This is a genomic window from Lysinibacillus sp. Ag94, assembly GCF_023242215.1.
Lineage (GTDB): Bacteria > Bacillota > Bacilli > Bacillales_A > Planococcaceae > Lysinibacillus.
Genome location: NZ_CP096780.1, coordinates 2,238,776 through 2,296,446, shown reverse-complemented (window position 1 = coordinate 2,296,446; position 57,671 = coordinate 2,238,776). Strand labels below are relative to the sequence as shown.

Sequence of the window (57,671 nt, the reverse complement as noted above, 5' to 3'; positions counted from 1 at the left end):
TGTTGTCATTAAAAAAATGCCAGCTGCTTTCAATATTGATTCACAAAGCTGTTTTGTTGCTGTTAAATAAAGATGGTAACGTTCTTCATCATCATTAAGAATTAATTCTCTTAAATACACTTTTGGTAGTCTATCATTCTTCTAAACGGAAAATTCTAATAACCTAAGTTTACCATAGTTTCCATCATCGGGAACAAGCGACTTTCAACAATTCGAAAATCTAGTTGAATTAGAGTATGGGATTAATCCTAAGGATCCGCAACAGAGGCCGTAAAGAAATAATAGAATGGGGGTTTTCTTTTAAGAATGTTAATAGAGTAATTGCTGAATGCTCGGCTGATAATTGCTTATCAACTAGCATTTTAGAAAAGCTAAAGATGAATATAATGGGAATGGTAGATGATATGTTAAAAATAGCAAATTAGAAAAGAATATTTTCGTATAAATAACTAAAGACGCACTAATTATAGTACGTCTTCCAATTAATACGTTTTAATACGTTTATTTTGAGAAATGAACTTTTAGAAAACAGTTTAAATTTTTGTAGCATAAGCGTGTCAAACTTGTTGGTTTCATCTTTTCAACCATCTACACTTTTGTTCAATTACTTTTTTTCTCCGTCGCATAATAAATCATCGCAATGGTCGGTAAAGCTATTCCAATCAATAATGCTGCTTTCCAGCCAACCATAGCGTATGCCCATGCTCCTGTCGCAGAACCTATAGCGCCGCCACCAAAAAATATGGCCATATATAAACCATTTAGTCGGCTTCGAAACTCGGCTCCCAATGAGAAAATAGCGCGTTGACCAAGAACCAGATTAGCAGAAACCCCCATATCTAAAAGAATGGCCGAAACTACCAAAAGTACTAAAGCAAATATCGAGCCGCTTTGGATCATAAGGGGTAGCATAACGGAAATGATAACTAAAGCTAAAGCTATTCCAGTAGCTGGTCTAACCCAACCTTTATCAGCAAGACGGCCTGCCACAGGTGCAGCGACGGCCCCAGACACCCCAACCAATGCGAACAGCGCAACTTCTTTTTGGGAAAAATGAAAAATTGGACTTGTTAATAACATAGGAACAGTTGTCCAGAATAAACTAAAAGTTCCGAACACACAAAAGTGATAGAAAGCTCTACGTTGCAGAACTGGTGTCGTTTTGAGTAAATGCAACATCGATTTCAGCAGTGTTGGATATTGTGTTGTTGTTATCGGCTGCCTTGTAGGAAGTAACTTTACTAATAGAAGTGCCAGAACAAAAATTATCGCTGCGGAAAAGACGAATATGGCCCGCCAGCCCATAAACTCCGTCATAACACTTGAAATTGGACGAGCTAGCATGATTCCAAGTAACAAGCCACTCATAACATTACCCACATTACGGCCGCGTGTGGCTTCGGGCGAAAGATGAGCAGCATACGGTACTAGTACTTGAGCAGCGACTGAGCCTAATCCGATAAACAGTGAAGTTACAAGAAATAACGTAGCGCTTTTAACTACCGCAGCAATCGCCAACACGACTGCAGTGAAAAGCAATAACGTAACAACAAGTTTTCGGTTTTCAAGGATATCTCCCAGAGGAACGATAAATAACAATCCGATTCCGTAACCAATTTGAGTCAGCGTGACGATAAGGCCCGCTGCCCCGGAAGATAATCCGAGTGTAGAACTGATGGGTCCTACTAAAGGCTGCGCATAATAAAGATTAGCTACAATCACGCCACAAGCTATGGCAAGAATGAGTATAATCCACGATGAATCAGGTCTCTCTATTTTTGGTTTTGTGATTGAACTCATAAAAAACTCTCCCTCAGATTTTTTGATCGTATTTCCGGAACGATCATTCCGGAAATCGCAAAAAAAATTATTTATAGCATCGCAATTACAGTATTCATCATGTCATAAATAATTTTTTTGTTGTTTTTCACCTTGGATACTACTTTGATACTATGATTTAGATTAAGCAATAAATGTGATAAAGCCTTAATATCTTTCTCTGCGTCGATTTCTCCCGTCTGCTGTCCTTTACTTAATAGTTCATAGAAAGCCTGTTCTAATTCCTCAAAGCTGTCTCGTATCAATTGGCTTAGTTGTTCATCCGGTGAATCCAAGCCAATGCTTGCTTTTGTAAGCAAGCATCCTTTCGGCAAATCATCATCAAATGCAGAAGAAATATGCCAATCAAAATACTGCTGTATTCCGACTTTCGCAGACGGTGCATTTACCAAGAGGTTGCGTTTATTTTGATTGAATTTTTTGTATTGGTGTATTGCCTCAATATAAAGTGTCTGTTTGTCCGTAAAAGTTTCGTACAAACTTGATCTGCTTAATTCCATAGCTTTTAACAAATCCGGTATACTTGTTGCATCGTACCCTTTTTCCCAAAATACTAACATTGCCTTATAGAGTACACGCTCCTTGTCAAACTCTTTTGAACGTCCGATGGTAAATTCCTCCTTTCAATAAGAATACTATAATATTTCCGGAACGATTAGTCCAGTATTATTTTTTCGACTCAAATCAAAATTTTCTCCGCTTGCCTTACCGACATATATGCGGTGAGCTTTACCCTTCAGAATTATAAAAACATTTATGAACGGCAGGGGCTGCATCCTACCCTACCGTTTGTATATGCCACTTATGATTATATTGGTAAAATTACATTGATGTAATTGCTAAAGCTAATCACAATAGAACCAACTTTTAATATAACCATATAAAAAAATAGCTACTGCTTGCTCGCAGTAGCTGTCCTTTTTTACACATCATATTTTTGATGTATTTCATCCTCGTATCGATTGTATCGATGTTTAAATAGCTTGAATAAGTGTGTCACAAGCACTTTAATAATAGCATAGCCTGGAATACCTAAAATAACACCCGGTACACCAAACAAAGAACCAGCCGTTAATAACACGAAAATAATTGTTATTGGATGGATACTAAGTGATTTACCCATAATTTGCGGAGAAATGAATTTCCCTTCTATCAACTGTACGACCGTCCACACTATGGCTAGCTTAATAAGCATGAATGGTGATGTTACAAGAGCAATAATGACCGCTGGAGTAATGGCGATAACTGGACCTAAGTATGGAACAACGCTCGTAATCATAGCAAGGAACCCTAGCAATAAAGCATATTTCATACCGATAATTAAAAAGCCAATTGTCACCATGGCACCTATGCACATTGACACTAAAATTTGCCCTTGAATATAGGAACTTATTTGCTTGTCCATGTCATGGAAAATGTCGTGTACTTCTTTACGCATACGTGGCGGGCATATTTTTAAAATAAAGTTTGGTAGTTTTTCGCCATCTTTAAGTAAGTAAAATAAAATAAATGGCACCGTTACTAATGACAGAACAATTCCTGTTAAGGCTGAAACAAAGCCAGTAATACCCGAAGCCACGCCTTGCGCTAAATTCGCAGCCGTATCTTTTACTGTCTCCACCATATCCGTAGTAAAATTTTTCACCATTGCATCATAGTTTAAATTAATTTTATCTAGGTACTCGTTAATACGTGCATTGTTCAGGAAATCAGCAATATTTTGTGTAAAAGCCATAAAATACCCTGGGAATTCCTGCGCTAAATTAGTAAACTGATCTCGTAAAAACGGATAGACAAGTACTACTAATAACGTAATAATACCAATCAAAATGATGTATAGAAGAAAGATACCCCAAACTCTTGGGATGCGCCATCTTTCGAATAGCCCTACGATTGGGCGTAATAAATAATACCCAATAATGGCAAGTACCCCCGGTAGAATAACTACCTCAAATAAAACTTTAAGCGGGGTAAATATAAAGGAAACTTTTTGGAACATAAAAATAACGCATGCTAACAATAATAAAATTATCAGTGTAAAAAATAAGTTTTTACCACCTAAAAAGCGAATGAACTTCGTTGAAAAGAAATTCGAACGCTCTTTTGGTCTTTCTTTCTCCATCTACTCACCCCAATACAAATCCTATATCCATATAGTACAGGATAATGTTGGATTTTGCGAAAAATCACTCTAGGGAAATGCCTAAAAAATTACGTAAAAATTCTTTATTTTTCTCTACATTAATAACAATTGAATCACCGACACCACTAAAGCTTTTGAAACTATAACTACCTTCAATTGGAATAGTCGCTTTTTCAATTTTGACTTTACCTTTCGACACCATTTTCAGCACTTGTTGAATCTCTCCTGAAGATGAATAATCGGTTGTGACATAACCTTGGGCTGCACCAACGAATTTTGGTAAGTTCAAAATATTTTGAGGTGATAAAACTTCATTCTTTAACGCTTCGATAACCTTTTGCTGACGTTCTACCCGACCAAAATCTCCTTTTTCATCGTGTCGGAATCGGGCAAAACCAAGTAATTCTTTACCGTTTAAGTTATGCACACCTTGTTTTAATGAAACCCCAATTTTTTCAGACATATCCTTGTCTACATTCATTTCAACTCCATTTGGCGCTAAAATATCTACAAGAGATTCAAAATTTTTAAAATCGATAATTGCATAATGATTAATCGGCAGGCCAAACATATTACCGATCGTATCCTTTAATAATTGGACACCGCCTAAATAGTAAGCCGTATTAAGCTTATAGGATTTATAACCTGGAATATCTGCATAAATATCTCGCATTAATGACACGAGCTTCACATCATTTGTTTTCTTATTCCAAGATAATACCATCATTGTATCTGTACGTGATTTTTCTTCACCACGGGTATCGATTCCTAATAATAAATAATTTTCAACATCGCCTTTTACTGCATCACCTTTAAAATCCTCTTGGGCTACCTTTGTATCACTTGCCATTTCTAGTCCACTACGGTATTGCATAACGGAATAACCTACAATAACAATGACACAAAGTAATAGCAATGTGAACAATGCTCTCCCTTTACGCAAGCGACGTTTTTTTGGACGTTGTGAGCGTCTTGTATAATCTTGCTCTTCCATAACTGTTAACTCCTCTATTTTTTATAGTTAATGTAACGATTCCATATAAAGAAAGGTTCATTTTATATTATATTATGAATCCTAACAACAACTATTTATAGGTTATTTTACACTCTATTTGCCAGTTATGAACAAAATAATGCTATAATATTTTCACGAAAGAAAGGATGATGTACATGATCGAGAAAGCTACGTTTGCTGGCGGTTGTTTTTGGTGTATGGTAAAGCCATTTGTTGAGTGGGATGGTATACATAAGGTCACTTCGGGCTACATGGGTGGCCATTTAGACAACCCTACTTATGAGGATGTCAAAAAAGGTACTTCTGGCCATTTAGAAGTCGTCGAAATTGAATTCGACCCTAACATTTTTAGTTATGAGCAGCTCCTTGATATTTACTGGATGCAAATCGACCCAACGGATGCTTATGGTCAATTCCATGACCGTGGTGAATCATACACAACGGCAATCTTTACATATTCAGAAGAGCAAAAGCACATTGCAGAAGCTTCCAAGAAAAAACTAGCAGCAAGTGGTCGCTTTGATAAACCTATTGTAACCACAATTCGCGATGCCAAGCCCTTCTACCCTGCAGAAGATTATCATCAGGACTATTATAAAAAAGAGTCGGAGCATTATCAGACTGATCGAGCACTTTCTGGTCGAGATCAGTTCATCGATAAGCATTGGGAGAAATAGCCCACTTTAATCATTTAGTTCGATAGACGATTCACTACCTCGACTCAATATAACCGCTTTTATTTATTTCTAATTAGATGAAGATCTCAAGCTAAAAAAGTCGAATTCTCGTACGCGAAAAATTCGACTTTTTTTACATTAATGCCCGTAAAACATATGATTAAAAGCGTTTTCTGATCTTTCTATAACGTGTATAAAAAATAATAAATAGCCAATACTATTTAAGATTTCACTTCAAATCCAATGACAAGGAGGGTTAACCCGATGAGTGGGGCTGACCGATAACTCAGAAGGACCATCAAAGCTGAATGAAGCTAAAGCACAGTTGTCTTAAAAAAATTTAAGATGAATGCGGAAGCGAGGCAGTGTGTCATGGAGCACTATAAGTAAGTGAGAATCAGCCCGGAATAATAATTATTCCGGGTTATTTTTTTATTTAATCACCTCTTTATACTTTATATTGTGTCGGCCCTCATTTTGCTTGGTTGCTGCCGCTGCGCTTTTCAAAAATCTGCTGGCCTATACACAAAGCCGACCCTAGACCCGTTGTAGCGAAAAAGCGACAACTACAATTATGCCCAGTCAAAATACTCTCGATATATAGCCGTTTTCAATGGATTTTTTCATTTTTTAAATAACGTGTATAGAAAATAATAAACAGTTTATACTATTAAAGATTTCACTTCAAATCCAATGACAAGGAGGGTTAACCCGATGAGTGGGGCTGACCGGTAACTCAGAAGGACCATCAAAGCTGGATAAAGCTAAAGCACAGTTGTCTTAAAGAATTTTAAGATGAATGCGGAAGCGAGGCAGTGTGTCATGGAGCACTATAAGTAAGTGAGAATCAAGCCCGGAATAATTATTATTATTCCGGGTTATTTTTTTGTTTAATCACCTCATTAGCAATAAAAAATTAACATTTAAAGAAAGACAAGTGTTTGAGCCTAAGGATGAATATAAAGAACAATAAGTGATGTTGATTTTCCAAGTACATAATTTAACCGAGACTATTAACCATCTTGATCAAATTGGTGTACCTCTTGAAAAGGAAAAGGGAATCAGTAAATTCTGAAAGTTTATTTGGATTAAGGATCCTGATGGTCGACTGATCGAGCTTTCGGAAAAATAGCGGTTGTCATACTTTGTGAAATAAAAAGAAGTGCAAAATTCTTTTGAATTAAGCACTTCCCTTTCTTCCTATATCATGTTGTTTTCAAAAAAGAGTGAAGAGCATCGAAGAAACGCTTCCCGTATTTTTCGAATTTTACTTCACCAATCCCGCTAACATGTCGTAAATCTTCTAGTTCCGTCGGTTTTTTGTCGCATAAATCACGCAATGTTTTATCAGAGAACACAACAAATGGTGGGACTTGTTCTTCATCCGCAATCTCTTTACGTAATAATCGTAAATGTTCAAATAACGGATCATTGTCAACAAGCTTACGAACAGTAACAGCTTCTTTTCGCATAACCTGTCGATTCCCGAGTAGAACTTCTTTGCCTTCCTCTGATACATAAATAGTTGGAAAAGTGCCATGTTTAACGGCAAGTACACCCTCAGCAATTAAAAACTCAATAAAGGTTGAGACATCCTTTGAGGAATATTGTCCTTTTAAAATGCCATAGGTAGACAACCTTGCAAAGCCAAATTCCGAGACCTTTTGATTTTTGGAGCCAATTAACACTTGGGCTACCATCGTCTTACCAAATTTTTGCCCCATCCTTACAACACATGCTAATACCTTTTGTGCATCTACCGTCACATCTTTGACTTCTCGCCCATCATTACAATTACTACAACGACTACAAGGTGCCCCTGCTTTCTCGGCAAAATACGTTAAGATGGCATTTTGTAAGCAGCCTTCCGTATGACAATAATCAACCATCGTTTGTAGCTTCGCTAATTCCTGTGCAATGCGTGTTTCATCCTGCGTCTGTTCAATTAAAAAGCGCTGTGTTTGAACATCACCTGATGCATAAAGCAAAATACAAGCACTTGGCAAGCCATCACGTCCTGCACGTCCCGCTTCCTGATAATAGCTCTCCATATTGCGTGGCATTTGATAATGAATAACAAAGCGTACATTACTCTTATCAATACCCATTCCAAATGCATTGGTCGCTACCATAATGCGTGCCTCGTCTTTTAAAAAGCGCTCCTGCTCAGACATACGCTTGTCCTCTGGTAGGCCCGCATGGTATTTTGCCACAGCTTCGCCCGAGCGACTTAAAAGCTCATAGATTGCGTCTACAGCCTTTCGTGTAGCTGCATAAATAATGCCTGCTTCATTTTTATTTTTCACTAAATAGTTTTTAATATAACGTTCTTTGTTTTCACCAATTAACACCGAGAAAGATAAATTGTCGCGTGAAAAGCCGGTAATCACCGTCGATTGCTCATCAATCCCTAATAATTGTCTAATATCGTCACATACAGCCGGTGTAGCTGTTGCTGTAAGTGCTAAGACAGTTGGCTTTTGCGGCCATAATGTAAATAATTTTTGGATTGCTCGGTAACTTGGTCTAAAATCATGCCCCCACTGAGAAATACAATGTGCTTCATCCACTGCAAGTAAAGGTACTGATAAATTCGATAATACCTGTAAAAATGTTGCACTCTCTAATCGCTCAGGTGCTATATAAAGAAGCTTTAAATAACCTGCACTCGCTAGCTGCATTGTTTCGTTCACTTCTTGCACGGTTAAAGTACTATTTATATACGCGGCCGGAATATTTGCAGCACGTAATGCTTCTACCTGATCTTGCATAAGAGAAATTAACGGAGATATGACGACTGTAAGGCCATCTAGCATAAGTGCCGGAATTTGATAGCAAATTGATTTACCTCCGCCAGTTGGCATCACACAAAGACTTGATTGACCTCGTAATGTTTGTTCAATAATTGGTTCTTGTCCATTGCGAAATGAATCATAGCCAAAATGATGTTGTAGCATTTGTCTTGCTTGCTCCATCCAACTTTTCACTCCTCTGTTGTAAGGCGAATTAGCTTATACTCGCCCTGTTCATTTTTATTTATTTCATATACCATCATAGAGTTCGCAAATGCCTCTTGACCAGCAGAATTTGTTAGTACATATTCTATATTGGCACGAATAACAATAGTTTGGCCCTTCATGCTGATGTTTTTAATCGATGTATTGTAAAAACGAATTTTCGCTTGTTTAGTTGCGTAATGCGCTACCATATTATCCAGCGTGCTTTGTAAATCGTCTGAACCTACAAAAGGCTTCATGACACTAGCATCATGATTTTCAACAGCCGCTTTTAAATGCTTATAAAATGTATCTAAAAAAAGTTTTACCTCATCGGCATTATAAGCAAAAATATTTTTCCCATATTGATCAATAGCTTGCTGGACTGCTTCTTTATCGCCTTGGTCAATATATGGATTTAAGTTTTTGGATTGGGTTAGTCGATCACTTGTCTTCATAGTACCTGAGATCCATTCATCCAATAACTGTACAATATCTTTATAGGGTAATATAAACGGCTGTGATCCACCGTTTTGCTGGCGTTTAAAATAGATGCCCACAAGTTCACCATTCTCTGCTTCTAGAACCGGGCTCCCAATAAGTGTATTTTGTTTTGCATCTATGTAATAAGCTGCTACGCTGTCACTATATTTTTTAATGGTGTATGGTAAGCTATCAACATAAACAGCTAACTGATTTAATTCACCTTTATAGACGTTCGGCACCTTTACCGATGCGTTATATGGTACTTCTAAAATGGCTATATTATAAGCGGTAGATATATAGTGCACCTCGGCTTCCATCAGTTTATCATTATTAAATTGCACGAGCGCAACTGGCTTTGAAGCGACGAGCGCACCATTTGTCAAAATATAGAGCTTCGTGTCTTTTTTAATAATGACTCCTGCACCGATTCCGTTCTCCCCAACTACTTTTACTTCTGGTACAATTTTTTCTTGCTGCTTCGTCACAGCTTTTTCCGATTTTACATCGGTCTTTTCAGTATGAAACACCTCTGCCAATGTTTCATTTTCACAGCCCGTTAATAATAAAGCTGTTGCTCCAAGAATGAGCATCTTTTTCCGCATACGTTCACCAAAACTTTCTATCAAATCTGCCTCTGCAAAGGCACGATGTTGGTCACTTTAGCATTCAAGTTCAAAGCCTAAGTTCCGCTATCTTAGCGGTTATTTGTAAACCCGCAACAATAACCTCACCCTGCACCCACTTATCACCAATAGTGGTGATGACTTTCAGAGCTATATGCAAGTTAAACATCTTTCTTTACTATCATAAACAAGGATACAAAACGTTTCAAGTTTACATAATAATATTATTTAAGGATATGTATTATAAAAATATTGCTCTTACCTTTTAGTCAATCCGTTATACCTATAAAAAACATCTCTTTTTTACATTTGCTATGAAAAATGGCTTATAATTTGCGCTTAAAATGTTATTAATAAAAGAAGAAGTCTTCTTACTAATATGACCGTTCATAAATTTTATAGACAATACATTGTCCATTTTTCATTCAGGTACTAATTATGATAACCCAGTATTGCTTTATTTACATGGTGGTCCTGGTAGTGTTGAATCTCTTTTTGCCCATGCTTTTCAATATAAAATAGAAGAAACGTTTACGATTGTACATTGGGATCAGCGTGGTGCTGGAAAAACGCTTACTAAAAACCCCGATAAGTACCCTACAATTGATGTCATGCTAGAAGATTTATATGGAATTATTCAATATTTAAAGCAGAAATATAATAAAGAAAAGATTGTTTTACTCGGAAGGTCTTGGGGCACTATTTTAGGAAGTATATTTATCAAGCTATATCCTGAAGATATTGCTTATTATATTGGCGTGGCACAAGTTGTCTCTCTTCTTGAAAATGAGCGTGGTGCTTATGCAAAAATGTAGGAACAAATAGTAAAGGCAAATGATAAAAAAGCTTGAAGCTATAGGAACTTATCCCGGAGAAAAAATAATATTTGATCGTGAGTTTTTAAAGAAATGTAGGAAAATCCGAAAACTTCAAGGGCTATATGGTTTAGCTGTGAAGAGTGATCTTCCTGTTTTTATATCAGCGTTTAAAAGTCCTATTTTTAAGTTATCGGATCTTTTCGCATTTCCGAAAGGACTAAAAGCAAATAGCAAAGTCCATGAATTTTTAGGAGACTTTGACCTTGCGGCAGACTCCTCAGATTATAAAGTTCCCATTTATTTTATTTTAGGTGAAGATGACTGGCAGGCTCCCTCCATTATTGCCGAAGAATACTTTACTAAAATTAATGCTCCCTATAAAAAATTATTTATCATTTCAAATGCCGGTCATAGAATTATGATGGACCAAACCAACTTGTTCTCAGATACATTACTTCAGATATATAACAATGAACATTGTACGGAGGCGTCTAGATCTTATAAAAGTTCATCATAAAAATGTGAACTAAAAGCCGATTATGGAGCTTTTAAAAAAAGACATGCTCGTACATTTAAGCATGTCTTCCCATTATTTTTTCTTAAGCATACATGTAGTAGCAATTATGCCAATCATTAATAGTATAAAAATCAAATAGGTAAATGTATGGTTTCCAGTCACATCATAACAATAGCCGATTAGTATTGGGATAATGGAGCTTATCATAAAGCCTCCTGAAAGCACCATAGATGACCAGCTATTTGCCTCCTCGTCATTTCTTGCCTCATCCAGTGGTAGCAATAAACCAATTGGAAATAAGCCGCTTAATACGATACCTATTATGAAAACAGCAATCCATAAAAAAGTCCCTGAGCCTAACCATAGCAACACAAAGCCAATTACGCCTAAGCTCCCTAAAGAAAAGAGCCAACCGATTCGACTGAACCATTTTTCCATTAGTATAGGAACCAAAATATTTCCAACCATTTGTACAATAGACATAAAAGTTAGCATAGAGCTTGCAGCGACAAGAGAAAAGCCCTTATCCTGTAATATCGGTGCTAGCCAAGACATTATTGAGAAGAACAAAGATGTTTGTATCCCAAAGTAAATTAAAATGGTCCAAGCACGTACATTTTTCCAAGGATTTCGTGCTGCATTTTCTGTCCATACACCTGTCTCTACCCGCTCCTGATTTTGTATTGCTAGTAACCATATACAAAGAGCAATAATTGCAAGTATTGCCCAACTGCCAAGCGCCATTGTCCAGCTCTCATGAAAATGATTAAAAAATGTTATGGTTAGTGCCGCACTCAATGTTGCCCCTGTTCCTATTCCAAATGAATAAACACCTACCACGGTTGTAAAACGATTCGGGAATTTTTTCTTTATATAGGCATTTAACATGGGTCCAATAAGTGCAATGGCAAATCCTGCAGCAAAACTTGTGACTACAAGTAGTTCATAACTTTCTTTTAAAAAGCGTAGCCCATTTGCAAATGCCAGGATCATTATTAAAAGCGTAATAGCTGTTTTTGTTCCGAGTTTCCTTTGAATAGGTACCGCAAATGGTGCAAAGAGACCCATACAAAACACCGGAATAGATGTTAAAAAGCTCATTTTTGTATTTGATATATGGAGTGATTCCAAAAGTACATTAAATAGTGGTCCTATCCCTGTGACTGCTGGGCGCATATTGAGCGCAACGAAGAAAATACTAACAACCACAAGTACCATAGAAACACGCCATTGCTTGTTCTCCATACTTTCTAAATACCTTCTCTCTATTGATACGGTCAAAAATTCAACAAAATTTGTTAGACCTTTGAATTCTCACTATTTCCTTTTACCATTTTTTCTAGTGTCGGTCAATTTAATGGTAATTATTAAAAAAAAGACATAACGCCAGCTTACGATACTTACATTTTTTTTGGCGCTGCAATGCCCAATAATGCTAACGATTCTTTTAAAACAATGGCTACACAATGACAAAATGCTAATCGTGCTGTTCTCTGGCTGTCATCGACCAATATTTTATTTTGAGCATAATATTTATTAAATACACGCGCTAATTGTAAGGCATATTTAGCAATTTGTGATGGATCTGCTTGCTCAAAAGCATTGACAATTACATTCGGAAACTGTTCCAGTAATAACACAACTGGCCACGCTTGCTCCCCTAATGCTTCAAACGATACTTCGTAACTATGTTCCTTTGCTTTTTCCAAAAGAGATGAGATACGGGCATACGTATATTGAATATAAGGCCCTGTTTCACCTTCAAAATGCATCATTTGCTCAATCGAAAAGTCAATATCATGAAGACGATCATTCTTTAAATCATTAAAAATAACCGCTCCTACACCAACCTGACGTGCAATGTTCTCTTTTTCCACTAGATTTGGATTTTTTTCCTCGATATTTCGCTTCGCCGTAGCTATCGCTTCTGTTAGTACTTCTGCTAATAGAACAATCTTTCCTTTACGCGTCGACATTTTTTTACCGTCTTTTAGAATCATCCCAAAAGGTACATGCTGTAAGTCTTTTGCCCAATCGTATCCCATCTTCTCAATTACGTTAAATAGTTGTTTAAAATGAAGAGATTGTTCGTTCCCTACAACATAAAATATTTTTTTAGGATCATATTGTTGTTTGCGGTAAAATGCAGCTGCTAAATCACGTGTAGCATAGAGCGTAGCACCGTCTGTTTTAGTGATTAAGCATGGAGGCATATTGTCTATTTCAACGACATACGCACCATCTGATTGCACAAGTAGATCTTTTTCTTTCAATTCTTTAACAACAGCAGTCATTTTGTCATTGTAGAACGCTTCCCCAGCGAAAGAATCAAAGTTTATCCCAAGCAATTGATAAATGGTTTTGAATTCTTCGAGTGATGCATCTCTAAACCATTGCCAAAGAGCTAAAGCCTCTCCATCTCCATCTTCTAATGCTTTAAATGCGGCACGCCCCTGTTCATTGAGAGTATCATCTTGCTCCGCTTCTTCATGGAACTTTACATATATTTTTAACAGTTCCTCTATTGGAGCAGCTTCAATTACTTTTTGATCTCCCCATTTTCGATAGGCAATGATTAACTTACCAAACTGTGTGCCCCAGTCACCTATATGATTTATACGAATTGCTTGATAGCCATTTTTCTCAGCAATATTCGCCAAAGCATTCCCGATCACTGTTGAGCGTAAATGGCCCATGGAAAAAGGCTTCGCTATATTTGGGGAAGAAAAGTCTAAAACTACATTCCCCTTTGACTCCTGATGAGTCCCGTATAAATTTTCTTCTTTTACTATTTGGCAAAGTACTTGATGTGTAATCGTTGGCTGATGGTAAAATATATTGACGTAGCCACCTACTACTTGAACTTCTTGTATTAAATTACAGCTTAAATTGTGTTTTATGTCGGATGCGATACTGTTTGGAGATTTTCTTAATGTTTTTGCCAGTGTAAAGCAAGGGAATGCTACATCTCCTAAGCCCAAATTTTTCGGTCTTTCTAGTAGATTTTGAATGTCATTAACAGATAACTCATTATTTAATGCCGCAGCAATTCTTTTCGCAATTTGTGTATGCATATTCATTCTCCTCTCAATAAAAAAAGCCCCCATCTCTAAATATAGAGACGAGAGCATAGTTATCCCGTGGTACCACTCTAGTTGCCATATAAATATGACCACTTTCCATTGTTAACGAGGTGACTCCCCGATATTCTCTACTATTCATTCGAGAACCTTCTCCAAAGTGCGTTTCATTTATGGCTGCTGCATTAGGCTCACACCATCCCTAATTCGCTTTCCAGTAGCTCCATAAACTACTCTCTTTTTCATCGAATTTGACTGTAATTTCAAAATATTCTACACGAGCTACTAATTATTGTCAACAGTCTTTTCGGAAATATCAAGAAGTAAATGTTTACTTTAAAAATGTTCTGCTGAATAATCAATAATAACACTTTTTTAGCTCGCCATACATTTCGCACCTTATTTTTCTTGATGTCATAGTACGAGAGTACGCTCTCCTTAGGTATTTCCAAAATACTATAACCTTTTTTTCATCAATAAAACTAGATAAGAAATAAAACCCTTCTTTTTTTCTTGTATTTAACAGAGCGAATGTTTCAATATATACACCACCACTATCTAGTAAAGACTTTACCTTGTTTGAATGGATATCTATTTCAACCCAATGCTACTAGAAAGCGTTGTTATCGGCTTGACACTTATTATTTATCGAAGAAAATCATATATTTAATGTTTTTTTGCAATTTAAAGTAACCTTTTACCAATCTATCTATAAAAGGTTACTTTATTTATAGAAAGTAATTTATCAAAAAAGTTACCTAATTACAGGTTGTTAAATTTTATTAAGTATCGATATTAAAAAAGTCTATTTAGGTAAATAAACAGGTTCTGTGTACATGAAAACTAATATAAATATGCCCACAGTCACTACAAATAAGGCAATTTTCTGTAATAATGAAAAGTCTCGGAATTTTTTATTTTGAAAAGCAAGATCAGCAATTATCGTAAATAGAAAAGCTACTAACAAAACCTCCAAAGCTCTATTAAGAAATGAAATATTGTATATTGCAATTGCTATAATTGCTATAAATGAAAAGAGAAACTGCCTAAAATATTTGTTTTTTAATAGCATTTCATCCCTCCCCATCCCCTTGTATTACCAAAAATATATTTACATTTGATATATATGCGAATAAAACTTTGAATATTTACCTTAGGAGGGAATCATATGAAGTTTACTTTTATTGCTGGTATGAAGTCAAATTTATCCAGAAGCAAGGACGATGTTTGGGATCAGTTTGATATTTCATACTCTCCTCTAAATGACGCTCTAATAACAACTCTTGAAGCAGATATGAACACTGGTTGTTACAGCTTCAAGCGATGGCGATTATTATGTAGTACTTACAAATTACATTTTCCCCTTTTTAGTTTTTTATATATAATTTTGTCATAGGGTTTGAAGTGTTTAATAAGCTAAAAAGAAATAGATTGAGAGGTATATTTATGAAAAAATTCTTAAAAATTTTCTCTATTACTATTCTTGTTATTATAATCATGTCTTTTGTATCTTTGCTATTATTTGGACGTAACAATCATAGTAATTTATCTGGAAGCGTTTCTGAAAAGATCGATCAATATTTGACAAATGAAAATTTTCAGGGAACCGTCCTAATTGCAAAGAAAGGTGAAGTTTTATTTACAAAAGGTTACGGATTGGCAGCCGATGATTTACAGAATAGCCCAAGTACACTCTATCAGATTGCTTCATTAACTAAAACATTCACTGCAGTAGCAGTCATGCAATTAGTAGAGAAGGGACTTCTAAACTTAGATAATCCAATTTCGCAATACTTACCAGACTTTCCGAATGGAGAAACTATTAAAATAAGTCATCTATTAAGTCATTGTTCGGGAATTCCGGATTATCTGAAGAAGGATTTCAATTTTGACTACAGTAAAGAATGGAATCCAATAGATATTGTAAATACCGTTAAAGATTCTGAATTAGAGTTTACCCCAGGTAAAAGCTTTAGTTATAGTAATACTGGTTATGTAATGTTAGGGCTAATTATTGAAAAAGTCAGCGGACAGTCATATGCAAATTATATAGAAGAAAATATTTTTGAGCCGAGCAACATGTCTAATTCTATGTTTACGGTTCCCGCTGGCATACCGAAAGCGGAAGGACATGTAGAAGGAAAAATCGGACCCTTAATACATAAATCTGCAGCGTACGCAGCTGGGGATATCATTTCTACTGCTGAAGATTTAGAACTGTTTAACAGAGCCTTGCTTAACAATGTGTTAATAAGCAAAGAAACATCAGAATTGATGAGTACGACCCATGCTAAAAAGTTTCCGAATCAATATGGCTATGGTTGGTATACTCAAGATGTCATGGGGAAAAAAGCAGTTGGACATCCAGGAGGATATCCAAGTGGTTTCCGTCATTATGTTACACTGCTAAATAACGAGGAATTAATAGTGATCGTTCTTAGCAACGAGATGACAGTGAATTCAAAAAGAATCAACCGTAATCTTACATCCATCGTTCTTCAGCAACCAATTTGGATATGGGAAGAGAAACTTTAATTCTTTTTCTCAAATTTGATAAAAAATACTTTAGTAAACTCATGCCCTTCTCACTAGAGAGGGCTTTCATTACTATTGCCCATTCTTTACCTTAGTGCCGATAAAATACATATAAAAAGTATCTGGCTTTACTATTTATTAACATTATCCCCCTCTCCTATTCCACTCAAACACCCGAGAACCAATAACGCAAACGTTGATTTAATAATGTTTATAGACTATGGTACATATTTCATGATATACTAGTGCCATTGTGAAAAAAGGAGGAACTTGCATGATTCAAGTAAGTAATGTAGGTCTTCGCTATGGCGATCGTAAACTATTTGAAGACGTAAATATAAAATTCACACCGGGGAATTGCTACGGTTTAATCGGAGCAAATGGTGCTGGTAAATCAACATTTTTAAAAATTCTTTCTGGTGAAATTGAAGCACAAGAAGGTCACGTATCGATGGGTAAGGACGAACGTTTATCAGTCCTTAAACAAAACCACTTTGAATACGATGAATTTAATGTATTAGATACAGTTGTTATGGGGAACAAACGTCTTTGGGAAGTAAAATCTGAAAAAGACGCTATCTACGCAAAAGAAGACTTTTCTGATGAGGATGGCATGCGTGCTGCTGAATTAGAGGGTGAATTCGCTGACCTAAATGGTTGGGAAGCTGACTCAGAAGCAGCAACATTATTAAACGGATTAGGGATTGGCGACGAGCTTCACTATATGCTAATGGCTGACCTTGAAGGTTCTGACAAAGTCAAAGTATTGTTAGCACAAGCTCTATTTGGTAAGCCAGACGTTCTATTACTAGATGAGCCTACCAACCACCTTGACTTAAAAGCAATCCAATGGTTAGAAGAATTCTTAATTAACTTTGAAAATACGGTTATTGTCGTTTCCCATGACCGTCACTTCTTAAACAAAGTATGTACACATATTGCTGACCTTGATTTCTCTAAAATCCAATTATATGTTGGTAACTATGACTTCTGGTACGAGTCTAGCCAACTAGCACAAAAAATGATGGCAGACCAAAACAAGAAGAAAGAAGAAAAGATTAAAGAGCTACAAGCATTCGTTGCTCGTTTCTCTGCGAACGCTTCAAAATCAAGCCAAGCCACTTCTCGAAAAAAAATGTTGGATAAAATCGAGCTAGACGACATTAAACCTTCTAGCCGAAAATATCCGTTCATCAACTTCCAAACGGGACGTGAAATCGGTAATGATGTGTTAACGGTGGAAGGCCTTACAGTAAGCAATGAAGGCGAAACACTATTTAAAGATATTCGCTTTTCAATGAACAAAGAGGATAAAATCATTTTACTTGGTAATCCAATGGCAAAAACGGCTCTTCTTGATATTCTAATGGACGAAAGAAAAGCAGATGCTGGTACATTCAAATGGGGCGTAACAACATCTCAAAGCTACTTTGAAAATGATCACGATAAATACTTCGAAGGTTCAGAGAAATCATTAGTGGAATGGTTACGCCAATATTCTCCGGATGATGAAACAGAAAGCTTCTTACGCGGCTTCTTAGGTCGTATGCTATTCTCTGGTGAAGAAGTGAAAAAATCTCCTTCCGTTTTATCAGGGGGCGAAAAAGTTCGTTGTATGCTATCAAAAATGATGCTTGCAACAGCAAACGTTATTTTACTGGATGAGCCAACGAACCACCTTGACCTTGAGTCAATCCAAGCATTAAATGAAGGACTTATGCGCTTCAAAGGTGCAATGCTCTTCACATCTCATGACCATCAGTTCATCCAAACAATTGCAAACCGTGTCATCGAAATCCGTGAAGACGGTACAATTTTAGATAAACTATTAACTTATGATGAATTCCTAGAGTGGAAAGATAGCCAAGGCTTAAACTAATGAACAAAACAGGGGTCTCCTATTCAAAAAGGAGAACCCTGTTTTTTTAAATTCGCTTTTCTTGTCAAAGTCTATTACTTTGACGTGGTTGTCATTGCTACTTCTACTTGGGCATCTGACATGCGTTTATTTTCTTGTACTTTCTCGTCAGTTTCTTCATATTGAGTAATCATCCGTGTATCTGGTGAAAATACTGCAAGTAGCAGTGATAACAATAGCCCCGCCATCATTAATCCACCAAATAAATATGGTGATGCCCCATATTCTGTTGCTAAAGATGTCCATAGCATTGGTCCAAAACCGACGATTGCCGCAGCGATTTGATAGCCAAAGGATAGCCCCGTGTATCGAACATTCGCAGGGAATAATTCAGAGAAAAACGTACCTTGAGTCGCAAAAATGGCTGCCCAGACGACACCGAGTAAAATGATTTGCAATATAAAGAAATTAGTTGAATTAATTGGAATCATTACGAAATATGGAATTGCTAGTAGTAGCATTGTGATAAGGCCGCCAATATAAATTTTCTTTCGACCTATAAAATCTGAAAAATACCCAACAAGTGGAATTGTGACAATCATTGTTGCACAGCTTAACGTTAGAGCAAATAACGCGACATCCCTTGTATAGCCTATATACGTAGTTGCATACACCAATATAAACGACATTAAAAACACATTAAAGAATCCATCCCCTATTTTTAATCCAATAATGCGGAGAATATCTTTTTTGTTATATTTAAAAACTTGGACAATTGGTAATTTAGCTAATTCGCCATTGTCTTTTTTACGTTTAAATTCTGGTGTTTCTTCAATCCCACTTCGAATCCAGATCGCCAGTACTATTAAAACCGCGCTAAATAGAAATGGTAAACGCCAACCCCAGGCCATAAATTGCGCTTCTGTCGTTAATGAAGAAATAAGTGTAAAACTAAATGTCCCTAACACTAAACCGATTGGAACACCTAGCTGTGGAATAGAACCAAAAAAGCCACGTACACCCTTTGTAGCCGATTCAGTAGCTAGTAACACGGCACCTCCCCATTCACCACCAAGTGCAATCCCTTGAATAAGTCGCAAAATTACTAAAAGCATTGGGGCAAGTAACCCCACTTGTGCATACGTAGGTAATAAACCTATCAAAAAAGAACTACCGCCCATTCCTATTAACGTAAGCATAAGCAATGCTTTCCTTCCGACACGATCACCCATATGTCCAAAAATTAAACTGCCAATTGGACGAGCTGCATATCCTGCTCCAAACGTAGCAAATGCAATTAATATCGAGATTGCTGGATTAGTCGAAGGGAAAAAAAGTGTTGTAAAAACTAATCCCGTTGCAGTACCATACAAATAAAAATCGTACCATTCGATGACTGATCCTGCTAAACTTGCTAATAATATCTTCACATTTTTCATAAAATCCCTTCTCTCTACAGTCAATTTTTTATGTCATTCGCTATAACTAAAACTAACGTTATGTAAAACGTGTTTTTGAATTTTTCCGACAGATGTACGTGCCTTAAATTTTGCGAGGCGTTCTCGACATACGCTATCAAATCCTCTTCATAATGACGGTTGCTTCATATACTAATCGATGCTCTGTTAGTACACTCTTCACTTCTCGCTGCCACATTTTCACCTGAACGTTTAATCATATCCTTTATACGATCTACGAAATAAAAATAACTCTCTTCATCCATACGGGCATTGTCCCTAGTATATAGGTTGTTGCTCTATTCTCTCCCTTCGTTCTATTCCAAATTAAATCTATGATATCCCCCTTCTTTAACTAGTTTCATAGACTATAGTCTGTATATTAATTGGCAAAACAATTCCTAGTGAGCTATGTCCTTACTTCACTTTGCTCTAGCTTATCATCAGTTTTAGATGGTAATACTTGCAGCGTACTTTGTGCTGGCCACTCATGTATAAAATCATCCACTTGTCGATATATTTAAACTCCACCCATTTTTTCTAAATTCCGGACTCTCAAGTTTACATAATATTATTATTTTTACTCTGTTATAACCCTAACTTTTTATATCTTTTTTGTCAAAACAAGTATACGACTCTTTAAAAAATCATGTATAATAGCTTTTATCTTAAATTGAAAGAGGGTTTTTATGTTTTCCCCATTAAAAAAAGGCGATACCATTGGCATTTACTCGCCCTCCAAACCAGCTACAACTATTGCAAAAGCTCGCTATGAACGAGGTAAGAAACGTCTGCAAGCACTTGGCTTTACGATTAAGGAAGGTTCATTAACTGGGAAAGAAGATTTTTATCGCTCTGGTACACCGAAAGAACGAGCAGAAGAACTGAATGCACTACTTCGTGATCCACATATCAACATGATCTTACCTACTATGGGTGGTACTAACGCTAATAGTATGCTGCCATACCTAGATTATGAAGCATTTAAGCAGAATCCAAAAATACTTATAGGTTTGTCTGATGTTACCGCTATACTTCTCGCAATGTATGCAAAGACTAGTATTCCTGTCTTTTATGGACCTTCTGTTGCTTCTACTTTTGGTGAATTTCCACCTTTTGTCCATTATACAGAGCAATATTTTAAAGATTTATTTTTACATTCATTATCAACTCCCTATACTATGCCAATCCCACCTATTTGGACAGATGACCGACTAAATTGGTTAGAAAAAACGACTGAAAAAACTCAACATCATAATTCATGGATTACAGTGCAACATGGCACTGCTGAGGGACGTTTAATAGGTGGAAATATAAATACGATGTACGGCTTCATTGGAACGCCTTACTTCCCTCACATAAATAAAGGAGATATTTTACTTCTCGAAGATACTTCTAAAACAATTGCGGTTGTTGAGAAAAACTTTGCTATGCTAAAACTACACGGAATTTTCGACAAAGCTTCTGCAATTATTTTAGGTAAACATGAACAATATGATGATTTAGGAACCGGAAGAAAGCCTTATGATGTGTTGCTAGAGCAACTAGATGGACGTACTATGCCTATAATGGCTGATGTTGATTGCTGCCACACTCATCCCTTGCATGCTATGCCCATAGGCTTACGTATACGTGTCAATGCAACTAGCAAAGAGATTACCTTTCTAGAAACCTGGTTTTCATAACATTCGTATAACCTACATACTTTACGTATAATGAAGACAAATAGCTAAAGCAGTCTAATTTGCAACTGTCTTTTATGATGGTATTCAGCTATCACACTCAGGGGATAATGGCAACAACGCTATTTTGTAAAAATATCGACCTTATCGTATAGATCATACAATGCTAACTACTGCGGCCAAAATAAAATTGATAAAAATTACTTGGGCCTTTTCATTTTGGGTAAGGAGGGTTTTTATGAATGATATACATAGATCAACAACAGATGAAGAATTGACAGAAGAAGAATTGATAGAACTTGTCCTCGCTGAACAGCAAAAGGCGCTGGCACAAGAACAAGAAGAACCACTGCAAGGTAAAAAGCCTAAAAAACGAAAGCCAATTGTCAAATGGATTGTCTGGAGTATGGCATTTGTATTAATTTTGAATACCTTTGCTCTTATCTTTCAAATTTACACCCCTCCAGCCCTTGAATTTTTGAAGGTGTCTGCTCGGCTATCAGCGCAAGAAGATATAAAAACCTATAAAAAAGCTGTAGTAGAGATCTCTACAGGTTCTAGCAAGGGCACTGGTTTTTCGATTTCTTCAGATGGACTTATTGTCACCAATGCACACGTTGTAGAAGATGCTCAATCATTATTCGTCATTTTTCCTGAAGAAGGTTTAATGGCTGCCAAGGTACTACAAAGTTTCCCTGACGTAGATTTAGCATTATTGCAGGTAGCTGGTGATGACTTACCTTCCCTCTCGCTTGCAGAAAATCCTAACTATAGCAAAAATGAGCATGTCTATTTCATTGGTAATCCATTAGCCTTTACGGGCATTGCAAATGAAGGAACTTTACTGGAGTCAACTTTCGTTGATGATTGGCAGGAGCCTATTATGATGATGAATGCCCCTGTTTATCGAGGAAATAGTGGCAGTCCTGTTATAAATGCTGCTGGTGAGGTGATTGGAATCGTCTTTGCAACTGCTAAAAAATCTCCATATGGTCGTGTCGGTTTATTTATTCCTGTAGAAGTGCTACAACGCATACTAAGTAAATAATGCAAAAACTTGCTTGTTCTCATACTAAAGAGACAGGCAATTTAGTTTGTTTACATAATAAAATTATAAGAAAATGAAAAACTTAATTTTTGATCTGTATGAATGGTAGTATCTAAACTCTTTCATATAACAAGTCACTAGTAATCATATCTTGTAACTCTCTAATGTTCGAAGCATACAAAAAAAAGGCATCCTATATCAATAGGATGCCTTAATTTAACGAAAGTAATTTTAATTACTGAGAATTAAAGTTTAGTTACGTTAGCAGCTTGTGGTCCGCGGTTGCCATCTACAACTTCGAATTCCACTTTTTGACCTTCGTCAAGAGTTTTGAAACCTTCGCCTTGGATAGCTGAGAAGTGTACGAATACGTCGTTTTCACCTTCAACTTCGATGAATCCAAAACCTTTTTCTGAGTTAAACCATTTTACTGTACCTTGTTTCATTTAAGAAAACCTCCAAAAAATAAAAGTGAACAATATGTAATTTCTTCAACGAATTGAAAAAATTCACATATTACAAAGAGTACCGAACTAACGCGATCACTTTTTGTAATATGTGAATTCATGTTTCCGGTGAAGCAATTAAATTGTTAACTTAAGTATAACCGCCATTCATAATTTTGTCAAATAAAGAAAAATGTTTTTTTATTAATTTCTAAATTTTATTTCTATTTTCCAGATTTTAAAGCGATAATCCCGTGATATATTTGTACATCATCATCACAGGCTTCACAAAAAACACTTTCATCTTCTGACCAGAATGCCCAATATCCCTCTTCTTTCGTAGCCTCATTGTCGTATGTTAAACGGAAGTGCTGCAGTTTCGTTTGCAATGCTGACTCAAATTGCTCCTCCGATTCAAATGTTTCATTTGTTTGAATAAAAGCCTCCCAGCCTTCAAACTTCCACCAAGGCTCATAATCAGCTTTCATGTAAATGATTGTATACATATTTGCCACATTCCCTGCTGTAATAAGATATTTTCATTTTAGCAAACACATTTGAAATGTCTATTAAAACACTCTGTCATATGCTATTATTACCTTATTATTCATAAATTTTGGAGGTATTTTTTTTATGTTTTCAAGTATTCGACCTAAGGCCGAACTCGATGAATTATTAAAGCGTGGTACAAATTTAAATGCTACTGGTCGTTTTAATAAAACACTAGCATTTAACCATTTCAATGCTCAAGATGAAGAGAATTTAAAAACGCTCTTCAATAAATTAAAAGATATCACGCCTTCAATGAATGCTATTTTTAATAACTATTTAAAAGAAATCTCTCTTTCCTCTCAGCTAACGATTAGTGAAGAAAATATTAATCGATACTTAAATCAATTTTTCTTAGCTACTCGTGATGATGACTATGTAGATGAAACTGTTAAATTTTTTAATTTATTTAGAAAGAATCAATATGAGCCAGGAAAGTTAATCGTCGTCTTCAATCAATTTGCATTTTATATTACTACATACATTTTACATAATTTCGGTTTAAAACCTAATAAAGCATTTGAATATATGAAATCTTTCCAATCAGCTGTTAATGTTGACCAAGAATTACTCATCGAAGTATTAACAGAACGTACTATTGAAAATGTAGTTGCTGAAATTTCTTCTTTAATGGATGTCAACGCAAAAATCATGTACATGAAAGATTTAGTATTTAGCCTAGATAAACAAAACGAAGAAATCCAGTCCTCTACCGCAGCAACAGAAGAAATTGCCGCTTCTATTAACGAGGTTGCTCGCATGTCTTCTCGTATTTCTGAAAAAACAACTGAATCTGTTGATCATGCTGTACAAGGAAAAAATGCAATTGAGCATGCCCTTTCCGAAATCTTTAAAACAGAAGAGACATTTACAACAATTGTTGAATCCTTTTCAGAGTTACAAAAGCGGGTAAATGATATTGAACATGTTGTAACATTAATAAACCAAATTGCCGATCAAACAAATTTACTTGCTTTGAACGCTTCTATTGAGGCTGCACGGGCGGGCGAACATGGTAAAGGCTTCGCCGTAGTTGCCCAGGAAGTTCGAAAGCTTGCTGAGGGAACGGTTTCAGCGCTAAGTGAAGTAACTGCAAATGTTCATCATTTAAAAAGCTATTCAAACGATGTGTCAAACTCAATTACAGAAACGACTGAGATTATTAAAGATGCAACAGTAGAGGCTAAAGAATCGTTACCATTATTAAATGCGATTGTTAGTGCCATTGAAGGTATTAATCTGGATGTCACGAATACAGCTGCGATATCACAGGAACAGGCTGCAGCTATTGATGAAGTATCAGCAAGAATGATTGAAATTTCTAACCTTCAAGATGACATTCGCGAATATAGTCATAATACATCGAGTGATATTCATTCATTAGGGAAAGAAATTAATCGTTTCCGCAATGATATTATTGAGAATAATAATGTTCAGCTATCTTCTATAGCACTTTTACAATTATCAAAGGCCGATCATATTTTATGGAAATGGCGAATTTATAATATGTTCCTTGGTCTTGAAAATGTCGAGCCAAGTGATGTTTCCTCGCATACAGATTGCCGTCTAGGTAAATGGTATACATCCGCTCGCACTGTTGAACGTTTCGGACACTTACAGGAATATCGAGAATTAGACGCCTATCATTTACGTGTTCATGAATCGGCGAAGTTAGCAGCGGAAGCTTATAAGGTTGGGAATATTCAACAAGCTGAAGTTCATTTAAAAGAGGTAGATCAAGCTTCTAAGCATGTTCTCTATTTTATCAATAATTTAATCGTATATTTAGAAAAAGAACGTGTTATGCACTAAGCACCAAGGGGATTCTCCCCTCTTAACTAGTAGGAGGTGTTAGCTTGAACAAGCGAGCGCTTATTAAATTTTTCGGTGATGTTTACGGGACTGGCTATCGTTTTTTCATTAAACAGAAAGCGATTGAACTAGGATTAAAAGGATACTGTAAACTAAATAATCAAGATCAAATTGAAGTTGAAGTAGAAGGATCAAAAAAAGCGATAGATGAATTCTTAGTATTCGTTCAAAAGGGTGTTAGCCCTCAAGCAGATTCCAATTCATTTACTTTAGAGCTTTTTGATGATTTAAAAGGTTATACACGCATGGAGTCAGACATTGTTTAGTCTGGCTCTATTGTTTTATAGTGTAGGAAGGCTATTGATAATGGGCGATTATTAATGAATAGCATACGGATGATTTAAAATGACGTTGCTGGGGGCAAATTTAATTAGGATTGAGGTTAATTCCCCAGTCCTTTTTATTTTCCCTTCAAAAAAACACCAGCCGTATTTAGATGCCTTATTTAAAATAGCTACTTATACCATTCCACTGTTCTCATGCCAACTTTTATGGGTGATCCATTGAACTATATAACAATGCATTTTCTAATACGTGTTGTGTTCGTTGCTGCATGTTCTTCCTCTTTTTATCTATGCTTTATTTAGTTGCTACCGCATTTAAAAGTAATTGTTTGTTATGGTCAGACATTACACGCCATTCTTTAACCGTTACTTTCATTTGCCCTCACATCCTTTCGAATTTTCGCTTCCAAACACTGTATGCAAATGGGAGCGTATGTAAGACACGTGCACGTTGATTTATTATTCAAATTCCAAAGTTCATGCGATACATGCAGCGGGTTTCTTGTCATAATAAAAAGCCACATCTCATCATGAGTATGACTTTAAAGTCCTAATTATAATTCTTCTAAATAGATTGTAACGATACTTCTTGGATTGTAATCACTGCCCCGTCATTATCATCCTTATTAACTACATCACCAACATGCGGAATCAGAGCTGATAGAGAGTTGTTGATGTCAAACGTCAATAATTATATCTCCATTTTGTTCACACAAGCTGACACACTAAAAACCGAATGTCATCATAAGAAATATAATGCACAATAAAAAGCCACAATAAATTAGATGTGACTTGATATCAATATTTTATTTTGTCGTTAATGTCTCAATGGTTTTATTGTTATTACAGATCAAACATTTAGCTTTAAATTTTATACTCGATGAGAGTAATTGCAACTTACTTAAGTCGTTACTCAACTTTTCTATTTCAACTAAACCTTCACTTTGCAAAAGCCTAATTTCCAACTCAAATTTTTTTAAAGATTTTTGGATTAATTCTATATCTTCCTTGTATTTCTCTAACATAATTTTAGGATCAATGAGTTCAATCTTATTGTTTGTGTTTTTTTGCATATGGTAGACTCTCCCTTTTAACCTATGAAGTCATCTTTATGGCGCAATCTTTGTTACATAATAAATTGAAAAACACCCTAGAACATGAAAAAATTTTAACAATTGGATTTTATTAACACTATTATAAAGTTGTTTAACATATTTAACAATGTTATTTTTCATTCAAATGAAAATCAATTATGCCTCGGCAATATTGTTGCTGTCGCTTCGCTTTCGCACAGAAAACTTTTGTTGCTGTCGCTTCGCTTTCGCACAGAAAACTTTTGTTGCTGTCGCTTCGCTTTCGCTACAGAAAAAAATGCGGCTGAGATCGCCTTTAATGTTTGTATAAGAAGCTCCTTTCAGAATTCTGTGAAAGGTACAGGGGAGATGGGACAAGTCTATCGAATTAAAGCAATCTAATGAATGACTTAAAATCGGCGTGTATCACTACTCGATATGTAAGCGTATTTTGAGAATAAAATCTCGAATACGCTTATTTATTTTATAAAATAATTTTAACGCCATGATGGAATCAACAACAGACGAAAAAACAATACTAATGTTTAACCTATTAAGAGAGAATAAATTGACTAACAACATGTGAAGCAATTCGCGAATTACTATAATTTTGAATACAATATATAGAATGAAATCGATTAATCCAAATAGCCTTTTATTACCTACCCGAGTAATAGATGACACAATAATGTCGGACATTTTGTTTGACTTCTTTTTCGTCTATCCCCTTTTCTTCCTAATAAAGCAAAGGATTTTCTTGTTCTTAAGTAATATCATTGAGAAACTTTACAAATAGCAGTAAAATTTATGTAAGGATTATTATTTCATTGAAACTTTATGTCGATTATTTCGTATAAGAATATAGACATATTTAAATGCTAGGAGGAAGAAACATGCTCAGTGTCGGACAGTTTTTCTCAAGACATACCGCTAGCTTCTTAATTTCTCTCACAACTGTTTCTATCACAGCAATTGCGGCAAGTCCAGGATACTTCCTTGGTGGTATATTGTTTGCTGGAACATATGCGTCGAGTACGGCGTTATTGAAATATAGACAGAAAAAGAAATTCATGCAAATAGCAGGTATAACAAAAGAAGAATACAAACATATTGAATCACAACTTACAGCAGCCAATAAAAATATTCAAACATTAAGTCAAAACTACTTACGTGTACGTTCAGTTTCTGCATTTAAGCAATTACTTGAAATGACACGTATTTCAAAAAATATCGTGAAAATAGTTAAAACAGACCCACGAAAATTTTATAATGTTGAACAATTTTTTTATGCACATCTCCCTTCCGCTGTCGAATTAACGGATAAATATACGATGTTATCGAGACAGCCTGTGAAGGATAAGGAAATCCAACTTACATTATCGAAAACAAGAGAGACACTTACAGATTTAAATGATACGATTCAAACTGATTTAAAGGATGCGCTTTCCAACGATATTGACCATCTTCAAATGGAAATAGAATTTGCGAATCGTTCAAATATAAGACGAAAAGAACAATTGGAGTGGCGAGGCGATGATAAATGACAGCAAATGATCACGCATTTCAACTAAATACAATACAAGGTCTTTCCCCACTTGTGCAATCTTATTTAGAAACAACTCCAAATAATGAGGCGATGGCGACGTATGATACGCTATCGCCTCTTGCACAAAGTCGTGCACTTCTATATGCTAGTCAGCTTGACCTGACAAACTTCGAGTCAGTCCTGTCTTTAGGGCAAGATTCACAACGATCGCTTTCCCAATTTGCTGATCGAATGCTTGCACAAGTCAAACAAAAAGATGTCACAAAAATTGGCCAAATGTTAGACTCATTAATGCAAACGTTAGACCGTGTGGACCCTAACGCATTAGAACCAAAAAAGCAGTCCTTTTTTAAAAAGATGTTTGGTAAAATTGAGCCTACTGTTAAGCAAACATTAACGGAGTTTGAACGTATAAGTATCCAGGTAGAACGAATTGGTGTTCAGCTTGAACGTGCACAGCTTCAAATGCTAAGAGATGTGGAAATGCTAGAAGGACTTTATGCACATAATAGAGGATTTTTTGAGGAGTTAGCGACCGCCATTGCAGCAGGACAAATGAAGAAGCAGCAAGCCATTGAAGTGGAGCTTCCTGAAAAAGTAACTAGTGTACAAGCAACGAAACAGCCACTAGCTATCCAACAACTTAATGATTTTGCCGCTCAAATTGAACGTCTAGATCAACGTATTTATGACTTACAAGTATCGCAGCAAGTTGCCTTACAAACTGCACCACAAATACGCATGATTCAGCAGTCTAATCAAACATTAGCGGAAAAAATTGAATTTTCCATCGTTACGCTCATTCCATTGTGGAAAAATCAGTTGGCCATGATGTTATCTATGCATATGGATCATCACTACGCACAGCTAGAGGAAAGATTATCTCGTACAAATGATCGTTTTACGAGCCCTTCCTTTGAACAGCAAGTATCGAAATTCAAGGAAACACAACATGAGCTGAAGACAGCTATTAAAGACGTCTTTGCCCTTCATACAGCTACAGAACAGGAAAAACAGCAATTACAGGATGTAGCTGAATTAAAAACCTTTAAGAAGGAATGATTCCCTTTTTTCAACAAAGAAGGGTGGCTCAGATCTGAACCACCCTTTTATTTTCATTCAGCAGAAGACACCCACCTCTGAAGGTGGTGATGAATGCATATGTAGCTCCCCCTTTTCAGGGATTTCCAAACACCTACTGAATGAAAATAAAGCCTCCGGCGGATGTCACGGATTTTTAAAAGGAATAAATTGTGCAGGCACAATTCAAAATCCGGACGCAATTACGCCAAGGCGAAATTGATTATACTTATTCGAAATAATCTTTATAGTAGCCACCGATATTACCAGTGTTATCGATAATAAAAATGAACTCTTCTGTTTCATTTTTCACATCATATTGTTTCCCTACTGTTAATACGTTTGAAACTAAATATTTTGATGCATTAGTATGCTTACAAGTAACTGTGCGTACTGTTGGAGCATCTTTCCATTTTAAATGTAACATAATCTCTCTACCTCTCTTTACTAGCACGAAGCTAATGTCTACTGCTTATTTTATAATATTTTTGAACTTTTGTGGAGAAAAAAACCATAGAAGATCATATTTTCTCCATATCTATCGTTATTTAACCATATTCATCATAAAAATTTTTACTTCGAGGTGTTCCTATGAGCTTTGGTGGTGTACCGCAATGGTTTTTTATTCTAGCCGTTGCCTTTGCAATTTGCTTTATTTTATACGCAGAATGGAATTCTAGAAAATAAGTGAGCCCAATACATTGGACTCACTGAATAACTTACGGTTTTATAATAGCGAACCTTTTTCAGATAAAAATAAGGCACTTCTTGTTCAATTTTGAACAGGAAGTGCCTTATTTCTGTCTCTATTCCTTATTCATTTTCGTTTAGTAGCTTTAATATCCGTTTTAAATTGACAGCGAATATCGTTGTAGCACCTTGAATTTCCATGCCAAATAGACCCGCAGTCGATGCCGTATCGTACCTGTGTCCGTTTTTTAATTCATTATTCTTCGCTTCTAGTAGCGATTTGCGGCTAATTGCTTAAATGCTTCCGTATTTTGAAATGCCTCTTGTTCGGCATGTGTATCCGACTTAATTGTGACAGAATATGTTTTACTTTTTGCCCCTTCTTTATAACAGCCCTCTCTCATTGGACATACTTTGCATTTTTCAATGTCAAAATAATAGGTCTGACTTTGACTCTTACTCGTTCCTTTTTTACCCGTACGTGCTTTTCTTATCGCGAGATGGCCGGCCTTTCAAACAAACATTCCAGCATCTTTATTACTTTTCGTAGTCCTTGTGTAAGAATAGGATTCAACTTGGCCACAAGTGCGATTTTCTCTTCTTTAGTATATTCGATATTTGCCTTTTCAGTATATTATTTTTTGGCACAACAATATCGTAGATCGCCATATATGGACTTAAATGAAGGGTTTCTTGATTTGAAATCATCGGGGGCACCACCTGCACATTAGTTCTTTTATTATAAAGGAAAGCGTGACTAAAATAATAGTGTGATACATTGCGTTGTTTGGAGAAGCATCGCTCGACTCCTGCGGGAAAGCGAGACAGACGAGACCCCGCACGAAGCGAAGCGTAGGAGGAGGCTCGGCGCTCGCCCGCGGAAAGCGAGCGGAATGCTTCGGAAAACAACAGTAGAGTCACAGTGCCAAATGAAAAAAGCGAGGTATTCAACGATTTACTCGTTTAATACCTCGCGATGTGAGAAGATATAGACTTTTTCAGTGCCCTCATACATTGGACTCACTTTTTTTGTTATTGGAAACGATCGTTATTTTAATGTTCGTTTTAAAAACTCTTTTGTCCGTTCATGTTGAGGGCTTATTAATACCTGTGATGGGGGTCCTTCCTCTACAATTACACCTTTATCCATAAATACGACGCGATCTGCTACTTCTTTGGCAAATTCCATTTCATGTGTAACAATTAACATTGTATTCCCAGCATCCGCTAGTTGACGCATTACCTTCAACACTTCACCGACCATCTCCGGATCCAGTGCTGATGTCGGTTCATCAAACAACATTACATCCGGGCTCATTGACAATGCTCGTGCAATCGCTACACGCTGTTTTTGACCACCAGATAGTTGTCTTGGCTTCGCGTTTACGTATTGATCCATACCAACAATTTGCAAATATTTTAAAGCAATTTCCTCTGCTTCTACCTTTGAACGCTTTAATACTTTCATTTGACCAACTGTACAATTTTGAAGCACATTATGGTTGTTAAATAAGTTAAATTGCTGGAATACCATACCTAAATGTGTACGGTATTCTTGGATATTATGCTTTTCGTCTAAAATATTTTCACCTTTATAAATAATTTGACCGCCACTTGGTGTTTCCAGTAAATTAATGCAGCGTAGTAGTGTTGATTTACCAGAACCGGAAGAACCGATTAAGCAGACAACCTCACCCTTTTCTACTTGGAAATTAACATCCTTTAACACTTGGTTACGTCCAAATGATTTACTTAAATGCTCTATTTTAATAACTGTCATCTGTTCGTCCCCCTATATCGCTTCTTTCTGTTCTTTTCTGTATGCATCTGGTCCATCTAGACGTTTTTCAATATACAGTAATATTCTTGATGCTGTGAATGTCATGATTAAATAAAGAACACTCGCTATAAAGAAGGATTCAAAATAGCGGAAGTTATTACCTGCAATCGACTTTGTTTGGAAAAATAATTCCGTTACCCCAATAACGTTTAAAACTGCAGTATCTTTAATGTTCATAATTAATTGGTTACCTGTTGCAGGCAATATATTTCGGGCAACTTGTGGTAATACAACATGTAGCATAATTTGAACATGATTCATACCAATTGCCGATGCAGCCTCGTACTGCCCTTGATCAATTGAAACAATACCACCACGCACGATTTCTGCCATATAAGCGCCTGTATTTAATGACACAACTAAAATACCTGCCGTAATAAAGTGCATATCAATGCCAAATGCTATATCTAATCCGAAAAATACAACCATTGCTTGTACAATCATTGGTGTACCACGGAAGAATTCGACATAGCACGTTAGTATAAAATTAATGAGTTTTAAGCTATAAAATTTTACACCCTTTTTACGAACTTTGATGGTATGCATAATTCCGATGAAAAATCCGATAAGTGCACCAATAATTGTACTACTAATTGAAATAAGTAATGTATAATACGCACCTCGTAAAAACATTTGCCAGTTGTTCTCAACAATAGAAATAATCCATTCTAGACTCATGATGTACCTCCTAACAACGTCGTGTTGCTTTTTCGTTACAAACGTCTTAGCTATCTACCATTTTCATTGGGCCTTTCGTTTCTTTTATCTTATGAAACTTTTAGCTAAGACATTATTATTCTTCAATTTAATGTAATGATATTGCACGGACTAGCAACTAGCCCGTGCAATCATGTTATTGTGCTGCTGGTTGTTGGTCAATTGCTTCTTCCATAATTTTTTGGCGATCATCTTCTGAAATACCCTTTAAGATTTCATTGATTTTTTCAAGATCTGCATCACCTTTACGTACACCAACTGCAATAGATGTATTAGAAACATCTGTATCGAAACCTTTTTCAAACTTTACATACGTGAATTTATCGTTTGCAGCAGCAGCGGAAATACCTTCTGGACGTTCTGCTACATAACCGTCAATTTTTCCAGCTTCTAATGCTACACGCATTGCTGGGAAGCTATCCATTGCTGTTTGTTTTTTTACATCTTTGATTTGATCAATAACAGTGTAGTTAGATGTATTTAATTGTGATGTGATTTTCGCTCCAGAGAAATCTTGGATAGATGTTGCTTTTTCATATTTACTACCTTTTTTAATGACCATAACAAAATCAGATGTATAGTAGTTTTCTGTGAAATCGATAGTTTGCTTACGTTTTTCAGTTGGTGACATACCCGCAATGATTGCATCGATTTTATTTGATTGTAGAGCCGGTACTAAGCCATCCCATTCCAATTTTACGATAACTAATTCTTTTCCTAAGCCTTCAGCTATTTTTTTCGCCATTTGCACGTCATAACCGCCTGCATATTCTGCATTATCGGCAATTTTTACTGCGCCATTTGCATCACCTTGCTGCGTCCAGTTAAACGGAGCATAGCCAGCCTCCATGCCAATACGGAATTGGCCGCCACCTTCTTCCGTTTCAGTACTTGCACTGCCATTACTAGACGATGTCTTCTCCTTCTTATCACTAGCACCACAAGCAGCTAGTAAAATTGCAGTCATTAAGGTCAACATTAATACCAATAATCTTCTTTTCATGAAACATTCCCCTTTTCTATAAAAAAATAAGACAACTGTACCAAAAAAGACCTAAGTACTGAACTTAGGTCTTACTTTTTTTAACAGTTGCCCAAATCCTCACTATAATTCCATCATTCGAGATAGCACAACCTAGTAAACCTGGAAAATAATTCACTAGGACAGTCCTGCACTTATTCACTGCAGACCCAGCATAAAAGTACGAGCTCCTTTTACACTTCGGCGATAGTTCCTTCTCCATTGCGTCTTCGCTTGCTTATACTCAACAATGAACTAATAAATACCGCGCCTCTACCTCACAATAGGATAAATGTGAGGTTTGTATATTTAATTGATAATAAGATACTACTATAAAACAAACTAATTCGTCAAGATAATTTCATTACTTTTCTGACTAATTACAATATTAGTTTTTTTATTTTAAAGCCTTATATACACTTTTGCAAAGTTGAAAATGATTGGTCGCCACTTCGGCTGCTTTATCCGTCCTCTCGCCTCTTTCATCCGTCGCTTCAATTCCTATCCGTAGCTCTGGCTTTTGTATCCGTCGCTTCGACTGCTTTATCCGTCGTTCCGGCTCTTTCATCCGTCGCTCTAGCTTTTCTTTCCGTCACTTCAATTCCTATCCGTTGCTCTAGCTCCTCTATCCAGTAATTCTTTATATGTTTCATAAAAAGAAAAAAACCCTGCGAAACAATGTTCGCAGGGTTTAACAAACTCAGGAATTAAGAATTTAATAATAAATCTTCTGGGTTTTCAAGTAGTTCTTTAACAGTTTTAAGGAAGCCTACAGAATCTTTACCATCGATAATACGGTGGTCATAAGAAAGGGCTAAGTACATCATTGGGCGAATTTCTACTTCACCATTCACTTCAACTGGACGTTTTTTGATAGTATGCATACCAAGGATACCAGCTTGTGTACCATTCATGATAGGTGTAGACATTAATGAACCGAATACGCCACCATTTGTAATAGTGAATGAGCCACCTTGAAGATCTGCTAAACCTAATTTTTTATCGCGTGCTTTTTTCGCTAGGTCTGCAATTGAATCTTCAATTTCAGCAAAGTTTTTGCGGTCAGCGTCACGTACAACTGGTACTACTAAACCTTCTTCTGTTGATACAGCTACACCGATATCAAAGAAGTTGTTTAAGTGAATTTCATCACCAACGATTTGTGCGTTAACATATGGGTATTTTTTAAGTGCTGCAACTACAGCTTTTGTGAAGAATGACATGAAACCAAGTTTAGAGCCAGTTGACTCAAAGAATTGGTCTTTTTTACGAGAGCGTAAAGCCATAACGTTTGTCATATCTACTTCGTTGAATGTAGTTAACATTGCTGTAGATTGTTTTACTTCAAGTAAGCGTTTTGCAATTGTTTGGCGACGACGGCTCATTTTTTCAATTGTTACACGTGATTCATCTACAGCTGCAACTGCTTTAGGTGCTGCTGGAGCTGCTTGTGGTGCTGCTACTGGAGCTGTACCATGAGCTGCTACGTCTTGTACACGTACACGGCCTTGTGGATCTACTGGAGATACAGCAGCAAGGTCAATACCTTTTTCGCGCGCTAGTTTACGAGCTGCAGGAGATGCGATTACACGCTCACCAGTAGTTTCTTCTACAACTGGTGCTGCTACAACAGGAGCAGGTGCCGCTTGTGGCGCTGCTGGAGCTGGAGCTGCTGCAACTGGTGCCGCTGGAGCAGGTGCTGCACCTTCGCCAGCTTCTACTACTGCGATAACTTGACCAACAAGTACAGTATCGCCTTCTTCAGCTAAAATTTGAGTTAAAACTCCCGCTTCTTCAGAAATGATTTCAGCGTTTACTTTGTCTGTTTCAAGTTCAACGATGAATTCACCTTTTTCAACGCGATCGCCCACTTTTTTTACCCATTGTGCGATACTACCTTCTGTAATCGATTCTGCTAATTCAGGGACTTTAATTTCAGCCACTTTCATTTCCTCCTTTAATTAACGTGCATTGTGCACATAAAAGGGCTACTGCCTTAGCAAGTAGCCCGGCTCTCAAAAATTAATATGTGATTATTATTTAACCTTTACAGGCTCAGCAACTGCTTCTTCTACAACTGCGGCTTGAGCTGCTTTATGAGAATCTGCATCACCTTCAGAAGTAGAGCTCATTGCAGGACGTCCTACATAACGAAGCTTTTTACCTTCTGAAAGTTCATGTAATGTTTCTAATGCATAATTCCATGAACCTTGGTTTTTTGGTTCTTCTTGTACCCAAACAACTTCTTTTACATTTGGATACTTAGCAATAATACCAGCAACTTGCTCTTTTGGGAATGGGTAAAGTTGTTCTACACGAACAATGTGTAAGTGATCGAAGCCTTCACCATCTTTAATACGGTCTGCAATATCGATCATTACTTTACCTGAACCTAATACAATGCGTTCTACAGCTTCAGTTTTTGAACCTAGGCCTGGTTGTTCAATTACTTCTTGGAATGAACCATTTGCTAATTGCTCAGCATTTGCTGCAGCTAATGGGTGACGAAGTAAGTACTTAGGTGAAACAACTACAAGTGGACGAACACCTTCAGTTCCTAATAATGCTGCTTGACGACGTAATAAGTGGTAATAGTTACCTGCGTTTGAACAGTTCGCTACGAACCAGTTATTTTCAGCTGACATTTGTAAGTAACGTTCCATACGGCTTGAAGAGTGTTCTGGACCTTGACCTTCATAACCATGCGGTAAAAGAATAACTAGACCAGATTTTTGACCCCATTTAGCACGTGCACCTGAAATAAAGTTATCGAACATAACTTGCGCCATGTTTGCAAAGTCACCAAATTGAGCTTCCCAAACTGATAGTACATTGCCATTTTCTAAATTGTACCCATATTCAAAGCCCACTACCCCTGCTTCTGTTAGTGGAGAGTTGTGTACTGTAAATGATGCATTTGCACCTGAAATATGGTGAAGTGGCGTGAATAACTTACCGTTGTTTTTGTCATGTAATACTAAGTGACGTTGAGAGAACGTACCACGTTGTGCATCTTGACCTGTAAAACGTACTGGTGTGCCATCTTGAATAATTGTTGCATATGCTAGCGTTTCTGCATGACCCCAGTCAATTTTTGCAGAAGCAAATGCATCACGGCGTTTTTCTAAAATTTTGCCAAGTTTTTTCTGTGGTTCAAAGTTATCTTCAAACACTAAAAGCTCTTCGTTAATTTTTTCTAGACGTTCCACACCAACTGCTGTATCAATTTGTGGGAATTCTACTTTTAATTCTTCTGGCATTTCTAAATGCTTGTGTTCATCTTTATCGGCCATTTCTTTTACATGATCATAAGCTGCTTGCATTTCTGCATAAATAGCTTTATCTAATGCTGCAACCTCATCAGCAGAAACTACACCCTCAGCTACTAATTGAGCACCGTATAAAGCGCGAACTGGCTCATGTTTAGAAACTAATAAATATGTTTCAGGGTTTGTTACAGTTGGATCATCAGTTTCATTGTGACCATGACGACGGTAACCGATAAGGTCAACGATAATATCTTTACCGAATTTTTGACGGTAGCTAGCTGCAAAACGACCTACTAGAGCTACAGACTCAGGGCTATCTGCATTCACATGCACAACTGGTACTTCGTAACCTTTTGCTGGGTCAGAAGAGTAAAGAGATGAGCGGGAATCTTGTAATTCAGTTGTAAATCCAATCATGTTGTTAGCAATGATGTGGATTGTACCACCAGTAGTGAACCCTTCAGTTTTAGCGAAGTTTAATACTTCTGTTACGATACCTTGACCTGGGAACGCAGCGTCACCGTGCACAAGAATACCTAGTCCTTTTGTGCGGTTATGAACAGCTTGCCCTGGCTTAGAAGTGTCATCTTGTGCTGCACGAGCTGTACCTAAAACAACCGGATTTCCTACTTCTAAGTGAGATGGGTTGTATGCAAGCTTAACATTCATACCAGATTCACGCATATATGAAGCACCCATGTGGTACTTAACATCGCCAGTCCAACCTTTCGTAATTTCAAGGCGACCATCTTCTGGGATAAATAACTCATTGGATACGTGTGCAAAGTCAGAGAACATCATATCGTAAGGTTTATTTAAAATGTGTGTTAATACATTTAAACGACCACGGTGAGCCATACCAATACGTACTTTTTCTACGTTATTTGCTTCAGCTGTTTTTAAAATTTCATCAAATAGAATGATTTGAGTATCTAAACCTTCACCAGAGAAACGCTTTTGACCTACAAACGTTTTATGAATAAACTTCTCGAAGTTTTCAACACGAGTTAAACGATCTAATAAAGCTTTTTTCTCATTAGAAGTTAATGCTTGTTTAAATGAACCTGTTTCAATTTGTGCTTGAATCCAATCACGTTCTTCTGTTGCTACTACGTGATTATATTCAAATGCTACTTTATCTGTATAAACAGATTTTAAGTAATCGATTGCATCTTTACCATTTTTCACGTTTGCTGGCACATCTTTGAAGAAGATAGCTGCAGGAATTTCAGCTAAATCTGCAGCGCTAAGGTTGAACGCGCTTTCTTCAATTTGAGCTGTTTGTAGTTCACGGTTTTTCAAAGGGTAAATATCTGCCGCTAAATGACCGTTTGTACGGATTGCATCTGCTAATTTCACAGCTGCTAACACTTTCTTGTAATCGCCAGCAGGAGCTGCTACTGCATTACTAGCTACAGCTACTTCACCTTCTACTACTACTGGTGCACCAAATTGTTGGAATAATAATACTAACTCCGGTTCTACTTCTTCAGGAGACTGTAAGAATAAGTCGTATTGCTCCATCACATATCCTAGGTTAGGACCAGAGAAAGCTGACCATGGAGAACTTACAGTTGTAACGTTGTTCGACATGAAAAATGACCTCCAAATTTTGCCTTTCGGCAGTTCCATTAATTAAATTACAATTAATTATATAATATTTTTCCGTTCTTTTAAAGGATATTTGACATCTTAACCATTATTTAAAGAACGTTTTTTCCATCTCAATCTTACTACTCTTCACAAAAAATACAACTCTTTTTAGCAAATTAAGCAATTTTTTTCCCAAAGGATGAAATAATTAAATAAAGCATGGATTTTTCTCAATATTTCAGCGGGAATTTCAGCAAGAAAACGGTTCCAACATTTTTAACACTCTTGACTTCCACTGAACTATTGTATTTTTCAAGTAACATTTTTGTAATACTAAGCCCTAAGCCTGTACCGCCTATTTGACGATTTCTTGCCTCATCAACTCTATAAAAGCGATCGAAAATGTATGGAATGTTTTCCTCTGCTATACCAATTCCATTATCTTCTATTTTTACTGTTACTTCCTTTTCTAAAACAGATAGTGATATTTGAATCTCAGGAATTTTTTCACAATAACGAATTGCATTTTCTATTATATTACGAACAATTTGGCTAAGTGCATTTTCTGTTATAAATAATCGCCCTATTTCTTCATCTTTCGACAGCAATATTCGAGCATCTGGATGAAGGAGTCTTGTTTCCTCTATAACTGCTTCTATAACAGCTACTGCATCAGCCTCACTTGTGATGTCCTTTTCTTCACGACGTGCAAGTTCTAGTAATTCTTCGATCATTTTACGCATCCGTGCAATTTCAGTTAATGAAGTTTCAATAGATTCCTCTAAAATTTCTGGATCATCCTTCCCCCATCTTTTCAATAGGGACAGATGTCCTTCAATTGCTTGGATAGGCGTCCGTAACTCATGAGAAGCATCCGCAACAAATTGTTGCTGCTTTGTAAATGATATTTGTAATTCATTCATCATCGCATTGTACATTTTCAATAAATCACCAATCTCATCATGAGACGTGTAAGATAATTGAATTGGCTCATTAAATCCTTTATCCATAACGGTTTTCATGGATGCACGTAATGCATGCAACGGCTTCGTCAAATAGTTGGCTAGATAATAGCCAATTGATGCTGATAACAATAATGCTCCTATGCCTGCAATTAGCATTGTCGTCAATAAATAATGCATCAAAGACTCGAATTTAGATAATGGATGAATCACCTGGATATAGCCTTGAATGAAACCGAGCTGAATACGTTGATTTATGACAAAGACATTCTTTTTATCAATCGTCATTTCCATAATTTCACCTAAAGAGGTAATAGGTGCAACCTGTGAATTTTCATTAATACTTAAAATCTTTTCGCCATCTACATTAAATAATTTAACTGTTTGATCACGATCCTTAATAGAATCTAAAAGACCTTTATTTTGATGTATCTCCTGAATCGTAAGGCCAGGTCCCTGTGACTCAAAAAAATACACCAAATCATCGCTTGCCCGTTTTATTTGACTTGCCTCGTCGTTAAGTAGCCATGTATGCAATGAAATATATACAACAATACAAATAATCGTATAGCTAAAAAATATAACAGCACTAGATGTGAGCATCCATTTTTTTTGTAGTGACTGATTGACTAAATAATCCCTTAATTTTTTCATTCGCGCATCACATACCCCACACCACGAACGGTTTCGATATAGGTATTCATATCACCCGGTAGTTTATTTCGCAAATGCCGAATATATACATCTACGACATTTGTCTCTATATCCGTATCATACCCCCAAACAGAGGTTAAAATTAGCTCTCGTGTACAAACTTTATTTTTATGCTCTATCAATAATTTTAATAAATCATATTCTGTTTTCGTTAAATCAAGTTTGTTCCCTTGAACAAATACTTCATAGGCCGCTACATCTATTTCGATATCTCGAAAATGTAATGAACCCCCAATTTTTTCATCGGGTGTCACCCGACGCAGTATTGTACGAATTCTAGCTAATAGTTCTTCAATAGCGAATGGTTTTACTATGTAGTCATCTGCGCCAGCATCTAAGCCAGCTACACGGTCCATTACAGCATCTCGGGCCGTTAACAATATAATGGGAACCTTTGACTGTGTACGTATTCGACGACAAATTTCAATTCCATTTATCCCCGGAAGCATGACATCTAATAACAGTACATCAAAATTATCAGATGAAGCTAGCTCAAGTCCTTCACGTCCATCAAATGCGACGAATACATCGTAACCTTCATGCTTTAATTCTAGCTCCACAAAACGAGCGATATGCTTCTCATCTTCCACTAAAAGTATCTTTTTAGGCATTTCTTCACCTTCTATTCTAAAATAACTATGAGGGGTTTCCTCTATAATACCGTTATAGCATAACATCAAACAAAAAGTCTGTACCACAAGTAACTACTTGTTTGTACAGACTTTTTCAACTTCTTTCAGCAGCAAATGTTTTATGTCGCGAAAGCAAAGCGACAGCTACAATTGTGTCGAGACATAATTGATTAGGCGTCAGTAATATAGAGATTATTTTTCCCAATTTCCTTCGCTTTATATAAAGCTTGATCTGCTAATTCTAGCAATTCATTCAAGGTGTGACCGTGATCCGGATAATAAGCGATACCAATGGAAGCAGTTGGAGCAAAGTAATGACTTTCGATTGTCCAACCTTTTTTTAGTTCATTCCGAATGCGATTAATAATATCCATTATTTGCGTATGTCTCTTCTCATCATTCCGAGTTAAACCTGTTAGGACGACAACAAATTCATCGCCACCCATTCGTATAACTAAATCATGGTTACGTACAGCCGTAATTAAAACTTGGCCAAACATTCGGATAAAGTCGTCCCCTGTGTCATGGCCGTACTGATCATTAACTCGCTTAAAATCATCCCCATCGATATAAAGCATAGCTAAACACTCATTCCGTTCTTGCGCTTCTACCAATAGTTTCGGAGACTCCTTTTGTAAAAAACGACGATTTGGTAGTTGTGTTAACGTATCGTGATAAGCTAAATATAATAAATCATTCTCTCGTTCCTTACGATGCGTTATTTCACGGGATACCATCATAATTTGTGAAACTTTTTCGCGTTCAGGATCATGAACAACTGTTACGTTTCCTTCAGTCCAAACAGGCGTACCGTCCTTCGCCCTCAACAGTAACTCAAACTGCGTTTCTGTTTGGCCTGAATAATTATTTAAAAATGTTTGCCAAGACTTCTTACTTTGTTCATCGACAATGTTACTATAAAACTGACCTTGTAATTCTACATTTTCGTAACCTAAGAAAATCTCATAGGAAGGCGAGGCATAAATAATGATGCCATCTTCGTTTGTAATGACGATTAAATCATTTGTATTTTCTGTAATAAGGCGGAATGTGCGTTCAATATTTTTCAATTCCGTTAACATTCTTTTCTTGTCCGTAATATCATAGTTAATGGATAAATATTGTTCTGTCTCCCCGAATTCATTCATTAATGGCACTATAGATGCTTCTACCCAAAAATCAGCATGGAATTTTGTACGGTAGCATAGCTCCCCTCGCCAAATATCCCCCGCTTTAAGCGTTTTTTTAATTATTTGTAATAAGTCCTCTGCATTGTAACGAGGTTCTATTAATTTATAAGGCTGACCTATTAGCTCTTCTGCCGTGAAGCCAGTCGCATTTAAAAACAAATCATTAATTTCTAGAATATTGGCATCCCTATCTAAAACAGCAATGGAAGCTGCTGAATTTAGAGCAGCTTTAAAAACCTCTAAACCATGAGATTTTGAGCGTAACTCTGCTTTTTGTTCAGTGAATTGTGTGAAATCCTGCATGAGAAAAAAAATAGCATATGAATGATCCCATTGCATAACCGGCGATAGTGAAACTAAATACATGCGCTCTTTTTTATCCAGTGTATGAAGCTTGATGAATTTTTCGCCAATATTTTCGCCCATAGCTGCTCTTTGTAAATAGCTCTGGATTTTCCCTACTTCATCTTTAGGAACAATTGGTAGATCGACGAATAATTGCTGTTTAACCGTTTCTGTATCTAATTCAAAGTCCTCCGTGAAGCTGGAGTTCACCTCATAGATAGACCCTTCAGCTGATAAGATGACTGTAGAAAAAGACGCATGGTCAAACATTGAGCGAAGAAATAAAAACTTATCTTCTATGCTACGATCATAGAGAATTTCTTTTGTTATGGCTAAAACATAGTCTTCATTATTATGTTTAATCGGTCGAACAGATGTTTCATATTTACGAACTTCTGATTTATAATAGGCATAATCCACATAATCAACTTGACTATGCTTTGCAATCGCTTGATTGTAGTTTTCTTGAATTATAGAAAAAATTTTCCGACTTGGGGTAAGGGTTGAAAGCATTTTCCCAATCGCCTCATGTGATAACAAAGCTCGAGCTGCTTTATTTAAGCGAATATATTGATAATCGTCTCCCACTTTTTTCATTAAAAAGACAAAATCTTTGCCAATAAACAATTCATTAAATAAATCTTCGCTTAAAAGATATTCCATGCTGTCACCTCCCCATAAGTCGCTAATATTAATATAGAATACAAAAAAATCAATAATACTATTATAGCATAATTTAAAAGAATCACCCTTCTCGAATCAGAAAAAATTTATCCTTTTAAGGCTATTTTTTGATATTTTACCTCTTTCGATGAAATAACGTAATTCTAAAGAAACACTTTTCAAGTATTTCCACTCTTAAAAATGATATTTTAGACTTAATGACCCCCGAAAATTATAAAAAGCAATTTTTAACTATTTATGCAATTATTTATTTTTCAGAATTTACTGACTAACAAACTTATTTTTTGTTTCAGCGAGGAAAATGATTGCATAAAGCAGTATGAATGTTATATTATATTAAAAAAACTAGCCTTTTTTCGGTATGGTCGAAAAATCAGTAAGACAGCGGGAGATTATGGATATCATAGTTTTAACGTCTAGTTCTTTGGGTTTTAATTCCAGTACGAATTTTAGTTTTCTTCTTTATGTTTTAAAGGAATTGTTTTAACTACCCTAGTAAAGGAGGCGTTTCGTATGCTTAAACATCGAGACCTACATGAATGCACAGAGCTCTATGAGCTATTATCACACCCTTCTGTTTTCCCTTTTGTCCGTCAAAAAGCCACATCAGCTGATGAATATTGGTTTATGACAAAACAACTGATTGAAGAAGAAGCGAAGGGACTCGCTATTTCAAGGACAATTACTGATGATTGGGGTCAACCAATCGGCACCATTAGCATTCATGATGTTGAGGATGGTGCAGGCTTTTTAGGAACGTGGATTGGACTCCCTTATCAAGGGCAAGGTTATAACCAAAAGGCGAAAATGCTTTTTTTGAATGAACTTTTTTTTGACTATAACTTCCATACGGTATTTCTCCGTATTCGTGTTGAAAATATAAAATCACAGCGTGCAGCCTTAAAGCTACCCTATATTATGAGTGCGAATGAAAGTCACCCAACATTATTAACACAGGTCAATAGCGGTGAGGCGCAATTTAATTTATATAAAATTCCAAAAGACTTGTTCTACCTTACAACAGCCAATCAAATGGCAGAAGGCGAAGAACAAGCGATGTAATCTACTATTGATTTTCATAAAAAAGCTATGTGTTCTGTCTCGAGACATGCACATAGCTTTTTTCTGTTTTTGCTAATATTAATTGCTGTATTGTGCTTAAGTACAAACTTTGCATTAGGCACTGACTACCAAATCTACTTTTTATATTGTAAAATCAATTTTGCCATTTCTTCTGGCGTCTTCGGTTTTTGTGTTTTCTCCATTATTGCAACCATTTCTGCTTTACGCTCTGTTAACACATGAACCGATTTTTTAAAGGTTTCCTTTGTTAACTCTTCCTCTTGCAATACTTCCGCGTAACCCTGTCTTTTAAATAAGTTGGCATTTAATATTTGGTCACCACGACTTTTCTGTGCAGATAATGGTACTAATAACATCGGTTTATGAAGTGCTAAAAATTCAAAAATCGAATTGGAGCCAGCACGTGAGACGATAAAGTTTGCCGCATGTAATAAATCCGGTAATTCTGTTGTCACATATTCAAACTGCTTGTAACCAGGCGTAGATTCTAATGATTTGTCGTAATTTCCTTTACCACATAAATGAATGATCTGAAACTGTTTTACAAGCTCCGGTATATTTTGACGGAGCGCGTCGTTCAAGACAACTGATCCTAGGCTCCCACCCATCACAAGAAGAACGGGTTTTAATGTTGTAAAGCCACATAATGATAACCCTTTTGCTCGATCTCCCATAAATAACTCTTGGCGAATAATGGAGCCTGTGCATGTTGCCTTTTCTTTCGGTAAGTGCTGTAAGGTTTCTTCAAAAATCGCGAAAATGTGTGATGCAAATGGTAGCGCAAGTTTATTGGCCAAGCCAGGTGTAACATCTGATTCATGAATGACTACAGGAACACCAGCAAGTTTTGCAGCCATGACAACGGGTACAGAAACAAAGCCACCCTTTGAAAAAATGACTTGGGGTTTCACTTTTTTGATAATACGAAAAGCCTGCATAATTCCAGCAAGCACTTTAAAAGGATCTGTAAAATTTTTCATCGAGAAGTAACGACGCAATTTCCCACTTGAAATACCGTAAAACGGAACATTTGGAAACGCCTCGCCTATTAATTCTTTTTCAATGCCCTCGTCCGAGCCAATATAATGGACATCATAACCTAGCTCTTGTAAAGACGGGAGTATCGCTTGATTGAGCGATACATGACCAGCTGTCCCTCCACCGGTTAAAATGATTGTTTGTTGTTTCACATTAATTCTCCTATTCCATCAATTAGGCATTAGCATAATTGCGTCCGGAATCGACTTTGTACTTAGGTTTGCAGATGTTGTTTGCTCGTAAGAAATGTAGTACTATCGCAGCGACAGCAACTGTTTTGTCTGTGCGAAAGCGCAGCGAAAGCAACAACAACAACAGTTAGCCGTTATCGCATGGATGCGATGTTTTTTAGGCTAACATCCTTTTTTAAATACTTCCCGATTCCGTGACATCCGCTTGTAGCCATACTACTTTTTGTATTCAGTCTTTTATTTTACTATATGCGGACGAAAAGATATAGATGAAGCTTTTAATTTCTTTAAGCAAACGTCTTTAGTGCCGAAAACGCAGCGACAGATATATTTCTTCTTGTACCTCTTTGTGTAGGTATATAAAAACCGCTATGCTGAAAATAACGCATCTATGTTATCCGCTTAACGGTTATTTAAACCTAACAAAGTGGCTTTTTTTAATGGTACAATTAATAAATCTTAATTACAGCGAGGTATAATAATGAAGATTATTGATTTAACTCACACATTAACTGAAAAAATAACAGTCTACCCAGGCACTGATCAACCATCATTAACAATAATATGTAATCATGAATCTGACGGATTTAAAGAAACAGCTTTAACTTTGACTTCACATACCGGTACGCATATGGATGCGCCAAATCATATTTTTAAAGACGGGATTACATTAGATGTAATCTCAGTGGAGCAATTTGTAGGTAAAGGTTTGGTCATCGATTGTAGTGATCTTACAGAAGGTCAAAAAATAACTTTAGACAGAATAAATAAAGTGAAGAAAAGAGCTGATCAAGCTGATTTTCTTTTATTTTATACAGGATGGGATCAATACTGGGGCACAGATAAGTATTTTGGTGACTACCCACACATGACAGAAGAGGTTGCTGAATACCTAATTAAAAGTAATAAAAAAGGTGTAGGGCTCGATGTCATAAGCATCGACTCTATGACAAGTTTAACAAATCATAAGAAAGTGCTATTTGATTCAAATTTTGTCATCGTTGAAAATTTAACTAATCTCGGTGAAATAGGCACTGAACTGTTCACGTTTTATGCTCTACCAATGAAATACGAAAATGCTGATGGTGCTCCTGTCAGAGCTATTGCAATATTATAAGAACATGCAATAACCAGGTACTCAATCGAGCGCCTGGTTACTAGTTTATTGCTTCGGGACTTTTTCGAAATGAAATCCTTTAAAAGAGACAATTCGTAATGATCCTGTACTTGCTTTTTCGAGATACTACACTTTACAGTGCAATGTTGGCTCCACCCATATATTATTTCGGTCTACAGGGTAACAACCTGGAAACCAAACTCTACATTCGCAAGTGACTTGTATTTTTTATTTAAACAATTTCGCATCTGCCCAGTCGGCATGATCATTGTCAATATTATCATTCGCATTATACGCAACTAACTCAAGTGTATTTTTTCCCGCAATATCTACTTCTACGTGTTCAGCTGGTTCGTTTGATTTTTTTACCGGACTTATATATAAAATTTTACCATCGACAATTATCACAAAATTTACAGAACCATGACCCGGCGCTACTTGATCATCTATTCCTACATCAACCGTAAATTTAGTATACTGTCCATTCAAATTATACTTAATTGAACTATTTGCATGCGAGCCAATCCCTTTGTCATATTTCACACCTTTAATAGATAACTGTGTTTTATAAAACGATTGGTTTTTATTATAAGAAAAATAATCAGGTGTCATTTGCTCAATATCTCCTGTAACTGAAACTGGCGTTAACTCATCACTTAAATACACAGAGACAGGTGCAGCTAAAGTAGTTGTATTTCCGCTTACAAAAAATGTACCAATAGTAAGCATTAAAACCACAGCTAAACTTAATACATTAAATCGAAAACCTTTTGGATTAAAAACGTGCTTTGTGTTTTTCAAATCATATCCCCTTTCGATTTTGAAGTACAATCAAATCTTTACATATTTAACCAAAATTTTCAAGTACTTTTTATAATTGTAAATATTAATAGTAATTGGTATAAATTAAAAACGTAATCACTTTATTACATTGACCTACTGTCTATGAACATTTTTCTCGATCCTCGCTAGAACGTTTGATTTTAATTTTAATTACCTCGGAATAAACGTTCGCATTTACGTAAAAAGAAAATAATATGAAATTAAAAAAACTCAGGTACTCACATTTAGTGAGCCCTGACTTTTGATTACAAAGATAATTATTTTTAAAAAAGAAGAGTTCGTTGAAACTGATGATGTAATACTGTATTCCCTTCTTGAGGAACACCTGTATTATTTATCCCCCATGTATTAAAGATAATTGGGTCACCGGGAGCTAAAGATGGTATAACGGGATCAGGTGGGTGCATTACAAAACCTCATAAACAGGGTCAACTGATTGCCATGCATTTTGCGGAGTTGCATGAACGGTGAGGAGTTTTTTAGCTGGAATAGTAAATGTAAGAGGCTTAGGTATTCCATTAAAAAGTGAAGGTTGGGATTCTCCACATAAAAAAGCGTCCTTTGGCATTTCAGCTTGATCACAACTTTGCCAATCTATTACTGACACTGTCACTGTTTGAGATGTATTTGTTCTATTTAGAAGCGTAACCACAATCGTCTCTGTTGCTGGATTTCTCCATATTGCTCCTGTCGTAAAATTATTAGGAACTTGAGGTTGAGCAGAACTACCGAAACAAACTGGACATGAAGAAACTTTGTTTAATCGAAATACATTATTGTTGCAATCACAATTGCATGAGGATTTTTCCATTTCACTACTCCCTTAAATTCAATTGATAATAATAGGATATGACTATTTATCAATATAGTTTAGGAATACTAGGTATTAATTGTATGGTTTAATTGATTCGGCATTCGATAAAATGCTTCATTTTGAGAATAGCGTTATTAGCAACCGCCTGTGTCGTGTATGTTCGTGCGATTAGCTGCCAGATTATTGATTATGCACATTAAAAACACCACGGAAAGTTTTTACAACACAAAAGTGAAAAAATCTCTCTACCTACCAAGCATAAATTTCCGCTCAATTATGTAGTATAAAAAAAGATGTCCACTAAGCCTTTTACGACTTAGTGGACTCTATTATTCAATAAAGCTATTATTATTTTTGGATAAATTGTTGTGTCCAGTAGTTACCTGACTTCACATAGCCAACACCAATATGCGTAAATTTCTCATTTAAAATATTCGCGCGGTGACCTGGAGAATCCATCCAAGCTTGTACTACTTCTTGAGGTGTACGTTGACCTTGTGCAATATTTTCACCTGCACTCTTATACGTAATACCTAAAGCTTTCATACGATCAAATGGTGAACCGAATGTTGGGCTTGTATGTGAAAAATAGTTTTTAGATTGCATATCTTGTGATTTTTCACGAGCAGCTGCCATCAGTTGATCGTCCGTTTTAAATGGTGCTAAACCAGCTTTTGTACGTTCGGCATTCGTTAATTTTACTACCTCTTGTTCAAAAGCATTCACATCTGAAGTAGTTGTTGATGGTTTAGATTGAGTTGGTGCAGTAGCTGCATTATCTTTTTGAGCTGTTTGTGTATTGTTAGTTGTTGCTTGTGTATTGTTAGTTGGTGTTTGATTTTTTTCTGGTGCTTGAGTTTCTTTTGATGGTGCTTGTGTTTGCGGTACATTTACATACCACTTATGATTTGACCATTGGTTTGACCATTGATTATTTGACCATTTATGATAAGAAACTTTATTACAGTCTGATGTTGTGTTCCCCTCTGTAGTATTTGCTGCAGCGGAAGCCATTTGAATTGGAGCTGCTAATAAAAATGTTGCACAAATTGCAGTTAGTGTTTTTTTCATTTTTGCAATTCCTCCTTCTCTGCAAACAATCGTAAAGGACGAATTTAATAAATTTCTTACCAGCATCTGCTAACAACACCATTGGAGACATAAATTCGCATCAAACAGAGGGTTTTTGACTATAATTTTTAGCAAGTTCCACCAGCCTATGAAATACTTACGTTTCAAATAGGGTTGACACTTCTAAAAAACTATTAAATATTTTCAATATTCAAGTAGATACACATCCTCCTTTATTTTACTAATCCACAAAAAAATCTGCCATGATTACTACTTTAACGAGACAACATTAGTAGTAATCAGCAGATTTTATATGTCATATAGTGAAGCCAAATATTTAATTAATACCTATAACATTTAAGCTACTTACATCTTCACCAATAATAACGAGTTTCGCAGGCATTTTTACGTATTCTGGAAGCCATTGGACCATGCCATACGCATATTGAAACAGGAAAGGATTTTTCACACCTTCTAATGGCACATAGCCTTTCATTCGATACACTGTTTCAGGCAATGTGCGTACCCAATCCTCAAATTGCTCCTGCGTAAAGTCAACGTCATTAAATTCAACTAATCGTGAACCGAGATGCATTGATGCTATTGGGGTTTTTACAACTTCTTGTTTATCCACCTGAGCTGTTGCCTTTAAATCTTCTAATAAACGTAACGGTACTCGACCATTTGTAGTTTGCAAAATAAAGGCATGAGGATTAAAGCCTTGTAGCTCATAAACAACCTGTGCCTGCTCTGCCTCTGTTAATAAATCCGTTTTATTAGCCAGCAATAAATGTGCATGACGGATTTGCTCCATAAATAAGGAGCGCACTTGTGGGGTTAATGTTTCTCGATTTAACCACAGCTTCGAGTCAGCAACCGTAACAATTCCTTTGATATTTAACTGTTCCGCAAATAACGGTGAATAAACAGCGTCTAAAGCTTCAACAGGATGTGCAGCACCAGTTGTTTCTATAATTAAGACATCAAAGTCACTATCTAATAGAAGAGATTGAATTTGTGCCTCTGTTTTTTCAGCGCCAGAGCAGCAAATACAGCCCTCTAGCATTTCCTTTAGCGGAATATCCTTTTCAACAGCCTGTGAGTCAAATGGAAGCTTGCCAAGCTCATTCATAATGACAGCAGGCTTTAAATTTTTTTCCTTTAGTTGTCGAATAACATCTGTTAGCATGGATGTTTTTCCGCTACCTAAAAAGCCACTAAATAAGTATACGTCCTTCACAATTATTACCTCCGATAAAAAAAGCTGTCGCAAAAGGCCACTTGAGACGCCTGCTGCGACAGCTACTTTGTTAGTTTGTAGTTTACTCCGTTTTTGCTGGTGTACTAGTAAGCAGTTCTTTTGCTTTTAACAATTGAGGGTCATCTGCTTTTATTTTAGCACGTAATGCATCCATTAAAGCATACGTTGTATCGCCAGTTAAAATGCCAGTTTCTTCAAGACCATTTGCAGCTTGCAGTTTTTTCACTGCACGTTCTGTGGATTGATCAAAAATACCGTTTGCTTTACCAGGCTCATATCCTAAAACTTCTAGCATTTCTTGTGCCGCTTTTACAGAGTTAGACTGCATATCCTTTTTCATTTCCATAGATGGATCTAAATATGGTAATGATGCATAAGATGGGTATGACACTTTAACATCTGGAGCAATTCCTTTTTCGTGAATCCAGTTACCGTTTGGTGTTAGCCATTTACCTGTTGTGAATTTTAGGTTAGAGCCATCTTTTAATGGTGTGACATTTTGCACTGTACCTTTACCAAACGATGTTTCTCCAACAATTTTAGCACCGACAGACTCTTTTAATGCTCCAGCTAATATTTCAGAAGCAGAAGCACTGCCGCTATCAACAAGGACTGTTACTGGAATATTATATTTTTTACCAGCAATAGCATTGCTAATTTTCGGCTCTTCATCTTTTTGTTGTACTTGGACAATCGGTTTACCTTCTGGAACAAATAAATTCGAAATTTCTATTGCAGCATCTAGGAAACCACCTGGATTTTGGCGTACATCTAAAACGATACCTTTCAAGCCCTTACCTTCGTAATCGGCAAGAATCTTCTCAAATTCTTTTGCTGTATTTTCACTAAATGACGTGATTTGAATATGGGCAATATCGCCTTCAAGCATTTCACCATAAACCGTTTCAACCGGAATTTCATCACGGACAATTGTCATATTAAGAGGCTCAGCGTTTCCTTCCCTTTTCACGGTTAATTTTACTGGTGTTCCTTTTTCACCACGAATACGAGCTACCGCTTCAGATGCACTTAACCCATGAATGCTTTTTCCATCTACAGTTAAGATAATATCTTTCGGTAACAGTCCCGCTTTTTCAGCAGGTGAATTTTTAATAGGTGACACAACTGTAATAGAGCCGTTACGCTCTTGAATTTCCGCACCAATTCCTTGGAAACTAGAAGACAAACCAGACTTAAATTGATCTGCTTCTTCCTTCACCATGAAATCAGAATACGGATCACCTAAAGCGTCAAACATGCCATTAATTGCGCCATCGACCACTTTCGCATCGTCGATATCTTTGTAATAGTTGTTTTTAAGCAAATCATAGGCCTCGTACAATTTTGAAAATTCCTTACGCACAGTCGGTACTTTTACTTCCACTGCTTTCTTATCTCCAAATGTTAACGCAAATATTGTTAAGCCTGCAGTAATAAGGATTGTAAAGAACATCAGCATAATAAATTTAAACGGTTTCATTTGTATAAATTGTCCTGCTGGTTTCACTTCAGTAGGAGGTGTTTGTTCTGACTGCTGTTCTATACTATCTTTTTTCTGTTCATCCATCTTGATTGTCACCACTCTCATATACACTAACTTGTTGTCACACTATTACCATCTTAACAGGTTATAGAGAAGACGAAAAGAAAAAGACTGTCAAAATTTCACGACAAATCTTGTCCTACAACAATCTTCATAAAATCCAGCATTTCTTAATCACTATAAATTGTTAGGCACATTATTCTATGTAGATGTTATTGCTTTAGATTTTGTAAAAGTAAAGGTGCCCTTGAAGCACTTCTAAAGGCACCTCTATTATCTGCTAAGTTGAAGGTATATAATGGTACTGCTTTTCTATTTTACCCGTTTCCTCGAAGCAGTCAACTAAAATCCTCATAGAATATTAGAAATTATATCCTATTATGCATCTTTAATATACGTAACTTGCGCCAATTTAGCATTTTTTATTTTCATCTCTGCATTTTTAGCTGCATTGATTCCTGTAAAAGTTCCAGTTCTAATACGATAATTTGCACCGTCCTGCTCAATGTAAACAAGCCAACCGAATGTTTTTTTCATCACCTGTGCCGCGCTTTCTACTGCTGTAAGCATACTATATGTTCCCGTGAAAATTCGATATTTTTGTGTTTCTACTGGTGGTATTTGAGTATCTCCAGCTTTTTTTACCATGTCAATAAATTGTGACCAAGGTACTTTTCCAGCACGAATATTACGAGGGCAATTTTTCCCACTAAAATAATTGTGTTGAACAATATTTTGAATTGTTATATTTTCATCTTTTATAATTTTCGCGATAAGATTCACCGCATTGTTCACCGCTTTTAAATAATCTCCATCACTATTTACGCAAATTTCCACTTGAATCCCTTGACTATTACCAACATACGTTCCTGTTGCCCAGCACTCCCAATAATGTTCAAAGGATTGTACAGCTTCTTTGTCATCAACTTGCCAATGCCAACTAGCTTCCCTACTATTACCATTTATTTGTAGACGCGCATGTGCGTCAGCATCAGCACCAACGCTCGTATTGTCGGTTTCATGAACGACAATATACTTTTTTGCATTATTTTTACCATTTGTAATATTCATTGCTTGTGAAGTAGATACTAGTTTTTGGCGTATTGTTACCAAAGGTTTCCCCCCCTTCTTTTTGTCATAATGTAAAAAGTGGGATCATTGAACTTTAATCATACTATCTTACCTTTTGAGTTCGAAAATAGATATTAAGTTCACTCTATATTATGAACCTTTTGTAACTTCTACTATGTTTTTATAAGCATTAATAACCATATATTCGCACTAAAAATTTATTGACTATTTTGGGTGTGCGCTGAGCCGTTTTTAACTCAGTTCTTTTAATTTTTTTATAACAGAATGTACTGTTAGTCTATGAAAAGTTAGAAGCTGCCCTTTATAAATGACAGAAAAAATACCGTACGGGGAGGGTGATAATGCCATCAACTTTTCTCTATCCTTAAGATCAACAAGTTCAACTTGTATATTCAATTTATTTGCACCAGCTATAATATTTTCTGTAGCGATTTCAACATATGGACATTGGAATGACCGTAAAATCGTTAAGTCGTTAAATTTTTTTAATCTGTCCTCCCAATCATTCGGAAAATATGGTTGTTCGACTTCGTTGCTCAATGGGTAGATAAGCAATTCAAAATCATAGGGCGCCGTATCTATAAGTTGAAAATCGTTTTTCAAAAAAATCTCTTTACTTGGTGCCCATGACGTTTTTGAATTCGTAATAACAACAACCCCTTTTTTTGCTAGCTTTTTTGCATCTTCTATACATTTATTGATTAATCGAGTTCCGTAACCTTTTCCAACTGTACTTACCCATAAACAATGAATCACTAAATAACCGTCTGCATATACCACTCTTGAGGAATTTTCTGCTTCTGTATATTCAATAAACCCAACTTGTTTTTTATTGTCCATTACTTGAACATATTTCAAGCCTTCCTCAAATCTATTGTTCAGCCATTTGTTCTTATTTAAATATCCACTTGATTTCTTCTTACTTCTAAGACAAAAACTCCCAGTTCCCTCTAAAAACTCATTATTACATTCAACTAATTCAACGTTACACAACAATACCAACCCCCTCGTATCTTTAGGGTAATTGTACCTTTTTTGAATGATAAACATAATGTATGATTGATTTCCGTTCCGGCTGGGCGCTTTTTTGTTATCGTTATTGCTCGCTTCGCTTTCTGGGGGGCGTCCAATGAGCCGCTTCACTCACGTTGCTCTCAACAAATCTTCATAGAAATGGATAAGTCATTCCTAGAAAATGAAAAATCAGGCTATTTACATCTTTAGCCTGATTTCCCCACGGAAAAAATTTATTAATTTTAAACAAATATATTATTTGAATTTCTAAATTTACAGCATATTTGAAGCCTATTTGTTTTTGTCTTTTTTATTTTGCACTTCGAGTAATTCAGAAACTGTGACAAATTTATATCCTTGCCTTTCCAGCTCAGGAATTATTTTTTCTATCGCTTTTACGGTTTGATGACGATTTCCGCCTCCATCATGAAAAAGAACGATATTCCCTTCTTTGACACCGTTTAGCACAGTGGTAACAATTCTATTAGTACCTGGACTTTTCCAATCTAAAGTATCTAAATGCCATGACCACATAACAACTTTATATCCTTCTTTAGCAATCGCTTGAATCATTGCATCTGAATACTGTCCTTCTACAGGGCGGAATAGAGTAGGCTTAAATCCTGTGATGTTCTGAATGACGTCATTCGTTTGATTTATTTCCTTTAGTAAATTCGGCACATTCGTCCTTAGTGGATGCGTAAATGTATGGTTGGCTAATTCATGACCTTCCTTATACATTCTTGATATGACCTCAGGATTTTTTTGCGCATTTTGACCAACAATAAAAAAAGTAGCTTTCGCATGATATTTGGCTAATACATCTAAAATCTGAGATGTGTACTTCCGATGTGGACCATCATCGAAAGTAAGGGCAACAATTTTTTCATCCGTATTGATCTCCCAGACAATTTGTCCCGCTTCTTCATAATACTTTCTTCCTTTATTTTCATATTTCTCTGCGCCGACTTCTGCATAAAAAAAGGAAACAGTTAAAAGGCAAAAAACAGGGAATAAAAACAGGAGTTTTTTCAAATCTTCACTTCCTCATATAAAATATTTAGTACCTTATTATTTGAGGAATGTTAAAAAAAATGCTCTTTTTTGATTTTTTGTTGCAGTGTATACTCAATAATAGTAGCTAGAGGATTTTGAATTAAAACGTAGGATACTTTTTATCACTGACTAAATAGCTATTCCTGTTACTAAAGATTCAAAATCTGCTCATTCATTTTAAATATCTGTTTCAAATGATGCTCCATATGGTCAAGATAATCTTGAATAAGCCACTGTAGAGTTATTAATTGATTATTTTCAAAGCCACATTGTAGAGCGAGCTTTTCATTAGGGATATTTTTAAGAACATATATAATTTTTTTATTTAAGCTCACCCATTGGTTCATTACTTCATCAAAAGGTAACTCTTGATACCCTTGAATTTTCACCCAATGAACTTGGTCATACGGTGTTAATAGAAAGGGTTGCTTTTCGTATTGTATTTTAATGAACCTATCCAAATTATTAATGGCGGAGTCGCATAAATGGCCTAACATCTCTTTTTTTGACCACTTTTGAGGCGCTGGTCGTTGTGAAATCTCTAGTTCAGACATATGACGAAATTCTCCAGGAATGTTATCGATCAAAAAAAGTAATTGATCTATAATTCTATGTACATTTTTCACACCCCCTATTGATATTGAAATTAGCTATTTATAAAAACTTAAATAATAGTCAATTAATTTAATGACTTCATTTATTTTTTTATATTCTTTTTCTATTTTATAGGAAATAAACAATATAGCTAAATTAAAACTCAAAACTGCTAGAGCAACGATTTGGACAAGTGATATGCCAGTCATCAATTTAATATTAATTGCTGAGGCAATTATTGTAATCAAAGATAAGATGACACCACATAATGTGGTATATAGAAGATAGCATATAATATTTTTTGCATTCAATAAGTTAATTATATTATTCTCTTAATTGAATGTTTAGTTTATTAGAATAGGATGGATAAATATGTTATCTTTTATTGCAATAGTTCTTCTTTTATTTTTAATTCCTGGTCCAGCTGTTATCATTACCATTACGCAAACGTTGAAAGGTGGTAAAAAGAACGGTATTTTCACCGCACTAGGCATTGGATTAGGTGATTTAGTTCATACGTTAGCAGCTGTATTAGGGTTATCAGCAATTTTAATGAACTCTGCCACTGCATTTGAGATAGTGAAATATATTGGTGTTGCTTACCTAGTTTATTTAGGTATTCAAATGCTCTTAACAAAACCACAAAAAATAGAAAAACCAACTGTTGAACAAAGTTCGGCAAGTTCTTCGTTCCGACAAGGTTTTTTAGCGGAGATTTTAAATCCGAAAACTGCATTATTTTTCTTAGCGTTTTTACCACAGTTTGTTCAGCATAATGGTCAATCGATCACTGTTCAATTATTGATTTTAGGCATTACTTTTGTTGTCATGAGTGCTTTATATACTATTTTGTTAGCTATTATTACAAGCTTTATTGGTGAAAAAATTTTTACGAAGACATCAAACAATGGCTCACGTTGGATTGAAAAGGCAGTTGGTTTCGTTTATATCGGTCTAGGCGTTAAATTAGCACTTCAAACTCAAAGTAGATAATATATAGTTTCTTAGGGAGAACACGATAAATACGTGCTCTCCTTTTATATTTCAAGAACAAGTCCCATTTCAACTCTTACTTCTTTTTTTTCAATATCATTATTGGAGTAACTTAATAAATCACATCCAATTAGGTGAAATCCATGCTTTTTGTAAAATTGAATTGCAGGATAATTAGAAGTTTGCGTTTCTAAAACGATCGCCCTTACCCCTATTTCTGTTGCTCGCTTTTTGACCAAAGCCATGAATTTACTTCCAATTCCTTTATGTAGATGAGATTGATCAATATGAATATCATTAATTCTTAACACATTATGCCACTTCTCTTGGCTGATGCTAACAATTCCAACTTCTTCTTCATTTAATTCAGCAATATAGCATTCAATATCTTCTATATGATCTTCAAAAATTTCTCCTTCCAAATACTTGTGAAACGGGGTTTCGTAATGTTTTAACGTAAAATCAATTGCCCAGCCATTTTCTCGTTCTTTATAAACAACATCATAATAGTTATTGGAGACGTATTGATAAATAATTTTTTTACCGTTAGGATAGTGTTCTTTATATATCCTTTTTATTTGAAACAACTTTAATCACCCTTTTCATAGTTCTTTACATAATCTTAGTGAAAATTGGTATAACTATAAACAATTAGAAGATTTACAACTTGAATAGCTATT

At 36.0% G+C, this 57,671-nt stretch carries 50 protein-coding genes, 2 pseudogenes, 1 riboswitch and 1 other annotated feature; of the genes and pseudogenes, 15 read left to right on the top strand and 37 right to left on the bottom strand.

Annotated features, from left to right (window positions below; genetic code table 11):
* Positions 1-600: 600 nt before the first annotated feature.
* The 4 genes from MY533_RS10605 to MY533_RS10590 form a co-directional block, all read right to left on the bottom strand.
* Entirely contained in the window at positions 601-1,800 is a 1,200-nt protein-coding gene (locus MY533_RS10605) for an MFS transporter (protein WP_248719097.1), read from the bottom strand.
* Between the two features lie 71 nt (positions 1,801-1,871).
* Positions 1,872-2,399: a TetR/AcrR family transcriptional regulator gene (locus MY533_RS10600; protein WP_248719096.1), complete on the bottom strand. Its 528-nt coding sequence runs from the start codon at positions 2,397-2,399 to the stop codon at positions 1,872-1,874.
* A 362-nt stretch (positions 2,400-2,761) separates the two neighbouring features.
* Positions 2,762-3,961 (bottom strand): AI-2E family transporter, encoded by a 1,200-nt coding sequence (locus tag MY533_RS10595; RefSeq protein WP_132362410.1) that lies wholly within the window; start codon positions 3,959-3,961, stop codon positions 2,762-2,764.
* A 64-nt stretch (positions 3,962-4,025) separates the two neighbouring features.
* Complete coding sequence (locus tag MY533_RS10590; protein ID WP_248719095.1) at positions 4,026-4,976, bottom strand: LCP family protein; 951 nt, start codon at positions 4,974-4,976, stop codon at positions 4,026-4,028.
* Between the two features lie 176 nt (positions 4,977-5,152).
* Between MY533_RS10590 and msrA the strand changes: the two genes are divergently transcribed.
* Positions 5,153-5,674: a peptide-methionine (S)-S-oxide reductase MsrA gene (msrA, locus tag MY533_RS10585; protein WP_248719094.1), complete on the top strand. Its 522-nt coding sequence runs from the start codon at positions 5,153-5,155 to the stop codon at positions 5,672-5,674.
* A 973-nt stretch (positions 5,675-6,647) separates the two neighbouring features.
* Positions 6,648-6,749, top strand: a pseudogene (locus MY533_RS10580) (glyoxalase); the annotation flags it as partial.
* A gap of 130 nt (positions 6,750-6,879) precedes the next feature.
* Here MY533_RS10580 and recQ read toward each other — a convergent pair.
* Both recQ and MY533_RS10570 read right to left on the bottom strand, forming a co-directional pair.
* Positions 6,880-8,649 carry a DNA helicase RecQ gene (recQ, locus tag MY533_RS10575; RefSeq protein ID WP_248719093.1) on the bottom strand — a complete coding sequence of 590 codons (1,770 nt, stop codon included), beginning with the start codon at positions 8,647-8,649 and terminating at the stop codon, positions 6,880-6,882.
* An 8-nt stretch (positions 8,650-8,657) separates the two neighbouring features.
* Complete coding sequence (locus tag MY533_RS10570) at positions 8,658-9,782, bottom strand: TcaA NTF2-like domain-containing protein (protein ID WP_248719092.1); 1,125 nt, start codon at positions 9,780-9,782, stop codon at positions 8,658-8,660.
* A 407-nt stretch (positions 9,783-10,189) separates the two neighbouring features.
* Between MY533_RS10570 and MY533_RS10565 the strand changes: the two genes are divergently transcribed.
* Both MY533_RS10565 and MY533_RS10560 read left to right on the top strand, forming a co-directional pair.
* Complete coding sequence (locus MY533_RS10565; RefSeq protein WP_248719091.1) at positions 10,190-10,594, top strand: alpha/beta fold hydrolase; 405 nt, start codon at positions 10,190-10,192, stop codon at positions 10,592-10,594.
* 19 nt (positions 10,595-10,613) lie between these two features.
* A complete protein-coding gene (locus MY533_RS10560; protein WP_248719090.1) occupies positions 10,614-11,114 on the top strand; it encodes an alpha/beta fold hydrolase in 501 nt (166 codons plus the stop codon).
* A 72-nt stretch (positions 11,115-11,186) separates the two neighbouring features.
* Here the strand turns inward: MY533_RS10560 and MY533_RS10555 are convergent, their stop codons facing one another.
* The 3 genes from MY533_RS10555 to MY533_RS10545 form a co-directional block, all read right to left on the bottom strand.
* Positions 11,187-12,359: an MFS transporter gene (locus MY533_RS10555; RefSeq protein WP_248719089.1), complete on the bottom strand. Its 1,173-nt coding sequence runs from the start codon at positions 12,357-12,359 to the stop codon at positions 11,187-11,189.
* A 155-nt stretch (positions 12,360-12,514) separates the two neighbouring features.
* A complete protein-coding gene (gene argS, locus MY533_RS10550) occupies positions 12,515-14,194 on the bottom strand; it encodes an arginine--tRNA ligase (RefSeq protein WP_248719088.1) in 1,680 nt (559 codons plus the stop codon).
* A 34-nt stretch (positions 14,195-14,228) separates the two neighbouring features.
* Positions 14,229-14,449, bottom strand: a binding site (T-box leader).
* A 550-nt stretch (positions 14,450-14,999) separates the two neighbouring features.
* Positions 15,000-15,266 carry a hypothetical protein gene (locus MY533_RS10545; RefSeq protein ID WP_248719087.1) on the bottom strand — a complete coding sequence of 89 codons (267 nt, stop codon included), beginning with the start codon at positions 15,264-15,266 and terminating at the stop codon, positions 15,000-15,002.
* Positions 15,267-15,640: 374 nt separating this feature from the next.
* On the opposite strand from MY533_RS10545, the gene MY533_RS10540 reads away from it, so the two are divergent.
* Both MY533_RS10540 and MY533_RS10535 read left to right on the top strand, forming a co-directional pair.
* Positions 15,641-16,729 (top strand): serine hydrolase domain-containing protein, encoded by a 1,089-nt coding sequence (locus MY533_RS10540; RefSeq protein ID WP_248719086.1) that lies wholly within the window; start codon positions 15,641-15,643, stop codon positions 16,727-16,729.
* Between the two features lie 274 nt (positions 16,730-17,003).
* The gene (locus MY533_RS10535) at positions 17,004-18,608 is read left to right on the top strand and encodes an ABC-F family ATP-binding cassette domain-containing protein (RefSeq protein WP_248719085.1); all 1,605 of its coding nucleotides are present in this window, start codon (positions 17,004-17,006) and stop codon (positions 18,606-18,608) included.
* 74 nt (positions 18,609-18,682) lie between these two features.
* Here MY533_RS10535 and MY533_RS10530 read toward each other — a convergent pair whose 3' ends face one another.
* Positions 18,683-20,026 carry an MFS transporter gene (locus tag MY533_RS10530; RefSeq protein WP_248719084.1) on the bottom strand — a complete coding sequence of 448 codons (1,344 nt, stop codon included), beginning with the start codon at positions 20,024-20,026 and terminating at the stop codon, positions 18,683-18,685.
* Between the two features lie 707 nt (positions 20,027-20,733).
* On the opposite strand from MY533_RS10530, the gene MY533_RS10520 reads away from it, so the two are divergent.
* Together MY533_RS10520 and MY533_RS10515 are read left to right on the top strand one after the other, a co-directional pair.
* On the top strand, positions 20,734-21,729 hold the full coding sequence (locus MY533_RS10520) for a S66 family peptidase (RefSeq protein ID WP_248719083.1): 996 nt from the start codon (positions 20,734-20,736) through the stop codon (positions 21,727-21,729).
* Positions 21,730-21,964: 235 nt separating this feature from the next.
* Positions 21,965-22,774, top strand: a complete 810-nt coding sequence (locus MY533_RS10515) for a S1C family serine protease (RefSeq protein WP_248719082.1) — start codon at positions 21,965-21,967, stop codon at positions 22,772-22,774.
* 245 nt (positions 22,775-23,019) lie between these two features.
* Here MY533_RS10515 and MY533_RS10510 read toward each other — a convergent pair whose 3' ends face one another.
* A complete protein-coding gene (locus MY533_RS10510) occupies positions 23,020-23,220 on the bottom strand; it encodes a cold-shock protein (RefSeq protein ID WP_004230088.1) in 201 nt (66 codons plus the stop codon).
* A 224-nt stretch (positions 23,221-23,444) separates the two neighbouring features.
* Positions 23,445-23,726 (bottom strand): DUF1033 family protein, encoded by a 282-nt coding sequence (locus tag MY533_RS10505; RefSeq protein WP_248719081.1) that lies wholly within the window; start codon positions 23,724-23,726, stop codon positions 23,445-23,447.
* Between the two features lie 127 nt (positions 23,727-23,853).
* Here MY533_RS10505 and MY533_RS10500 point away from each other — a divergent pair, with 127 nt between their 5' ends.
* Both MY533_RS10500 and MY533_RS10495 read left to right on the top strand, forming a co-directional pair.
* A complete protein-coding gene (locus MY533_RS10500) occupies positions 23,854-25,581 on the top strand; it encodes a globin-coupled sensor protein (protein ID WP_248719080.1) in 1,728 nt (575 codons plus the stop codon).
* A 44-nt stretch (positions 25,582-25,625) separates the two neighbouring features.
* Positions 25,626-25,907: an acylphosphatase gene (locus tag MY533_RS10495; RefSeq protein WP_132364826.1), complete on the top strand. Its 282-nt coding sequence runs from the start codon at positions 25,626-25,628 to the stop codon at positions 25,905-25,907.
* A 583-nt stretch (positions 25,908-26,490) separates the two neighbouring features.
* On the opposite strand, the gene MY533_RS22125 is transcribed toward MY533_RS10495, so the two are convergent.
* The gene (locus MY533_RS22125) at positions 26,491-26,613 is read right to left on the bottom strand and encodes a hypothetical protein (protein WP_256469522.1); all 123 of its coding nucleotides are present in this window, start codon (positions 26,611-26,613) and stop codon (positions 26,491-26,493) included.
* A 118-nt stretch (positions 26,614-26,731) separates the two neighbouring features.
* Positions 26,732-26,998: a hypothetical protein gene (locus tag MY533_RS10490; protein ID WP_248719079.1), complete on the bottom strand. Its 267-nt coding sequence runs from the start codon at positions 26,996-26,998 to the stop codon at positions 26,732-26,734.
* A gap of 893 nt (positions 26,999-27,891) precedes the next feature.
* Between MY533_RS10490 and MY533_RS10485 the strand changes: the two genes are divergently transcribed.
* Together MY533_RS10485 and MY533_RS10480 are read left to right on the top strand one after the other, a co-directional pair.
* Positions 27,892-28,542 (top strand): 5-bromo-4-chloroindolyl phosphate hydrolysis family protein, encoded by a 651-nt coding sequence (locus tag MY533_RS10485; protein WP_132364822.1) that lies wholly within the window; start codon positions 27,892-27,894, stop codon positions 28,540-28,542.
* Positions 28,539-29,606, top strand: a complete 1,068-nt coding sequence (locus MY533_RS10480) for a toxic anion resistance protein (protein ID WP_248719078.1) — start codon at positions 28,539-28,541, stop codon at positions 29,604-29,606. Before MY533_RS10485 ends, MY533_RS10480 begins: the two co-directional genes overlap by 4 nt.
* Positions 29,607-29,853: 247 nt before the next feature.
* On the opposite strand, the gene MY533_RS10475 is transcribed toward MY533_RS10480, so the two are convergent.
* From MY533_RS10475 to MY533_RS10425, 11 genes and pseudogenes are all read right to left on the bottom strand, one after another.
* Entirely contained in the window at positions 29,854-30,051 is a 198-nt protein-coding gene (locus tag MY533_RS10475) for a DUF6501 family protein (protein ID WP_053485867.1), read from the bottom strand.
* Positions 30,052-30,437: 386 nt separating this feature from the next.
* Positions 30,438-30,948 (bottom strand): annotated as a pseudogene (locus MY533_RS10470) (transposase); the annotation flags it as partial.
* A 414-nt stretch (positions 30,949-31,362) separates the two neighbouring features.
* Positions 31,363-32,094, bottom strand: coding sequence for an amino acid ABC transporter ATP-binding protein (locus tag MY533_RS10465; protein WP_248719077.1), 732 nt, complete (start codon positions 32,092-32,094; stop codon positions 31,363-31,365).
* A gap of 12 nt (positions 32,095-32,106) precedes the next feature.
* Entirely contained in the window at positions 32,107-32,832 is a 726-nt protein-coding gene (locus MY533_RS10460) for an amino acid ABC transporter permease (RefSeq protein ID WP_248719076.1), read from the bottom strand.
* A gap of 175 nt (positions 32,833-33,007) precedes the next feature.
* Positions 33,008-33,874: a transporter substrate-binding domain-containing protein gene (locus MY533_RS10455; RefSeq protein WP_248719075.1), complete on the bottom strand. Its 867-nt coding sequence runs from the start codon at positions 33,872-33,874 to the stop codon at positions 33,008-33,010.
* Positions 33,875-33,989: 115 nt separating this feature from the next.
* Positions 33,990-34,176: riboswitch (Lysine riboswitch) on the bottom strand.
* A 210-nt stretch (positions 34,177-34,386) separates the two neighbouring features.
* On the bottom strand, positions 34,387-34,545 hold the full coding sequence (locus MY533_RS10450) for a hypothetical protein (protein WP_248719074.1): 159 nt from the start codon (positions 34,543-34,545) through the stop codon (positions 34,387-34,389).
* A gap of 54 nt (positions 34,546-34,599) precedes the next feature.
* Positions 34,600-35,835 (bottom strand): 2-oxoglutarate dehydrogenase complex dihydrolipoyllysine-residue succinyltransferase, encoded by a 1,236-nt coding sequence (odhB, locus tag MY533_RS10445; RefSeq protein ID WP_248719073.1) that lies wholly within the window; start codon positions 35,833-35,835, stop codon positions 34,600-34,602.
* Positions 35,836-35,928: 93 nt separating this feature from the next.
* Entirely contained in the window at positions 35,929-38,754 is a 2,826-nt protein-coding gene (locus tag MY533_RS10440; protein WP_248719072.1) for a 2-oxoglutarate dehydrogenase E1 component, read from the bottom strand.
* Positions 38,755-38,984: 230 nt separating this feature from the next.
* Positions 38,985-40,370: a HAMP domain-containing sensor histidine kinase gene (locus MY533_RS10435; RefSeq protein ID WP_248719071.1), complete on the bottom strand. Its 1,386-nt coding sequence runs from the start codon at positions 40,368-40,370 to the stop codon at positions 38,985-38,987.
* Positions 40,367-41,041, bottom strand: coding sequence for a response regulator transcription factor (locus MY533_RS10430; RefSeq protein WP_248719070.1), 675 nt, complete (start codon positions 41,039-41,041; stop codon positions 40,367-40,369). Before MY533_RS10430 ends, MY533_RS10435 begins: the two co-directional genes overlap by 4 nt.
* Before the next feature lie 191 nt (positions 41,042-41,232).
* Positions 41,233-43,260 (bottom strand): diguanylate cyclase domain-containing protein, encoded by a 2,028-nt coding sequence (locus MY533_RS10425; protein ID WP_248719069.1) that lies wholly within the window; start codon positions 43,258-43,260, stop codon positions 41,233-41,235.
* A 534-nt stretch (positions 43,261-43,794) separates the two neighbouring features.
* Between MY533_RS10425 and MY533_RS10420 the strand changes: the two genes are divergently transcribed.
* Positions 43,795-44,343: a GNAT family N-acetyltransferase gene (locus MY533_RS10420; RefSeq protein ID WP_132357919.1), complete on the top strand. Its 549-nt coding sequence runs from the start codon at positions 43,795-43,797 to the stop codon at positions 44,341-44,343.
* Between the two features lie 134 nt (positions 44,344-44,477).
* On the opposite strand, the gene MY533_RS10415 is transcribed toward MY533_RS10420, so the two are convergent.
* On the bottom strand, positions 44,478-45,554 hold the full coding sequence (locus MY533_RS10415; protein WP_248719068.1) for an undecaprenyldiphospho-muramoylpentapeptide beta-N-acetylglucosaminyltransferase: 1,077 nt from the start codon (positions 45,552-45,554) through the stop codon (positions 44,478-44,480).
* Between the two features lie 520 nt (positions 45,555-46,074).
* Here MY533_RS10415 and MY533_RS10410 point away from each other — a divergent pair.
* On the top strand, positions 46,075-46,710 hold the full coding sequence (locus MY533_RS10410) for a cyclase family protein (protein WP_248719067.1): 636 nt from the start codon (positions 46,075-46,077) through the stop codon (positions 46,708-46,710).
* 228 nt (positions 46,711-46,938) lie between these two features.
* Here MY533_RS10410 and MY533_RS10405 read toward each other — a convergent pair whose 3' ends face one another.
* From MY533_RS10405 to MY533_RS10360, 10 genes are all read right to left on the bottom strand, one after another.
* The gene (locus MY533_RS10405; protein WP_248719066.1) at positions 46,939-47,511 is read right to left on the bottom strand and encodes an NPCBM/NEW2 domain-containing protein; all 573 of its coding nucleotides are present in this window, start codon (positions 47,509-47,511) and stop codon (positions 46,939-46,941) included.
* Between the two features lie 448 nt (positions 47,512-47,959).
* A complete protein-coding gene (locus MY533_RS10400) occupies positions 47,960-48,364 on the bottom strand; it encodes a hypothetical protein (RefSeq protein ID WP_248719065.1) in 405 nt (134 codons plus the stop codon).
* A 351-nt stretch (positions 48,365-48,715) separates the two neighbouring features.
* Entirely contained in the window at positions 48,716-49,438 is a 723-nt protein-coding gene (locus MY533_RS10395; RefSeq protein WP_248719064.1) for a CAP domain-containing protein, read from the bottom strand.
* 337 nt (positions 49,439-49,775) lie between these two features.
* Complete coding sequence (locus MY533_RS10390) at positions 49,776-50,678, bottom strand: CobW family GTP-binding protein (protein ID WP_248719063.1); 903 nt, start codon at positions 50,676-50,678, stop codon at positions 49,776-49,778.
* 82 nt (positions 50,679-50,760) lie between these two features.
* The gene (locus tag MY533_RS10385) at positions 50,761-52,266 is read right to left on the bottom strand and encodes a lmo1851 family serine protease (RefSeq protein ID WP_248719062.1); all 1,506 of its coding nucleotides are present in this window, start codon (positions 52,264-52,266) and stop codon (positions 50,761-50,763) included.
* 354 nt (positions 52,267-52,620) lie between these two features.
* Complete coding sequence (locus MY533_RS10380) at positions 52,621-53,355, bottom strand: peptidoglycan recognition protein family protein (protein WP_248719061.1); 735 nt, start codon at positions 53,353-53,355, stop codon at positions 52,621-52,623.
* A gap of 210 nt (positions 53,356-53,565) precedes the next feature.
* Positions 53,566-54,330 (bottom strand): GNAT family N-acetyltransferase, encoded by a 765-nt coding sequence (locus tag MY533_RS10375; RefSeq protein WP_371873331.1) that lies wholly within the window; start codon positions 54,328-54,330, stop codon positions 53,566-53,568.
* 309 nt (positions 54,331-54,639) lie between these two features.
* Positions 54,640-55,383 carry a polysaccharide deacetylase family protein gene (locus MY533_RS10370; RefSeq protein WP_248719059.1) on the bottom strand — a complete coding sequence of 248 codons (744 nt, stop codon included), beginning with the start codon at positions 55,381-55,383 and terminating at the stop codon, positions 54,640-54,642.
* A gap of 170 nt (positions 55,384-55,553) precedes the next feature.
* Positions 55,554-56,030: a DinB family protein gene (locus MY533_RS10365; RefSeq protein WP_248719058.1), complete on the bottom strand. Its 477-nt coding sequence runs from the start codon at positions 56,028-56,030 to the stop codon at positions 55,554-55,556.
* A 24-nt stretch (positions 56,031-56,054) separates the two neighbouring features.
* Positions 56,055-56,246, bottom strand: a complete 192-nt coding sequence (locus MY533_RS10360) for a hypothetical protein (RefSeq protein ID WP_248719057.1) — start codon at positions 56,244-56,246, stop codon at positions 56,055-56,057.
* A gap of 124 nt (positions 56,247-56,370) precedes the next feature.
* On the opposite strand from MY533_RS10360, the gene MY533_RS10355 reads away from it, so the two are divergent.
* On the top strand, positions 56,371-56,991 hold the full coding sequence (locus MY533_RS10355; RefSeq protein WP_049665446.1) for a LysE family translocator: 621 nt from the start codon (positions 56,371-56,373) through the stop codon (positions 56,989-56,991).
* A gap of 44 nt (positions 56,992-57,035) precedes the next feature.
* Here the strand turns inward: MY533_RS10355 and MY533_RS10350 are convergent, their stop codons facing one another.
* On the bottom strand, positions 57,036-57,578 hold the full coding sequence (locus MY533_RS10350) for a GNAT family N-acetyltransferase (RefSeq protein ID WP_248719056.1): 543 nt from the start codon (positions 57,576-57,578) through the stop codon (positions 57,036-57,038).
* Between the last annotated feature and the right edge of the window lie 93 nt (positions 57,579-57,671).

Bases quoted from the DNA above. Each gene is read 5' to 3' on its own strand.
- MY533_RS10605 (WP_248719097.1), bottom strand. From the start codon at position 1,800: ATGAGTTCAATCACAAAACCAAAAATAGAGAGACCTGATTCATCGTGG.
- MY533_RS10600 (WP_248719096.1), bottom strand. From the start codon at position 2,399: ATGTTAGTATTTTGGGAAAAAGGGTACGATGCAACAAGTATACCGGAT.
- MY533_RS10595 (WP_132362410.1), bottom strand. From the start codon at position 3,961: ATGGAGAAAGAAAGACCAAAAGAGCGTTCGAATTTCTTTTCAACGAAG.
- MY533_RS10590 (WP_248719095.1), bottom strand. From the start codon at position 4,976: ATGGAAGAGCAAGATTATACAAGACGCTCACAACGTCCAAAAAAACGT.
- msrA (WP_248719094.1), top strand. From the start codon at position 5,153: ATGATCGAGAAAGCTACGTTTGCTGGCGGTTGTTTTTGGTGTATGGTA.
- recQ (WP_248719093.1), bottom strand. From the start codon at position 8,649: ATGGAGCAAGCAAGACAAATGCTACAACATCATTTTGGCTATGATTCA.
- MY533_RS10560 (WP_248719090.1), top strand. From the start codon at position 10,614: ATGATAAAAAAGCTTGAAGCTATAGGAACTTATCCCGGAGAAAAAATA.
- MY533_RS10555 (WP_248719089.1), bottom strand. From the start codon at position 12,359: ATGGAGAACAAGCAATGGCGTGTTTCTATGGTACTTGTGGTTGTTAGT.
- argS (WP_248719088.1), bottom strand. From the start codon at position 14,194: ATGAATATGCATACACAAATTGCGAAAAGAATTGCTGCGGCATTAAAT.
- MY533_RS10545 (WP_248719087.1), bottom strand. From the start codon at position 15,266: ATGCTATTAAAAAACAAATATTTTAGGCAGTTTCTCTTTTCATTTATA.
- MY533_RS10540 (WP_248719086.1), top strand. From the start codon at position 15,641: ATGAAAAAATTCTTAAAAATTTTCTCTATTACTATTCTTGTTATTATA.
- MY533_RS10535 (WP_248719085.1), top strand. From the start codon at position 17,004: ATGATTCAAGTAAGTAATGTAGGTCTTCGCTATGGCGATCGTAAACTA.
- MY533_RS10530 (WP_248719084.1), bottom strand. From the start codon at position 20,026: ATGAAAAATGTGAAGATATTATTAGCAAGTTTAGCAGGATCAGTCATC.
- MY533_RS10520 (WP_248719083.1), top strand. From the start codon at position 20,734: ATGTTTTCCCCATTAAAAAAAGGCGATACCATTGGCATTTACTCGCCC.
- MY533_RS10515 (WP_248719082.1), top strand. From the start codon at position 21,965: ATGAATGATATACATAGATCAACAACAGATGAAGAATTGACAGAAGAA.
- MY533_RS10510 (WP_004230088.1), bottom strand. From the start codon at position 23,220: ATGAAACAAGGTACAGTAAAATGGTTTAACTCAGAAAAAGGTTTTGGA.
- MY533_RS10505 (WP_248719081.1), bottom strand. From the start codon at position 23,726: ATGTATACAATCATTTACATGAAAGCTGATTATGAGCCTTGGTGGAAG.
- MY533_RS10500 (WP_248719080.1), top strand. From the start codon at position 23,854: ATGTTTTCAAGTATTCGACCTAAGGCCGAACTCGATGAATTATTAAAG.
- MY533_RS10490 (WP_248719079.1), bottom strand. From the start codon at position 26,998: ATGCAAAAAAACACAAACAATAAGATTGAACTCATTGATCCTAAAATT.
- MY533_RS10485 (WP_132364822.1), top strand. From the start codon at position 27,892: ATGCTCAGTGTCGGACAGTTTTTCTCAAGACATACCGCTAGCTTCTTA.
- MY533_RS10480 (WP_248719078.1), top strand. From the start codon at position 28,539: ATGACAGCAAATGATCACGCATTTCAACTAAATACAATACAAGGTCTT.
- MY533_RS10475 (WP_053485867.1), bottom strand. From the start codon at position 30,051: ATGTTACATTTAAAATGGAAAGATGCTCCAACAGTACGCACAGTTACT.
- MY533_RS10465 (WP_248719077.1), bottom strand. From the start codon at position 32,094: ATGACAGTTATTAAAATAGAGCATTTAAGTAAATCATTTGGACGTAAC.
- MY533_RS10460 (WP_248719076.1), bottom strand. From the start codon at position 32,832: ATGAGTCTAGAATGGATTATTTCTATTGTTGAGAACAACTGGCAAATG.
- MY533_RS10455 (WP_248719075.1), bottom strand. From the start codon at position 33,874: ATGAAAAGAAGATTATTGGTATTAATGTTGACCTTAATGACTGCAATT.
- MY533_RS10450 (WP_248719074.1), bottom strand. From the start codon at position 34,545: ATGAAACATATAAAGAATTACTGGATAGAGGAGCTAGAGCAACGGATA.
- MY533_RS10440 (WP_248719072.1), bottom strand. From the start codon at position 38,754: ATGTCGAACAACGTTACAACTGTAAGTTCTCCATGGTCAGCTTTCTCT.
- MY533_RS10435 (WP_248719071.1), bottom strand. From the start codon at position 40,370: ATGAAAAAATTAAGGGATTATTTAGTCAATCAGTCACTACAAAAAAAA.
- MY533_RS10430 (WP_248719070.1), bottom strand. From the start codon at position 41,041: ATGCCTAAAAAGATACTTTTAGTGGAAGATGAGAAGCATATCGCTCGT.
- MY533_RS10425 (WP_248719069.1), bottom strand. From the start codon at position 43,260: ATGGAATATCTTTTAAGCGAAGATTTATTTAATGAATTGTTTATTGGC.
- MY533_RS10420 (WP_132357919.1), top strand. From the start codon at position 43,795: ATGCTTAAACATCGAGACCTACATGAATGCACAGAGCTCTATGAGCTA.
- MY533_RS10410 (WP_248719067.1), top strand. From the start codon at position 46,075: ATGAAGATTATTGATTTAACTCACACATTAACTGAAAAAATAACAGTC.
- MY533_RS10400 (WP_248719065.1), bottom strand. From the start codon at position 48,364: ATGGAAAAATCCTCATGCAATTGTGATTGCAACAATAATGTATTTCGA.
- MY533_RS10395 (WP_248719064.1), bottom strand. From the start codon at position 49,438: ATGAAAAAAACACTAACTGCAATTTGTGCAACATTTTTATTAGCAGCT.
- MY533_RS10385 (WP_248719062.1), bottom strand. From the start codon at position 52,266: ATGGATGAACAGAAAAAAGATAGTATAGAACAGCAGTCAGAACAAACA.
- MY533_RS10355 (WP_049665446.1), top strand. From the start codon at position 56,371: ATGTTATCTTTTATTGCAATAGTTCTTCTTTTATTTTTAATTCCTGGT.